Genomic DNA, 57,204 nt, shown 5'->3' with positions numbered 1-57,204 from the left:
GCCGCCAGTCCGACATGGCGGAATCGACGTTCGGCCGGCGCGCGGTCAACGACGGCAAGCTCGTGCAGCGGCTGCGCGAGGGCAAGCGCATCACGATCGATACGCTCGATCGCATTCAGGCCTATATCGCGGCCTCCACCGGCACCCTGCCGCCGCCGCGCCTCGACGTCGTGCCCGAGAAGCGCGATCCCCGCAGCAATTTCCGCTTCTTCGAAAACCGCCAGAAATACCTGCTGTTCGTGCATACCTGCAGCGAGAAGCGGGTGGTGGCCGAGCGCGTCGGCCTCGAGCTCGCCAGCATCCATCCGCGACCACCGGCGTTGCGGCTGTTCGACGCCGGCGTCGGCGACGGCACCGTGCTGTCGAAAGTGCTGCGGACCATGCATGGCCGCTATCCGCACATCCCGTTCTATGTCGCCGGCAAGGAGCTGAGCCTCGAGGATGTCCGCCTGACCCTGGAGAAGGTGCCGGACCGGCTGTTCGAGCATCCGGCCAGCGTGTTCGTGTTCACCAATATGAACTATGCCGAGGCGCCGTGGCTGACGCCGGCCTCGCCCACGGTGGCGGCCTCGATGATCTGGCACGAGGTCGTGCTGCAGGGCGATTCGTCGGGTGATTTCGAGACCCAGATCACGGCGCTGAAGCCGTTCCTGGAGCAGAACTGGCGCGCCAACGTCTCGCAGCGCACCGGTATGCCGGTCTATGAGCGGCCGATCGCGCTGGTGCTCTATCGCGAGGACCACCGGTTCCTGCTCGACGGCATCATCCCGCGGGCGGGCCGGGTCGAAGCGAATTTCGACCTGATTATCGCCTCGCAGCCGTATCGAGCGCGTTCCTCGGTGAATTTCCGCGCCAAGCGCATCATCGCACCGCTGGCACGAGCGCTGAAACCGGGCGGCCGGCTGATCGGAATCCACTCCCACGGCCAGGATCCGGGCCTGGAGATCATCCAGGCGGTCTGGCCGGGAGAAAATCCTTTCTCGGTCAGCCGGCATGAGCTATTGCGCGCCGTCAAGTACGAGCTGGGCTCCAGTGGGCGGGACTTAAATTTTAACGCCTATGCGGACAATCGCTCGATTTTCAGGTATGAGATGGAGGCTCTGCCCAACGAGGTCACCGGTGCGATCGGAACTTCGACGGCCTTTGCAGCCTGGAACGCGGCGGTGTATGTCGCGCAGATCGAGGAAGACCGCCTGACCGAGGTGGCTCACTCGTCTCGTGCGCTCGACGCCGCCAGAGAGGTTCTGCGAAAGCACAACGGGCTGTGGTTCTACGACGAGTCCTACGTCATCTCGCGGCGTCGCGACTGACATCCTTGGGATCAATACAAACGACCGCCGTGGGCGGCGAAGAAGGGGTTGCTTGATGCGCGCGTCTTATCTGTTCACCTCGGAGTCGGTGTCCGAAGGCCATCCGGACAAGGTCTGCGACCGTATTTCCGACGAGATCGTCGATCTGTTCTACCGCGAAGGGCCGAAGGCCGGCATTGACCCGTGGCAGATCCGCGCCGCCTGCGAGACGCTCGCCACCACCAACAAGGTCGTGATCGCCGGTGAGACCCGCGGCCCGTCGTCGGTGACCAACGAGCACATCGAGCACGTCGTCCGCGAGGCCATCAAGGACATCGGCTACGAGCAGCAGGGCTTCCACTGGAAGACCTGCGACATCGAGATCCTGCTGCATCCGCAGTCGGCCGACATCGCGCAGGGCGTCGACGCGCTGCAGCCCGGCGAAGTCAAGGAAGAGGGCGCCGGCGACCAGGGCATCATGTTCGGTTACGCGACCAACGAAACGCCCGATTTGATGCCGGCGCCGATCTTCTACGCCCACAAGATCCTGCGGCTGATCTCGGAAGCCCGCCATGCCGGCGTCGAGAAGGTGCTCGGTCCGGATTCCAAGAGCCAGGTCACCGTGCAGTATGAGAACGGCAAGCCGGTCGGCGTGCGCGAGATCGTGGTGTCGCATCAGCATCTGGTCGAGGACATGACCTCGGCGCAGGTCCGCGAGCGCGTCGAGCCCTACGTGCGCAAGGCGCTGCCCGAAGGCTGGATCAACGCGAAGACGATCTGGCACATCAACCCGACCGGCAAGTTCTTCATCGGCGGTCCCGATGGCGACGCGGGTCTGACCGGCCGCAAGATCATCGTCGACACCTATGGTGGTGCGGCCCCGCATGGCGGCGGCGCCTTCTCGGGCAAGGACCCAACCAAGGTCGATCGCTCCGCGGCCTATGCCGCGCGCTACGTCGCCAAGAACATCGTCGCCGCCGGCCTCGCCGACCGCTGCACCCTGCAGCTCGCCTATGCGATCGGCGTGGCGCGGCCGCTGTCGATCTACATCGACACTCACGGGACCGGGAAGGTGTCAGAGGACGTGCTCGAGAAGGCTGCCGCGCAGGCGATGGACCTGACGCCGCGCGGTATCCGCACCCATCTCGACCTCAACCGCCCGATCTACGCGCGCACCTCGTCCTACGGCCATTTCGGCCGCACCCCGGACAATGAGGGCGGCTTCTCCTGGGAGAAGACCGACCTCGTCGAGGCGCTCAAGCGCGCGGTGTAACCGTCTTGATCTCTCCCCGCTCGCGGGGAGAGATCGGATTGCATCGATCAATGCAGTCCGGGTGGGGGCAGGGCCAACAGTTCGCACCATGCGTGCGGCTGCCCTTATCCCATGACCGATGCCATGCATCGGTTTGACTGAGCCAAGGACGGCGGCAGAAGGCCGCCGTCTCCTATCCCCGAAAGTCCGGGGACGGTGATCCAGACTGCGCCTCGACGCGTCTCTTTTCGTTTCGTCACGACCCCGTCCGAATACATCCGACCAGGAAACCCACATGACCGCCAAGCCAGGTTTTAACGACTACATCGTCAAGGACATGTCGCTCGCCGAGTTCGGCCGCAAGGAGATCTCGCTCGCTGAGACCGAGATGCCCGGCCTGATGGCGACGCGCGAGGAATATGGCCCGCAGCAGCCGCTCAAGGGCGCGCGCATCGCGGGCTCCTTGCACATGACCATCCAGACCGCGGTGCTGATCGAGACGCTGAAGGCGCTCGGCGCCGACATCCGCTGGGTCTCCTGCAACATCTATTCGACCCAGGACCATGCCGCGGCGGCAATCGCCGCCGCCGGCATTCCGGTGTTCGCCATCAAGGGCGAGACGCTGGTCGACTATTGGGACTACACTGCCAAGCTATTCGACTGGCACGGCGGCGGCCATCCCAACATGATCCTCGATGACGGCGGCGACGCCACGATGTACGTCCATCTCGGGCTGCGCGCCGAGAACGGCGACACGGCGTTCCTCGACAAGCCTGCCTCGGAGGAGGAGGAGGTGTTCTTCGCGCTGCTGAAGAAGCAGCTCAAGGAGAAGCCGAAGGGCTACTTCGCGGCCATTGCACAGTCGATCAAGGGCGTCTCGGAAGAGACCACCACGGGCGTGCACCGTCTCTACGACATGCAGAAGGCCGGCACGCTGCTCTGGCCCGCCATCAACGTCAATGACAGCGTCACCAAGTCGAAGTTCGACAACCTCTATGGCTGCCGCGAGTCGCTGGTCGACGGCATCCGCCGCGGCACCGACGTCATGATGTCGGGCAAGGTCGCGATGGTCGCCGGCTTCGGCGACGTCGGCAAGGGCTCGGCCGCCTCGCTGCGCCAGGCCGGCTGCCGCGTCATGGTCTCCGAGATCGATCCGATCTGCGCGCTGCAGGCGGCGATGGAGGGCTATGAGGTCGTGACGATGGAAGACGCGGCCCCGCGTGCCGACATCTTCGTGACCGCCACGGGCAACAAGGACATCATCACCATCGAGCACATGCGCGCGATGAAGGATCGCGCCATCGTCTGCAACATCGGCCATTTCGACAACGAGATCCAGGTGGCCTCGCTGAAGAACCTGAAGTGGACCAACATCAAGCCGCAGGTCGACGAGATCACCTTCGCCGACGGCAAGCGCATGATCCTGCTGTCTGAAGGCCGCCTCGTGAACCTCGGCAACGCGATGGGCCACCCGTCCTTCGTGATGTCGGCGTCGTTCACCAACCAGACGCTGGCGCAGATCGAGCTCTACGCCAACAACAAGGACGGCAAGTACAAGAAGGAAGTCTACGTGCTGCCGAAGTCGCTCGACGAGAAGGTGGCCATGCTGCATCTCGCCAAGATCGGCGTGAACCTCACCAAGCTGCGCCCCGACCAGGCCTCCTATATCGGCGTCAAGCAGGAAGGCCCGTTCAAGTCGGACCACTACCGCTACTGATATCCGGCGCAACGCGCGGCGGAGACAGCGAAGGCCGGGGCATTGCCCCGGCTTTTTGTTTTGTGGTCATCGATGCTCTGACAAAGCTGTCGCAGTCGTCATTGCGAGCGCAGCGAAGCAATCCAGGGCGTCACGCGCGACTCTGGATTGCTTCGTCGCTTCGCTCCTCGCAATGACGGAGAGGAAGCGCGCTCTGCGACATCAACGCGACGCTGCCACCTGCCGTGGGTGTGACGTTCACCCCGTCCGGCGTGACGCCAGCGCCGAGGCGCGGATCGCCTTTGCGCGCTTGGCGGCGTGATGCTCCTGACGCGCGGCGATACGCTTGTGCTTCTTCGTCTCCGCTGCCGCCACCTTCACCGCCGCGCCGCGATGCTTCGCATATTCCTCGCCATCGACGGGGCCGACATGCGGCGGGTCGTGATCGAGATAGGGCCGGCCGATGCCGAAAGTCTTGCCGTTGGCGTCGACCCATTTCCACAACTGCTCCGTCGCCACCCAGCGCTGTGCGCGGGTCGCGCCGTTGACGCTGACGATGTCGGCGGCGAGGCCGTGGCCATAGCCGCCGCGCAGGCTGCCGCCATGATAGGAGCGGTTGGTGGCGGCCTTCAGCCCGCTCGCGATCTCCTGCCGATAATCGTCGCGGAAGCCGCTGGTGATGCCCGGCGCGAGACCGGCCGCTTCGGCCGCGTGGAGCGTGTGGAACAGCTTCAGCTTGAAGCTGCGGTCCATGCCGCCGATCACATACTCCATCATGCTGCGGCCGATCCGCTCGGCGGCCTTCGGGTCCTTCCAGGTGAAATCATTGTCGACCAGCTTCGCGAACGTGCGCGTCACCTTCACCATGCGGCCCTTGCGCTTGATCGTAACGACGCGCCGCTCGGTCTCCCTGATCTTGTCGAGCTTGGGCGCGCGCTCATACATCGCCCACAGATAGCGATCGACGCAGACGTCGATATCAGGACATTCGTCGAGGATCTCGATGCGGTCGACGCTGGCGACCATGGAGTGAGGTGCTTCGGCCGCCGTGCTGGGCGGGGCCGTTTCGTCCACCGGCAGGACAGCCGAGGGGGTGATCGACGCGGTGGTGAGCGCAGGCTCCGACGGCGGCGGCTGCGTCATCATCTGCTCAGTCGTCGTCGACGCCGTGACCTCCGCGACGACCGGCGTCGCATCGGGTTCGGCGGCCCCTGCAGGCCACGCCATGACGCAGCCGGCGAGGACAACGGATCGGCACAACGCACGCGTGGTGAACTGCTGCGAGCTCATCATCCGGCCTCCCAAGATCCCAGCTCCTGCGAACAGGAGCGGTCAGGCATCCGATACCTGCGATTGTTCGGTGCAAGCCGGCCGGGCGCAACACCGCAGCGCGTGTGGTTGGCACCTTTTGCGGGAACTGTGTCTTGAGTGCAACGCCTCGAGGTTCCATCGCGCGCCGCCTCAACGCCGTCATTCATAGGGCAATCGCCACGTCGGCAAGCCGCCGGGCCTCATGACGTGCGGTCCGTCGTTGCCGCTGACGGCGACGCGGCGTAGTCTGTCGCCACGGGTTCGTGGAGCTGATGTCATGAGCACCATCGAGGTCATCGTCGGCGGCACCAGGCTGATCCGGGACTACGCGCCCGACGATTCGATCTGGTCGTTGCCCGAGGAAAAGCGCGAGCGAAAGGCGCTCGCGGACGCGCAGCGCGATCTCGCCATCGGCGCCGACCGCTTGGCGCAGACGCCCTACGCCGTGCGCGGCTGAGCTTCTCAGCGATTGGCGGGCGTGGTCTCTTTGCGAGGGCTGCGCCGCAGCAGCTTGCGCCCCGTGAGCATCGCGCGCGCGAGGTTCTCGCGCTGCAGCCGGCCGACCAGCACGACACCGAGGACATGCAGCACGACAAGCGGGATCAGCAGGTTCGACGTCACCGCGTGGGTGTCCTCGACCCACCAGATGCCGAAGAAGCGCACCGTCACCTGCATCGCGCCGGTCACGGCGGAGATGATCAGCACGAGCAGCAGCGCCAGCTGCATCGCGGTGCCGGCGGGGTTGAGGCCGAGATAGCGCCCGGTCATGCCGTGCCGCAGATTCCACAGATAAGCGGGCGTGGCGCGCAGCCGGGCGCCGAGGCTGCGAAAGCGCGAATGCCGCGTGCCGATGAAGCCCCAGATCAGGCGGAAGGCGAGCAGTCCGAGGATCGCGTAGCCGGCGGTCCGGTGCAGGCCGTCATGGACGTTCGGCGTCACCCAGGCGACGAGCACCAGCACGGCAAGCCACCAGTGCCACAGACGCAGCGGCAGGTCCCAGACCTGCACGGTCTGGGCAGGATCCGGGTCACGCTGGCCGGTCGGTTTGGGAGCTGTTCCGTGCATGGCCGTCCCATCGCGGCGTGCAGAGGATCTGCACGCCGGACGCCAACTACTTGGCGCTGACTACTTGGCGATGGTGTGCTTCAGGCTGAGGTCCTCCGGGCTGTAGAACAGCTCGTAGAGCTTGCCGCCCTTGACGCCATACACCTCGTAGCAGGTGCCCTCGACCTTGGAGCGGCGCACCTCGTAGCCCGCCTCCTTGGCCTTCGCCTCGGCCTCGGTGGCCGGCTTCCACTGCGCCTTGTCGAGCTTGGTGCAGGTCTTGTAGCCGTCGGCCATGGCCGGCGAGATGGCGAAGCCAGCGATTGCAGCGCCGATCACGGCGGCGGTGGTCAGTCTCATCAATCCCTCCAATGAACAAATACGATGCATCGTGGGATCATTGGAGACGGCAACGGGCGGATTGTGTCAACGGAGCGGCGGCTGGAATTGCTCTTAGAGAGTTTCCAAACTTGTCTGGGCCCGCAAAACAAGGGCTTTGAGAACAGCCGCGGTCTCCGCGACGTTAGGTCTCGCTGATCACTTGAAGCCCTGCGCTTTCCGCCACACCGCTTCGAATTCGGCGGCGGAGATCTCGCGCGCGGAAAATCCGCTGGTGGCATTGATCTCGGCGACGGATGAAATCGCGCCTTTGGGCATCACGACGGGCCAGCTCCTGTGAGTGTAGCTGCAGATTTGAAGACGGCCGTCGCGATACTGCTTGATCCACCGCAGCGGAATGCGGTCGCGATCGAGTTCGCCATAACACTCGATCTCGGACTTCGCGTCCGGAGGGTTGTTCAGACGAATGTAGCTGTCTGGTGGCCCATGGGGAGGCGGCAGCAGCGGCGGCAGTATCTTCAACATGTCGATGGAGGCTTGTTGACTTTCCGCTGGGGCGAACCATTCGGCGTCTTGCTGCGTCAGTCCAAGCGTCGTCAGGATTTCTGCGAGCAATACGGCAACGCCGCGCAAGGCGAGCTCCGAGCCATCGATATAGACCGTTGGCCCTTTTTCGCGATGATGTTCGATCAGGTGGCGCAACTCCAGGAGAAAAATGGTGCGGCCCGAGGCGAGCCTCAGGATCACCCCCGATGCTTCGCCGAGGCCATCCTCGTCCCACGTCTCGACGGTCCAGCCATGGCTCGCCGCCAGTTCGGCCAACCGCCGTGACACCGTCACGATGGGATAATCGACGCTCGGAAAGCGATAGTCGAAGATCTGTTCGGCGTGGGTCATGAGGCTCGCTCTTGATCAAAGGCCATGAGCGCCGCGGGATCGAACGTGATCGCCGTGATGACTCGTCGTTCAAGACCTACTCTTTCCGCGCGAAGACGGTGACGCGGCCAGGTAGATTCGGTACCGGGTCTGGCACGTCGATCCGCAGGCAATGCTCCTGAACGGTCACGTTCGGAAAGTCGGCCGTCACCTCCGTCGCGACGCAGCTCATCGATTCCCGGTCATCCTCGGAGATCTCGCCGTCAAAGACACAGAAGATGTCGATGTTGCCGTCACTGAACGAATATTGAACCTCCCGCAGTGACGCCGACACCTCGCCGAGAAGGGCGCGGTTCACTGAAACAAGGATGGACGATCTCTCGAGCAAGGCCGGACTCCGACTCCGCAACGTGCCTCGGAAGGCGATGATGATCGATGCTGCACGCCATTCTAACAGGATAAGCGCGGGGACCGTCAACGCGAGCAAGGTGGTCACTGGACGACGCCGCCGGACTCTGTCAAAATATCCGGCATGATCTTTCATGTTCACATCGCAGGCGGCGGCATTTGCGGCCGAATTCCCGACCCGGCCTGATCAGTCGGGCCGGGCGCGTTTGCCTGCGATTTGCTCCGTGAACAATTTCGGCGCCCGAGGCGGTGCCGCATGCGAGGTCTGAACCATGTCCGCGAACCAACCGACGCTGCACCTCGTGTGCGGCAAGATCGCTGCCGGCAAATCGACGCTCACGGCGGAGCTCGGCCGTCGCCCCGCCACCATCGTGGTTGCCGAGGACGACTGGCTGGCGCAGCTCTATCCGGGCGAGCAGGCCAGCCTCGCCGACTACGTCAGAAATTCGTCGCGACTGCGCGCGGTGATGGGGCCGCATGTGGTGGCGCTGCTGCGCGCCGGCGTGTCGGTCGTGCTCGATTTTCCCGCCAACACGCTGGCGAGCCGGGCCTGGATGCGCGGCCTGTTCGAAGCCGCCGGCGTGCCGCACCAGCTGCATCACCTCGACGTGCCCGACGCGGTCTGCAAGGCGCGGCTGCGGGCACGCAACGCGGAAGGCCGCCATGCCTTTACGGTCACGGACGAAGAGTTCGACCTGTTCACGTCCTACTTCATGGCACCAACGGCTGAGGAAGGATTCGACGTGATCGTGCATCGGCCATAACCTTCGGGCGCTGGGGAAGGGGGCATCATGCGTGTCGGATCGGCTTTGCTCGCATTGGTGGTGGCAGTGATGATGTACGGATCTCTCGCGCAACCCTTGACGGTCGATCCCGAGACCATCGTCCCGCTGCCGCCGGCGTTCGAGATCGAACCGCCGGCGCCGGATGTGCCGGCTGAGATGGCACGCTTCCTCGGCGCCTGGATCGGTACCTGGCATGACGACCGCCACATCCTGGTGGTCGAGCGCATCCGCGCCGACGGCCATGCCAACGTCGTGTTCGCGGTGTCGGACTCGGCCTTGTACGGCGCCAACCGGGAATGGTGGCGTGACGAAGCGGTCATCAAGGATGGTGTGCTGGTCATGACCGGGTTTCGCATCTTCCGCTATGCGTTCGATGGTCCGGACCGGCTGTATTTGACCGCGACTCTCAAGAATGGCGGCGTCACATCGGGCGCGCTGGTGCGCACGGACGCGGCCCGACTCGCGTCTGGCGAGCGTCCCGAGGACTGGCCATGGCCGGGCCAGCGCGTCTGGATTCCACATCTGACGCTGCGCACGCCCGATGGCAGCCGGCCGATCAGGCTGGAGGCGACCTACTACCCGCCGTCCGGGCCGGGCCCGGCGCCACTCGCGATCGTCACGCATGGCTCCGACGTCGGCCGTAACCAGCTGCGCACATGGTCGTTCGCTACGGAAGCGCACTGGCTGCGCGACAATGGCTTTGCCGTGCTGACCTTGATGCGGCGCGGCCGCGGCCGTTCCGAGGGCATCAATGGCGAGGAGGATTTCGGTCGCGCCCACGATGGCAGCCTGGTCGACGTCTCCTCCGGCGTGGCGCAGGCGGTCGAGGACCTCGATTCCGCGATCACCTTCGGTCGCAGCTTGCCCGGCGTGCGCCCGGGTCCGGTGCTGCTCGCGGGCCAGTCGCGCGGCGGCTTTCTCGCCATGCACTATGCCGGCCTCAAGCCGGCCGAGGTGATAGGCGTGGTGAACTTCTCCGGCGGCTGGTACCCCTACGGCCCGGTCACCACGCCATACTACGCCAATGCCGGCCGCGACGCCGCCGGGAAGGTGCCGCAGCTCTGGCTCTATGCCGACAACGACAAGCTCTATCCGGAGACGCTGATCCATGAGTATCACGCCGCCTTCGCTGCCGCGGGCGGCAGCGTGCGCTTCGACCTGCTGCACGGCGTTCCCGGCGACGGCCATCTGCTGCGCCTCTATCCCGACCGCTGGCGCGCCATCGGCGACGCCTTCCTGGCGTCGCTCGTGAAGTGAGCAAGACATTTCGATGAAAGTCGTCAGTTGTGCCGCGTTGCTCGTCTCTGGTCTTGCGCTCGCGCCGGAGGCCCGTGCGCTGGACTGCAAGAACGCGCAGCAGCCGGTCGACAAGATCATCTGCGCGACGCCGGCCCTGAGGAAGGCCGACGACGCCATGAGCGCCGCCTATTTCAAGCTGCTGCGCGAGACCACCGATCCTGAGTTTCACGAGGCGCTGGTCCGGAGCCAGCGGCGCTGGCTCAAGGTCCGGTCCGGCGGTGTCGATCGGTTCGGTGCGGCTGAGAACGATCCGGATGCCCAGCAAAGCGATGCGAGTATCCTCCTGGACCTCACGCGTAGCCGAGCAGATCAGCTGCAACGTGGCGAGTTGATCCGCACCATGGAGGGGCAGCGGAAGATTGTCGCGAGGGACAGCGGTGGCGCATTCGCCGGCTTCGATCCTGCGTCATGCTTCTTCTCGCCTCCGCCGTATGGGAACTGGTCTTACACATGTCTCAGCGGAGCCTATCGCCAGCACCAGGACCGCATCTGCAGCGTGAGCCTGGAATGGGCCAGCGGCCATATCACGGAGGTGCGGAGGCTCGACGTGGTCAAGGATGGTCGTGCGAGTCCGAAGGCAAGCTGCGCGATCGGCTACTCTGCCAACGACGACAAATGCCCGGAGCCGGACGACGACGCGGAGGCCAAGAGAATGGCTCATTGGGCCGTGGTGCCTTCCGGGGCGGCTGGCACCGCAGCGCCAGCACCAGACAAGCGCTGGAAATACGATCCGGATGCCGACGATCGCCTGGCGGATCAGCCATGGATGGAGGACTGCCTGTTCGCGCCGGTCTTCCCGCCGCCGAGCCAGAGTCGGTCGGCTCCGGTGGCCAAGCCGTAGCGAGGTCGTCGCCCGGATCAGAGCAGCGACATCCGGGTTCAGCGTGATGGCGTGTGAGACCCCGGATGTCGCTGCGCTCATCCGGGCTACACGTTGCGAGCCAGTGCCCGCCGCTCCTACGCGCTCGCCAGCCCGATCCTCAGCCGCCGGTTCTGCCGGCCCTTGTTGTCGACCTTCAGAATGCGGATCCGCCGCGCCTGCGCCGTCGAGACCAGGTGCGTGCCGCCGCAGGCCTGGCGGTCGAGGCCGTCGATGTCGACGATGCGGATCAGGCCATCGGCCTGGCGCGGCGGGGCGACGGATTTGGCGCGGAACAGGCCTGCGGTGGCCTGCGCGTCGTCATAGTCCATATCGAAGGCCCGGACCGGGCGGTCGTCTGAGATCGCCGCGTTGACGGCGTTCTCCACCGCGCGCAGCTGCTCCGAGGCCACTTTGGGCAAATCGAAGTCGACGCTGAATTCGTCGGTGTCGGTCATGCGGACCCCGGTCAGCAATGCGCCGTCGAGCAGCGTGTAGACGGCACTGTTGACGAGATGGGCGACGGTGTGCTGCTCGCACATCCGCTGCCGGAACGTGCGATCGACACGCAGCGCGATCGATCCTTCCGGCACGGCCTCGTCGCCGATCAGGTGCCAGAGGCCGTCGGCGGTGGGCTCCAAGCCGATCACGTCGTGGACCGCGCCGTTCCAGCCGATCGTGCCGCGGTCCGGCAACTGGCCGCCACCGCCGGGATAGAACGGCGAGCGCGCCAGCAGCACCGCGCCGGGGCGCGCAGCCAGCGCCGCGACCTCGAGCTCGAGGACATCGGGATGATCGACGGCAAAGGGACGCGGCAAGAAGGCGGTCATGCAAGCGGTCCGCTTAACGTAGTCCGGATGAGCGACGCGATATCCGGGTTCAATGCAGCTGCACCTGAGACCCCGCATGTCGCTTCGCTCATGCGGGCCACTAGTCCGTCCCACAGATACGCAGCACCGCTCGTCTGCGCAACTTGCCCGCGCCCATCGTTGCCGGGCGGCGCCTCACCGGCACGCCGCGACCGTGAACCAGGCCATGCGGAACGCGCCGTCGCCCAGGCGGAGACATACCGTGTCGCCGGGCTGCAGCCGCTCGTAGAGCGCCTGCGAGACATGCGCCTCGCTTGGTGTCGCGAACGGCCCCCACGCCTCCAGCGCAACCTGATGGCCCGCAAGCCGGCTGTGGCCGAGATGCTTGGCCAGCACGCGGCTGCGCAGCAGCGCCGGTGCCGAGCGGTCGAGCGCGGCATTGAACTGGCCGAGCGAACCGAACGCATAGGCGCCGACGAAGACGGCGGCCAGCAGCAGCCGCCAGCCGCGCCGGCGCAGCTGCGTCTCAAAACGCGCGGCGACGATCAGGAACACGATGGCGACGGCGATCGCGAACGCCGACAGCGGCAGCCAGCTGACGAGGTTGACGTCCGACAGCGTGCGTGCGGCGAGCGTCCCGGCCGCCACGATGCAGCTGGTGCCGAGATTGGCGCCGTAGCCGGAGCCCAGGCCAATCCGGAACCGGTCCGGAAAGCGCAAGGTGAGGACCAGCGCCAGCAGCGGGATGATCGTGACCAGCGCGATCAGCTGGCCGGCCGGAAAGCTCGGAAACAGCGACCACGCCGCAAGCCCGATCGCGGCGATCGTGACGCCAAGGGCGACGCGCTGCGCCTGCAGATTGCCGCGGTCCCGGCGGCTGCCGTCGGTGGGCATGTCGTTGTGCGGGTCGGGGGCGTTCATCGCAAGGTCCGTCTGAGAGTAGTCGCCTTGATAGAGCAGGAGAGTTGATCGAATGCGAATGGGCCGGCGATTTGACAGGAGCAGGCGGGGTTGCGACTGTCCTTTCAAGATAAAACGCCAGGAAGACCCCAAGGAAAGCTCGAATGTCCACAGAGCATGTCGACGTGCTGATCGTCGGCGCCGGATTGTCCGGCATTGCCGCCGCCTATCATCTGCAGCACAAATGCCCCAGCAAGCGCTTCGCGATCCTGGAGGGGCGCGGTGCCATCGGCGGCACCTGGGACCTGTTCCGCTACCCCGGCATCCGCTCCGACAGCGACATGTACACGCTCGGCTATTCGTTCAAGCCATGGACCGATCCGAAGGCGATCGCCGACGGGCCGCAGATCCTGAAATATGTCCGGGACACCGCGACCGAGAACGGCATCGACCGTCACATCCGCTTCAACCATCGCGTCATCAGCGCGTCCTGGTCGAGCGCCGAGGCACGCTGGACCGTCGAGATCGAGCGCAGCACGGAGCAGGGCACGCGCGAGCCCGTGTCGATGACCTGCGGTTTCCTGTTCATGTGCTCCGGCTATTATCGCTATGAGTCCGGCTATCTGCCGGACTTCAAGGGCATGGCCGATTTCAAGGGCCGCATCGTGCATCCGCAGGCGTGGCCTGACGATCTCGATTATAGCGGCAAGCGGGTCGTCGTGATCGGGTCCGGCGCGACAGCCGTGACGCTGGTGCCGGCGATGGCCAAGAGCGCTGCGCATGTGACGATGCTGCAGCGCTCGCCCACCTATGTCGTGTCGCGCCCGGCGAGGGACGCGCTGGCCAACAAACTACGCGAGCATCTGCCGGCAAGCCTCGCCTATCACCTGATCCGCTGGCGCAACGTGCTGTTCGGAATGTATTTCTTCCAGCTCAGCCGGCGCAAGCCTGATCGCGTCAAGCAGCTGATCCTGGGCGGCGTGCGCGCCGCGCTCGGCCCCGATTACGATGTCGCGACACATTTCACGCCGCGCTACAATCCGTGGGACCAGCGGCTGTGCCTGGTGCCGGACGGCGATCTGTTCCAGACCATCCGCGAGCAGCGCGCCTCGGTGGTGACGGCCGGGATCGAGACGTTCACCGAACGGGGCGTGCGCCTCACCGATGGGCGCGAGCTTGAGGCCGACATCGTGGTCACCGCGACCGGGCTGGTGCTGCAGGTGCTCGGCGGCATCGAGATCGCCGTCGACGGCCGCACCGTCGATTTCTCCCGGACGCTGAACTACAAGGGCATGATGTATTCCGACGTGCCGAACCTGGCGGCGACGCTCGGCTACACCAATGCGTCCTGGACGCTGAAATGCGACCTGACCTGCGAATATGTCTGCCGTCTGCTCAACTACATGGACCGGCATGGCTACCGCCAATGCGTGCCGCACAATGACGATGCCACCGTCACGCCACTGCCATCGCTGAGCTTCAGCTCCGGCTACGTGCAGCGCGCGGTGGCCGACCTGCCGAAGCAAGGCTCGAAACGGCCGTGGCGGCTGTACCAGAACTACGCGCTCGACATCGTCTCGCTGCGCTTCGGCAAGATCGATGACGGGGTGATGCGGTATTCGTGAGGGAGAGAATCCGGCGGCCTGCGTTTCTGCATTGGGGACGCGGGCCTCATGGTTCGAGACGGTGCTGATCAGGCGGGACGAACGTCGGCGCGGCGATGACGGTGCTCTCCCTCTCCCCGTTCTTCACGGGGAGAGGGAGCGCAGCGGCGCTCGTGGCGATCCTGCGGGCCGATCCGGGCCGCGATCTCGCGACCTTGCGAATACCGATGCTCCGGGAGAATGTTGCCGCCGCGCGTCCTGACGGCGCGAGGATCCGCATTCTCGGCCGTAACCGCTCACCGTTCCGCCGTCCCCTCGCGCAACGGCGCGCGGCTGAGGTCGTTGCCGGCGGCGATGGCCTTCTGCATCAGGCGGATCAGCTCGTTCGTCTCGGCCTTGGTCAGACCCCGCACCATCAGCCGCTGCGCGGCCTCGACCGCCGGTGTGATCGCATCCAGCGCGCGCCGGCCCTCATCGGTGATCAGCAGCTCGCGCGAGCGGCGATCACGCGCGCTGGCCTGGCGGACGACGAGGCCCTTTTGCGCGAGCCGGTCGATCACCCCGGTGATGGTGGTGCGATCATAGGCGATCAGGCCTGCGAGGGTGATCTGGTCGATTGCCGGGTTCGCCGCGATCGCCGCCAGGGCCGCATATTGCACCGGCGTGAGGTCGAAGCCGGCCGCCTCGACCTCGCTCAGGAACACCGCCACCGCGATCTGCTGAAACCGCCGCGCTAAGTGCCCGGGCATCTCCTGCATCTCGGCCAAAATCGAATCTCCCTGCCTTCGCTTGACGAGCATACTGATGATCAGTATGCTGATCAATAGAGAAGAACGAGGGAGGGCGGTCACATGCAGTTTCATCTCAATGGCTTCCAGCCGGGCGATCCCGAGATTTTCGACGCGGCCGAGCGCGTGGCGAGCCAGGGCGCGGCAGGCCCGCTGCCCGCCGAGGTCGACGTGCTGATCGTCGGTTGCGGCCCGGCCGGCCTCAATCTCGCGGCCCAGCTCTCGGCGTTCCCCGACATCAAGACCTGCATCGTCGAGCAGAAGCCGGGGCGCCTTCTGCTCGGGCAGGCCGACGGCATCGCCTGCCGCACCATGGAGATGTTCCAGGCCCATGGCTTCGCCGAGCGCGTGCTGAAGGAGGCCTGCTGGATCAACGAGACCACGTTCTGGAAGCCGGACGAGGCCAACGGCGCACACATCGCGCGCAGCGGCCGCGTGCAGGATGTCGAGGACGGCCTGTCGGAGATGCCGCATGTGGTGCTCAACCAGGCCCGCGTGCACGACTTCTTCCTCGATGTGATGCGCCGTTCGGCGGCCAGGCTCGAGCCGCATTATTCCCGGCGGCTGCGCGATCTGGCGATCGATCCCGCGGCCGGCGCGAACGCGCACGGCGTCACCGTCAGCTTCGACCGCATCGATCCCGGGCATGAAGGCGAGGTCGAGACCGTCCGCGCGCGCTACGTGGTCGGCTGTGACGGCGCGCGCAGCGTCGTGCGCAAATCGATCGGCCGCGAGCTGCAGGGCGATTCCGCCAATCACGCCTGGGGCGTGATGGACGTGCTCGCCGTCACCGACTTTCCCGATATCCGCTTCAAGTCGCTGATCCAGTCGGCCAAGGACGGCAGCCTGCTGGTGATCCCGCGCGAGGGCGGCTACCTGGTGCGGCTGTATGTCGAGCTCGCCAAGCTCGATGTCGGCGAGCGCGTGGCGGGCCGCAACATCACCGTCGATGAGGTGATCGCCAAGGCGAAGCGGATTCTCGCGCCGCATGCGCTCGAGGTGAAGGAGGTCGCGTGGTGGTCGGTCTACGAGATCGGCCAGCGCATCACCGACAAGTTCGACGATGTGCCGGAGGCGGAGGTCGCGACCCGGCTGCCGCGCGTGTTCATCGCCGGCGATGCCTGCCACACCCACAGTCCGAAGGCGGGGCAGGGCATGAACGTGTCGATGCAGGACACCTTCAATCTCGGCTGGAAGCTCGCCGCCGTGCTGGGCAGGCGTAGCGCGCCGGAGCTGCTGCACAGCTACTCGGCCGAGCGCAAGGCGATCGCCCAGGAGCTGATCGATTTCGATCGCGAATGGTCGGGTATTCTCGCCTCCGCCGCCAAGCAGGGCGGCGCGGACGCGGCCAGGACGCAGGACTATTTCGTCCGCCACGGCCGCTACACCGCGGGCACCGCGACCCATTATCGGCCGTCCGTGCTCACCGGCGACGACACCTTCCAGCAACTCGCCACGGGCTTCGTCATCGGCAAGCGCTTCCATTCGGCGCCAGTCATTCGTCTCGGCGATGCCAAGCCGGTGCAGCTCGGCCATGTGCTCCAGGCCGATGGGCGCTTCCGCCTGTTCGCCTTCGCCGGCGCCGATGATCCAGCCGCGCCGGATGCCGCGATCCGCCGTCTCTGCAAGTTCCTCGCCGAGGATGCGGCATCGCCGCTGCGGCGCTACACGCCTGGTGGCGCCGATATCGATTCCGTGATCGACCTGCGCGCCGTGTTCCAGCAGGCCCATCGCGCGCTCGCGCTCGAGACGATGCCGGCGCTGCTGCTGCCGCGGAAGGGCCGCTACGGCCTGCTCGACTACGAGAAGATGTTCTGTCCCGACCTGACGGGCCGCCAGGACATCTTCGCGATGCGCGGCATCGATCGCGCGGGCGGCTGCCTCGTGATCGTGCGGCCCGACCAGTATGTCGCCGACATCATGCCGCTCGACGACGTCAGCCGCCTGGTCGCCTATTTCGACGCCTTCATGCTGCCCGCCGGTTGAAGGTAAACGAAATGCAAATCGCAGCTCCGGATTTCCGGGGCTGGCGCTAGCCAGATCCCAAGGTTTCGCCGCTACAAGTTATTCCTCCGGATGGACGATAGAGCGGGTGAGACCTCGAATGTTGATGTTGGCGAACCGTCGCAAGAGCGAACGTCGGCTGTGCAAGAGGATTGCGAAGATCCACTACGGCAATGGCAGCCTGCCGCGGGACTGCACGGTCACGGATATTTCCGACGGCGGCGTCAAGGTGATCGCCGAATTCGTCGAGATCCCGCCGCAGTTCACGATCGTGTTCGCGCCGGATCACCAGCGCAAATGCCGGCTGGCCTGGCGCATCGGTTGCGAGTTCGGCGCCGAATTCATCGATTGAACCGGCCGGCCGCGCCGGCTTAACGGGACCTTAGGGTTAATCTGCCAGCGTGCAGATCATCCGGTCCCGAAGTAGTTCAGTTGCATGCGTGCGCGGCCCTCTCGTTGTCTTCCCTCGTTGCGGCCAGCGGCGTTCGCGCTGTCCTTCACGGCCGTGCTGCTCGGCCTCGGCGCCTGCCAGACCACCGATCTCAGCGAGGTCACCGGCGCGCTCGGCGGCAGCGCCGAGAAGAAGGGCGCGGCGAGCGCCGATCCGCGCGCCGAGCTCGACCAGCTGCGCGAGCGCTTCCGCGCCACGCCGAACGATCCCGACATTGCGCTCCGCTACGGCAGCGCGCTGCGCGCCACCGGCCAGCGCTCGCAGGCGGTGGCGGTGCTGGAGCAGGCGACCATCGCCAATCCCGGCAACAAGGCGCTGCTCGCCGCCTATGGCCGCGCGCTCGCCGACAACGGCAATTTCCAGCAGGCCTTCGACGTGCTGAGCAGGGCGCATTCGCCCGAGGATCCCGACTGGCGCATCCTCTCGGCGCAGGGCGCCACGCTCGACCAGATGGGGCGCCACGAGGAGGCGCGGCAGTACTACGCGACCGCGCTGAAGATCGCGCCCGACGACCCTTCCGTGCTGTCCAATCTCGGCCTGTCCTATGCGCTCTCCAACGAGCTGCCGAAGGCCGAGGAGCAACTGCGCAAGGCCAGCGCCAGCGCGGATGCGAGCCCGCGCGTGAAGACCAATCTCGCCGTCATCGTCGGCCTGCAGGGCCGCATGAGCGAGGCCGAGAGCATCGCGCGATCAGGGCTGCCGCCGGAGCAGGCCAACGCTAACGTCGCCTATGTGAAGAAGATCCTGGTGCGCCGGCAGGTCGCGCAGCGCGAGCTGTCGCCGCGCCGCGACCGCCCCGTGGCGGGCGAACCGGACAGGGCGCTGGCCCGCGCGCTGAGCCGCACCGAGGACTGAGCAGCTATTTCGCGCCGAGCAGCTTCGCGATCGGTGCCAGCAGCGAGCTGCGCTGCGGCTTGGCATCGACCCGGCCGGTGAGCCGGTTGGCGATGTCCAGGAACAGCTTCGGCGTCCGGTTGAGGGCTGCGATCTCCGCGATCATCTGGCCGTTGTTGGCGGCGATGCCGAACAGCTTGCAGTCGAACGGAATCACGGCGACCGGCGGCGCCTCGACGGTCTTGGCGAAGCGCTTGAGGTCGATCTCCGGGCGCTTGGGCATGCCGACCTGGTTCAGGCAATACAGCGGCGGCCGGTCGTTGGGGCGCGAGGCCTTGAGCACGGAGAGCAGGTTCTTGGCGTTGCGCAGATTCGCGAGATCGGGCTCGGCGACGACCAGGATGTCGTCGGCATTGATCAGCGCGTGCCGCGTCCAGGCCGACCATTGGTGCGGCACGTCGAGCACGATGCATTGCTGGGTCATGCGCAAGGTATCGAAGATCGCGTCGAACGCCTCGGCGCCGAAATCATAGACGCGGTCGAGCGTCGCGGGGGCGGCGAGCAGGTTGAGATGCTCGGTGCATTTGGCGAGCAGGCGATCCATCAGCGCCGTATCCGGCCGGTCCGGCTGGAACACGGCGTTGGCGATGCCCTGCAGCGGATCCTGGTTGTAGTCGAGCCCGGCGGTGCCGAACGCCATGTCGAGATCGATGACGACCGAATCGAGCGTCAGGTCGCGCGCCATGCTCCAGGCGACGTTGTGGGCGATGGTGGAGGCGCCGACGCCGCCCTTGGCGCCGACCACGGCGATGATGCGGCCGGTGATGACGGCCTCGGAGGCCGAGAACAGGCTGCAGACCGAGCGGATGATGTCGATGGTCTCGACCGGCCCGACCACGTAGTCGTTGACGCCGCGCCGCACCAACTCGCGATAGGCGACGCCGTCGCTCGTGCTGCCGATCAGCACCACGCGGGTGCCGGGATCGCAGACGCTGGCGAGATCGTCGAGCCCGCCGAGAATGTCGCCGCCCGGCTTGGTCTCGATCACGATGACGTTGGGGGTCGGCTGCGAATGATAGGTCTCGATCGCCCGCGCCATGCCGCCGGCCTTGATCGTGATATGCGCCTTGCCGAGCCTGCGGTCCTGGCTCGCCGCGAGCACCGCCGACGAGGTCTGGTCGGTCTCGGTGAACGCCTGCACCGAGACGCGAGGGACCGGCGCGATATGGTCGTCGAGAACCGGGCCGCTCGGCCCGGGCTGCTCATCCTGGCTGTGACGGGACGCGTTGATCATTTGCCTGTGTCGCTGAGCTTGGCCTTCTCGGCCTCTGGATAGGTCACGGCCGTCGCCTCGCCCTTGCGGTATTTCTCGAACAGGGCGGAGCGGCGCGGTGTGTAGGCGGCGGTCTCGGAGCGCGGCTGCTCGAGATCGGCCGGGTTGTCGATCATCGCAGCGAGATTGCGCTGCGTGGCGCAGCCGAAGTTCTGATAGTGCTGGTTGCTGCTGTAGCCGGGATTGTTGATGTTGGGGCCGAGGTCGTCGGGCCACAGTCCGCAGGGACCGGCGACGGCGGCGATCTTCGGGTAGCTCAGCCGGATCACCGCGAACTGCCGCGGATCGTCCGGCGTGGTGTGGCGCATCGTGATGACGCGCGAGGGCACGCCGCCCGCGGTGAGCAGGGCGTGGATCTCGCGATAGGTGTCGGCGGCGGCGCGCGCGTTCGGGGTGCCGGCCGGCACCTCGGCGACAATGGCGCCGGTGCCTTCGCGCTGCCAGGAGCGGGCAAGACCAATGATGTCGTCGCGTTGCGGCAGGGTCAGGCCGCCGCGGCCATTGCCGACGAACACGGCGATGGCGTGCCGGCCTTCCTCGATCGCGATCGGATGCCGCATCTTGTAGTCATCGGGAATGGTCGCCACGACCTCGCCGCTGGTGGCGTTGCAGGCACCGAGCGTCAGCGCGAGGCCCGCGAGCGCGCCCCATCTGTACAGCGCCCGCCGCCTGTCTGCAGATGATCCCGTCATGATCCTGTTCCCCCGTGCCCCACGTTCCCCGCCGTCTCAGTCGATGATGAAGCCGAAGCCGGCCGGCTGCCCGGTGGCGGCGTCGACCTTGGCGGCGATGCCGTACAGCCGGTTCATGCGGCCGAGCAGCGCCGATTCCGAGTCGGTCGCCGGCGCGAAGCCGTCGTCCGGTCGCGACAGCTCCTTCTGCGCCACGGCGCGCACCACATAGGGGGTCACCATCACCATCAGCTCGGTCTCGTTGTTGACGTAGTCCTGGCTGCGGAACAGCTGGCCGAGCACCGGCAGCTGATTGAGCCCGGGTAGGCCGTTGACCGCCTGCTTGGTCTGGTTCTGGATCAGGCCCGCCATCGCCATCGAGCCGCCGGAGGGGATCTCCAGCGTGGTCTCGGCGCGGCGGGTGCGGATCGCGGGGATCGTGACCGACGAGGCCGAGCCCGCGCTCGTTGCGTAGGACAGGGTGATCGCGTTGTCGTTCGACAGCTCCGACACTTCTGTCATGACGCGCAGGCTGATGCGGCCTTCGCTGAGCACGACCGGTGTGAAGTTCAGCGAGATGCCGAATTTCTTGAACATGACCGAGGTGCTGCACAGGCCCGTCTTGGGATCGCAGGCGTAGCCGCCGGGGACCGGAAACTCGCCGCCGGCGATGAAGGTCGCGGATTCACCCGAGATCGCCGTGAGGTTGGGCTCGGCCAGGGTCTTGACGACGCCAGCGGTCTCCATCGCGCGCATCGTCGCCGACACCGACGACAGGCCGCCGCCGGTGGCGGAGAGGCCGTTGCCTGACACCAGCGACTTGCCATAGGCCGTGAACGGGTTGGTCTGGTTGAAGTTCACGACCGCGGTGCCGTAGGTCATGCTGGCGCTGAGATCGATGCCGAGCTGCTTGACGATCTCGCGCCGCACCTCCGAGACGTTGACCTTCAGCATCACCTGGTCGCGGCCGCGCACGACGATCGAGTTGACGACCTTGTCGGCGCCGCCGACCAGCCGGCCTGCGATCTCGCCGGCCTGCTGCGCCTCGACCGGGCTCGACACCGATCCGGTGAGGATCACGCCGTCGCCGACGCCGTCGATCTTGACGCCGGGAATGCTCTGGCTGAGCGCCTGGCGCACGCCGTTGAGATCGCGCTTGATGGCGATGTCATAGGCCGCGACCTGCTGGCCCTCGCCGTCGAAGAACACCACGTTGGTTTGGCCGACCGCGGCGCCGATGATATAGGCGCGCCGCGCCGAGCGCACGACCGCGTTGGCGATCTTCGGATCGGCGACCAGCACGTCCTTGACGTCCTGCGGGAAGTCGACGACGACCGACTTGCCGATGCCGAGCGACATGTAGCGCATCTTCGCCGAGCCGACCGACACCACCGGCGTATCCCTGTCCTCGGCCGCCTTCACCGGCGAAAGCGCCGGATTGAGCACCAGCGCCATGGCTGCCGCCATCGAGAGCGCGCGCACGAGCCAAATCCCCGTCCTTGCGCGTTGCTGCCCACCCATCATTGTCCCCGTCCTTCTCATCACTTCTGCGCCGTGAGCGAGCTCGTGATCCCGTAGCGAATGATCTCGATGGCGTTGCCCCGCCGCGCCATCTGCTGCTGCATCTCGGTCTTGTTGCCGTCGGGCGCGTTCACGTCGGCGATGCTGCGCAGTGCCAGCGCCAGCGTGCCGGCCTGTCGCGCGCGGGCCAGCGTCTCGGCCTGCTCGGGCTTCAGCTCCAGCGTCACCGTCTTGCCGACCACATTGTTCTGCCCTTCCTTCTCCTTCGGCGCCTGGTCGATCGCGAGCACGCGCACATTGGCGAGGATGATCTCGGAGCTGACGGTGTCGGATCCGCCCGGCTTGTCCGGATTCTTGTCGCGCTTCGACAGGATGACGTCGACGCGATCATTCGGCAGGATGAAGCCGCCGGCGCCGGTCTCCGGCGAAATCTCGGTGGAGATGGCGCGCATGCCGGCGGGCAGGATCGCCGCCATGAAGCCCGAGCCGTCGGACTTCACCAGCTTCTGCTCGCGGATCGGCTCGCCGATCACGAACGGCGCGCGCGCGATCATGCCGACCAGCTGATTGGCCGCCTCCGGCCGGTCGCCGCGGCGGATGAAGATGTTGCTCGCGGCTTCCGGCCAGGTCTGCCAGATGAGATCGCCGGGCTTGATCGGCTGTCCGAGGCTGATGTCGGCCTTCGCCACCAGCACCTCGACGGTCGGCAGCTGCACGACGGGCGCTGCGGGCGCCGGCTGCTGGCTTTCGGAATTGCTCACGAGGTAGGCCGCAACGCCGCCCGCGCCGAGAGCGATGGTTAACACCACGATGCGTGCGGTCATCATCAGCGGTACTACTCTCTACTCATACACCGGAGCAACGCGCAGGCCTGCGGACAGCGGTTCTCCCTGACTAACGACTAAGCGCCAATGGTATAAGCGAACTTGCACACAGGCTGCTGCGGCGGCGGCGCGAAGCACCGATTGCGCAAGTGGTGAACAGGCTGTTAGCATGCAAATAGTGAAACGCCGCGAATGTGTTAGCTATTTGCGCGGAGGTCGTTTGCGCGCGCCGGTTGGTAGCGGCGATCTGGAATCGCGTCATGAGTTGCGCCGCTGCATCACGTGCAATTTGTTAAGCTGAATCCCTTGCTAACAGCGCCGAACATGCACGCCGTTCGTTGCAGGACATTCGCATCTGCATCTGCGATGCAATCGAGCCTCTCACCGCACGCGAGGAGAGGCTGGCAGCGAGCGGCGCGCACCGCGCGGCGTGGCGTCACAGTCGCGCTTACGCGCGCTACAGCCGATGATTGCGTGCCGTGCGAATGCCCGTAGTCAGCCGGATCAGCATCTTTAGAAACCGGAAACGGGTTCGCCCTACGATTCCGTTGGGCGGGATTTCCATTTCAGATTCAGAGTTCCTTAGTCTTTTGCGCTCACGGTTCCGCGCATGAGGGCTGGTACTGTTGTGTTCGGTTTGTTCCGGGCAAAAATACACGCAAAGATTGTAGTTGGCGTGTCCTGCTGCGGCGTTGGCCGGGCGATGATCAGCCATGGGGATTCGCGGGGGACGAGGGGAGGCGCGCAATGTCAGTTGCCCGATTCCTGAAGCAGCGGGCGGTGAGGATTCAGACGGCGGGCTCCTACACGCTGCCGAACTGGTATGATCCGGAAGGCAAGCTGCGCTCATTCGCCTGCCGCACCACGCGCGTGTCGCCGTTTCGTGCGCTGCTCGACGTGCCCGTGGTCGGCAAGATCGGCGACCGGCTGACCTCGTATTTCCGTGACTTCGGCAAGTTCGAAGGCGAGATCAGCGACACCATCCATGGCGGCTTCCTGCTCGAGTTGGAGATGACGCGCGCCGAGCGCGCCAAGCTCGCCGAGAAGCTGGTCTGGCTGGAGAAGAAGCAGAAGGATCCGACGATCCGCGACTCCCGCCGCGATGCGCGCGTCGTGCCGAACTCGCCGCACTCCGCGCTGACGCTCGCCGATGGCAGCATCATCCCGTGCTTCGTCATCGATGCGTCGGTGTCGGGCGCCGCGGTCTCTGCGGAGATCCAGCCGGAGATCGGCACGCCGCTCGCCGTGGGCAGCTGCGTCGGGCGGGTCGTCAGGCATTTCCCCGACGGCTTCGCCATCAGGTTCGTCGATCCGCTGTCGGCCACGACCGAGCTCGAACGGCGCGTCATCACGCCACCGGCGCGTCCCACGCGCCAGAGGCTCGTCGCGCATGGCGATGATGGCCGGATCGAGGCGCCGGAAGACTTCTTCATGGTCTGATCCAGGCCGGGTCGTGCCGCCGCTCCTGCGGGGCGCTCGCCCTGCGCGGTTTCGCGTATTGGGCGAGCGCGCGAATCGAGGCATGGAACTGGCAGCCCCTGCGCACAGTTAACGCGGTGTTAAGCGACATCGTGAACGCTTGCGTGCCGGGTTCGTAGGCCAGGAGGACATCGTCTCATGGAGGCTCAGAAGACCGCAGTCGACGCCATCGTCGTCCTGACCGGTTGCGACCGCGACGCCGTGGTCGCCACGATCAGGCGCATGTATCTCGCCGGGGTCAGGGATCCCAAGCGGCTCACCTTCAAGGGGCTGCAGGAGCTGACCCGCGCTTAGGCGCGGATAAGTCCTGGCGCGGCGACGGCGCCTCGCCTCCCGTGTTGCCGCCAGGGCACGCCCCCGCGGCTTCGATCTCGGTTCCCGCTCACAACATTGTGTCGGGGGATGCAGCGCCGGGAGATTGCGGCTATTCTGTGGGCTTGCGGCCTGTATCAGATCACCGCCTTTGATCGCCCAGCCGGGCGTCGCGGTTCTGCGCATTAAGCTCTGAGCGGCCGGATCATGGGAACCGGACATGCTGAGACAGCTCTTCGCGCCACAGCTCATCGCCCTCTACATCCTGATCGGGGCCACCCTCTACGTCCACTTCCGCGGCAAGCAGCGGCTGCGCTTCGCCCGGCAGCTCGGCGATCACTCGACCTACCTCGCGCCCTATAACGTGCTGATGTATGCCGGCTCGGCGGTGCCAAACACGCCGGTCATTCCGGTCGAGCAGTTTCCCGAGCTGAAGACGCTCACCGACAATTGGCAGGAGATCCGCGAGGAGGCGGTGCGCCTGTTCGACGAGGGTTTCATCCGCGCCGCCGCCGCCAACAACGACTGGGGCTTCTACTCCTTCTTCAAGAGCGGCTGGAAGCGCTTCTATCTGAAATGGTACGACGACTTCCTGCCGTCGGCGCGCACGCTCTGTCCGAAGACGGTGGAGCTGCTGAACGCGATCCCGAACGTGCACGGCGCGATGTTCGCGATGCTGCCGCCCGGCGGCAAGCTCGGCGCCCACCGCGACCCCTTCGCCGGCTCGCTGCGCTATCATCTGGGCCTGGTCACGCCGAACTCCGACAAGTGCCGCATCCTGGTCGACGGCGTGCCCTGCGTCTGGCGCGACGGCGAGGCCTTCATGTTCGACGAAACCTTCATCCACAGCGCCGAGAACGCGACCGACGTCAACCGCATCATCCTGTTCTGCGACGTCGAGCGCCCGATGAAACACGACGTCTTCACCGCCATCAACCGCTGGGTCAGCCACCACATCGTCAAGGCCTCCGCCACCCAGAACGTCGAGGGCGAGCACGTCGGCGTGCTGAACAAGGTGTTCGGCAAGCTGTATGAGTTTCATCTGGCCACGCGCAAGGTGAAGGCGTGGAACAGGACGGTGTACTACGCGGCGAAGTACACGCTGACGGTGGCGATCGTGGGCGCGATCGTGGTGTCGGCGTTTCGGTGAGAGGGCTATCGCACAGGGAAATGCGGGCTGTCGCGACGAATGACCCTGTCAGTTAGTTACTCCGTCATGCCCGGGCTTGTCCCGGGCATCCACGTGGTTCTCAGCGTGCCGAACGACGTGGATGGCCGGGACAAGCCCGGCCATGACGACGTGGAGAGAGGAGAGCGCTCAACTTCGATCATCATATGCGACAGTCCTGCGGCGAGACGGGACGAGTGGGGCGGATGAGCGGAGCGTCATCCGCCGCCTTCGTCGTGAAAGCCGGCGGATGCGCCTTCGGCTAACTAATCCGCCGTCTGCTCGCAGGGCTTCAGTGAACCAGCGGGACGTCCGCGAGCGGACCCAGGCCGCGTCCCTGGATCAGGGCGAAGGCGGCAAAGCTCACCAGCGACAGCAGCACGACGGACCAGGACCTCGCGATCGGGGCGTCGCCATGCTGCGTCTGTTTGGCGTCGCTCAACCGCGTAGCAAGGAGCAGGCCAAGCGGAGCCACGCCGAGCGTCAGCAGGCCTTCCGCGGCGGAGCGGATCGGCTGGGGCGGCCACATCAGCCCTGCGGCCGCGGCAGACATGGCGGCCGCGACATAGGCCAGCCGAATCGCAGGACTGGACGGTGCGCCAGGGTCCTGCAGTCGAGAAACAATCCCGCGCACGGTTGCGGCATATGACACCACGCCGATGAGCGCGAGCGTCGGACGCCACAGCCACGACCAGTGCATTCGCTGTGCGATGAAGTGCCAGTCGTCCCGGTCGAAGGCCGGATGGCTGATGAGTTGCGCCGCAACCCATAGCAGGCTGATGGCGCCGAACATCAGCAGCGCCAGCCTCGTTGCGGCGCTGTGGACGTGACGGAGCGGGATCGTGAGGGCCAGCGCGCCGGAGATCACGCCGGCAATGGCGCCCCCGGCATCCGTGAGCGATGTGGCCCCGTGACAACGAAACCAGATGGATGTCAGCAGGGTCACGTCGCCCCTGCCGCGATGCAGCCAATGCCGTGGCCGATGGTCTCGTGGCAGAACGCAGCCAGCGTCGCGGCCAATATCCCGGCGGCCGCAACCGTCGCCACGTCATCACGTTGCGTCGGCGCGGCCGCGGGGGAGAGGTCTGCGACTGTCTCGTTCATGGTCGATTCCATCGTGCGGCCTGCCGTCATCCCGGCCGAGTTTGCGCGATCCAGTGACAATCCGCGATCGGCAATAGCACAATGGATCAGTCAGAACTGTCGGGCTCGACGTCGCCAGGAGCGTGATATGGATATTCGCGGATCAAGCGGGCGATTTCTTCTGCGGGCGCGTCGAGAATTTGCTGTTGCAGAGGCGTCAGCTGTATCTGATCGCAGGCTCCAATTACGGCATCCACCCGCCCCTGGTACAGGATCTTTCCTCCGGTTGGATCGATCGCGCCTGTATCTCTGACCAGACCGCCGCTGAAGGCGCGCGCATTGTAGGTGATCATCCCGATTGGCCACCGCGGGTGGCCCGGTTGGCATCGGGCGTCGCACCACCCGTAGTACAGGATGAATGCCTTTCGGTCGCCAGCTGATCGAGGCATCCTGCCTTTCAGGACTTCAACATCCTTCAAGACGATCAACAACACGGGCGTATTGTTTTTGGCATCGGACAGATTGCGCGCCGACGCCAAGCGCCCGCGAAATACGAGCGGCCCAAGATTGGCCAATGCTGCCCGCGCCTCAGCGTCCAGCCGTCGCTTTTGTGCATCGCCATCCTTGCGACTGAAATTCCACCAGAACGGCTTGGCGCAATCGAGCGCGTCTGCGCTGCTCGGGCACGCAAACACGAAGATCAAGAAAATGAAAAGGGCGAGTGAACGCATCTGGGCAGGTCAATTGCAAGCGTGGTTATGCTAGGGCGCTGACCCGCTCGGGGCAAGCTGCTTCGGGCATTTGCGACGTTCCGAGCGCGGATCTCTGCTCCGGTCCCAAAGCGTGGCAAGTCTGGAATGACCCGACGGGCAAATCGCTTCGCTTTTGCAGGATTGTGTCAAGTCATTCCGAAAAACATAAATCGCTTTACCTCTTCGCCAAATCAGCATTATTTTCCACCCATCCCGTTGCACGGTAGGGGACGGTTCGCGGTCGTCACGGACGTTGGCAGCGGGGAGCGGTGGACGCGGGGCGGCGGCGTGTGATGAGCACGGACGAACGTGCGGTTCGCGGACGGTGAAGGCGTGTGGTTCTGACACTCCGAAGCTAGTGTCAACGTTGCGACGACGCTCACGCGTCGCGCAGCGGATGGTGGCCAGAAAGCCCGGTGCACCAGGAAGAGCGCGCTATAGCTTGTTAAAACCATCGCGCGGGGAGGGCCGGGTGTGTTCGGCCAGACCTGTGGTACCTGCCGCCTGCATTTTTTTTCGCAGGCGGGCCACGGGCGCGGCCAGCGCCCGGCCTTCCCTGCGCCCTCCATTCTGAAGAGGGCGGGACTTAGAGCATCACTCGGGCGCGGATTGCGTCGCGAGACGGTGGATGCTCGTGTCCCTGATCAGCCCGATGCTGTTTGAGATTGTGGATCAGGTGATGTGCGCGGTGCTGATGCGCCGGCGGCTGGCATAGGCCGTCGGGCCTCATGGTTCGAGACGCGCCGCGCGCGGCGCTCCTCACCATGAGGGGTGAGGTCATCGCCGCGAGGACGCTGAGCTCCCCTCCCCGCAAGGGGGAGGGGAGTGGAGCGTTCGTGGGGCGGACAGCGTGCCGCCTTCGGAACAAGCAATGAAAAAGGCCGCGCGGGGCGCGGCCTTTTTGCAAGTCGAGGCGTGGAGATGGTCGCGCGCCGCTTACGCTGCCGCTGGCCCAATGCTCACCTTCAGCGTGCCGATGCCGTCGACGCCGCATTCGATCTTGTCGCCGGCGGCGATGGCCGCGACGCCGGCGGGGGTGCCGGTCATGATGATGTCGCCGGCGGCGAGTTCGACCTGCTGGGAGAGCTTCCAGATGATTTCCGGCACGTTCCAGATCAGCTCGGAGAGGTCGCCCTTCTGGCGCTCGGTGCCGTTGACCGACAGCCAGATCTTGCCCGTCGACGGGTGGCCGATCTTGGCCGCGGGCACCACCGCCGAGCACGGCGCGGAATGGTCGAACGATTTGCCGACCTCCCAGGGGCGCTGCATCTTGCGGGAGGCGAGCTGCAGGTCGCGGCGGGTGAGGTCGATGCCGACGGCGTAGCCGTAGACATGGTCGAGCGCCTTGTCGGTCGGGATGTTGAGACCGCCGCTCTTCAGCGCGACCACCAGCTCGACCTCGTGATGCATGTCCGTGGTCAGCGGCGGGTAGGGGATCACGGCGCCCTCGGGCGCCAGCATGTCGGCGTGCTTCGCAAAGAAGAACGGCGGATCGCGCTCGTCATTGCCCATCTCGCGGATGTGCTCGAGATAGTTGCGGCCGACGCACCAGATGCGGCGGACCGGGAAGACGCCGGCCTCGCCGACGACGGGGAGGGACGGCTGCGGCAGGGCCGGGATGACGGTGGTGGCGCTCATGGAAGGAATCTCGGGTCAAGTGGGACGGACGATCAGGAGGTCGCGCTCAACGGGATCACGTTCGGCCCCATGTCGCGCTGTTGCAGGCGGAAGAACGAAGCATAGCGGCCGCCACGGCGCAACAGATCGTCATGCCGGCCGCGCTCGACGATCTCGCCGGCCTCGACCACCAGGATGGCATCGGCGTTCATGATGGTGTGCAGGCGGTGCGCGATGACGATGGTGGTGCGGTTCTGGCAGAGATGCTCGATCGCCTCCTGGACCTGGCGCTCGGACTCGGAATCCAGCGCCGCGGTGGCCTCGTCGAGCAGAATGATCGGGGCGTTGCGGATCAGCGCGCGGGCGACCGCGATGCGCTGGCGCTGGCCGCCGGACAGCTGGGTGCCGTGCTCGCCGACCGGCGTGTCGTAGCCGAGCGGGAAGCCCATGATGAAGTCGTGGGCGCAGGCCGCCTTCGCCGCCTCGATGATCTCGGCCTCGGTCGCGCCCGGCTTGCCGAAGGCGATGTTGGCGCGGATGGTGTCGCGGAACAGATAGACGTCCTGGCCGACATAGGCCGTCTGCTCGCGGAGCGAGCGGCGCGACACCTGCGAGATCGACTGGCCGTCAATCAGGATGTCGCCTTCCGTCGCCTCATAGAAGCGCAGCAGCAGCGCCAGCACGGTGGACTTGCCGCCGCCGGATGGGCCGACCAGCGCGGTCACCTTGCCGGGCTCGGCTATGAAGCTCATGCGGTTGAGCACCGGCTCGTTGTCACGATAGGCGAAGGAGACGTCGCGCAGCTCGATCTTGGCGTCGGTGAGCTTGAGCGCCGGCTTGTCGTCGTCAGGCTGCTCGCTGGCGGGGCTGTCGACGACTTCGAGCAGCATGCGGGCGCCGACCAGCTGGCTGTTGAGATCGATGTTGAGCCGCGCCAGCCGCTTGGCCGGCTCGGTGGCCATCAGGAAGGCGATCATGAACGAGAAGAACTGGCCGGGCGTGGCATTCAGCGCGACCACGGAATAGCCGGCATACATCAGGCAGCCGGCGACGGCGAAGCCGCCGAGCATCTCCATCAGCGGGTTGGAGCGGTTGGAGACGCGGGCCATCTTGTTGGCGTTGCGCTCGACCACGGCAATGTTCTCGTCGATGCGCGCGCGCATCGTGTCTTCCAAGGTGAACGCCTTGACGGTGCGGATGCCCTGCAGCGATTCCTGCATCGTCTCGAGGATGTCGGCGGTGCCGGTGAACTGGTTGTACGCGAGGCCCTTGATGCGCTTGACCAGCTTGCGCAGCACCAGCATCGCCGGCGGCACCACGACGAGGCCGAGCAGCGACATCCAGGGATCCTGCAGCACCATCACGCCGATCATGCTGATCAGGGTGATGAGATCGCGCCCGACGGCGTTGATCAGCATGCTCAGGATGTCGGTGATCGACTTGGCGCCGGAGGTCAGGCGCGCCAGGAACTCGGAGGAATGGCGCTCGGAGAAGAACCCGATGCTCTCGTTCATCAGCTTGGCGAACAGCTGCCGCTGATTGTTGGCGAGGATGGCGTTGGAGATCTTCGACAGGATGACGGCGTAGCCGTAGGTGGTGACACCCTTGACGAACAGGAGCAGCACGGTGACGCCGGAGAGCACGACGATGCCCGGGATGCTCTTCTCGACATAGGCCTTGTTGATGACCTGGCCGAGCACGTAGGTCGCCGCGGCGCTCGCTGCGGCAGCGACCGCCATCAGGGCGAAGGCGGTGAGATAGCGGCGCCAGTAGACGAGGCCCTGTTCCATGACCAGGCGCCGGACCAGGATCGCGGCGCCATAGGGATCGTCGGTGATCTTCTTCGGAAAGTCGGCCATTCTGGTCCCTGGCCGCGCGGGCAAATCGCCGGGCGGACAAGAGTGATTGCCCGCTCGGGGCGGCTTTTTCAAGCCCCCCGCTCTCCGGCTAAGTGCTTGATTCTAGGCCGTGGCCCGCTGCTCTTGATGGCTGTGGCGTTCCAGGAACAGTTTCTCCTCCCAGGCCAGCGCATGCGCGGCGATTGTTTCCAGATTGTCATAGACCGGCGTCCAGTCGAGCAGCGACCGGAGACGGCTGGTATCGGCGACCATGGTCATGATGTCGCCGGGGCGGCGCGGACCATATTGGGTCGGAATGGCGCGGCCGGAGACGCGGCGGACGGCCTCGATGGTTTCGAGCACCGAATAGCCGCGGCCATAGCCGCAGTTCAGCGTCACCGAGGGGCCGCCGGTGCGCAGATAAGCCAGCGCGGCGCGGTGCGCCTGGGCGAGGTCGCAGACATGGATGAAGTCGCGGATGCAGGTGCCGTCGGGCGTCGGGTAATCGGTGCCGTAGACGTCGATCTTGGCGCGCTGCCCCGTCGCGACCTCCATCGCGATCTTCATGAGATGGGTGGCACCGACCGTGGCGAGGCCGATGCGTCCCTGCGGATCGGCGCCGGCGACGTTGAAGTAGCGCAGCACGGCGTAGTTGAGGTCATGCGCGGCGGCTGTGTCGTGCAGCATGATCTCGGCCATCAGCTTCGACGTGCCATAGGGCGAGGTCGGCCGCGTCGGCGCGGTCTCGGGAACCGGAACCTGGTCCGGATTGCCATAGACGGCGGCAGTCGACGAGAAGATGAAGCGGCTGACGCCGCGCTTGACCGCCGCATTCAGGAGGCTGCGCGTCGTCATGGTGTTGTTGCGGTAATACAGCAAGGGATCGCGCACCGATTCCGGCACCACGACCGAGCCCGCGAAATGGATGATGCTGTCGACGCCATGCTGGCTGATGACGCCGTCGACGAGATTTTCGTCGCCGGCATCGCCGATGAACAGCGGCACTTCGCTCGGCACGAGCGAGGAAAAGCCGGTGGAGAGATTGTCGATCACCACGACGCTTTCGCCGGCTTCCGCCAGCGCGAGCACCATGTGGCTGCCGATATAGCCGGCGCCACCCGTCACGAGCACGGTCATTGTTTGACACGATCCCTGTTTATTTTCCGGCACGCTAACGCCGACGAAATGAAGGACCGGTTGCGGGGAATGCGAACTGGCGAGGGTGCCTAATCTTGCGTATAGGGAATTGCTACAATTGGAGTGAGTGGTGTCCGCCGAGCCGTTTTCCGCCGCAGATCTCGACGTCATCGTGCCGAACCTGCACCGGCGCTATTCGGGCGTGACGGCGACCAATCGCATGGTGGCGCCGAAGCTGTCGAAGCTGGTGCGTGCCGCGTGGCTGGGCACTTTCGCGCCCGAGGGAATTGCGCGGATGCATGCGCGTGATCTCCTGAAAGTATGGGGCCGGCGCCGGCCTTTGATCTGGCACGCGCGCCGCAACGACGAGATGATCATCGGCGTGCTGCTGCGCGCGCTCGGCTGGGCTTTCAAGCTGGTGTTCACCTCGGCCGCGCAGCGTCATCACAGCTGGATCACGCGCTGGCTGATCCGCCGCATGGATGCGATCATCGCCACCAGCGAGATCTCCGCGTCCTACCTGAAGCGCGAGGCGACGGTCATCACTCATGGCGTCGACACCGAGATCTACGCGCCGCCGGCGGATCGCGCCGCAGCCTTCGCGGAGAGCGGACTACCCGGAAAATACGCCATTGGCTGCTTCGGTCGCGTCCGCGCGCAGAAGGGCAGCGACGTGTTCGTCGCCGCGATGTGCCGGCTGCTGCCGCGCTATCCGGATTTTTCCGCCGCGCTGGTCGGCGCGGTCACGCCGGAACAGATGCCGTTCGCGAGCGAGCTGCGACAGCAGATCGCCGCCGCAGGCCTGGAGCAGCGCATCATCATCACCGGCGAGCTCGATATCGCCGAGGTCCAGCGCTGGTACCAGCGCCTGACGATCTACGCCTTCACCTCGCGCAACGAAGGTTTTGGTTTGACGCTGATCGAGGCCATGGCCGCCGGCGCCGCGCTGGTGGCGGCGCGCGCCGGTGCCGCTGAGATCGTCGTCGAGGAAGGCGTGACCGGCAAGCTGGTGGCGCCGGGCGATGCCGATGCTCTCGTCGCAGCGCTCGAGCCGCTGATGCAGGATCCGGCCGCGGCGCATGCGATGGGCGAGCGGGCGCGGGAGCGCGTGGTGGAGAGGTTCAGCCTCGAAGCCGAGGCCGACAAGATCGCCGCCGTCTATCGCCGGCTGGTCTGAGCGATGACCTCGGTGACGAACGCATCGAGGTCGCCGCCGGCGAACAGGAAGCCGGGCAGGCCGGCCGCTTCCGCGGCAGCCATATCGGAAACGCGATCGCCGATCACGAAGCTGCCCTCGCGCCTGATAGGCCAGTGCTGCATCAGATCGAGGATCATGCCCGGCTGTGGCTTGCGCCAGGGATGCTCGCGCAGATATCGCTCGACGGAGCCCTCGGTGTGATAGGGGCAGTAGCGGATATCATCGATCACGGCGCCCTGCGCCGCGAGCTCGGCGCGCATCCAGTCGTGCAGGCTGAGGACATCATCTTCCGTGAACAGCCCGCGCGCGACGCCCGACTGGTTGGTAAACAGGAAGACGTGATAGCCGGCCTCGTTGAGCCGCCGGATCGCATGGGCCACGTTCGGCATCCATCGGATGCGCTCGGGCGAGCCGATGTAGTTGTCGTCATGATTGATGACGCCGTCGCGATCGAGAAATGCCGCCGGCTTGAGCTGAGCAGTCGTCATCTAGGTCCCGTCCTGCATCAGCGCCGCCTCGATCGTCTCGCAGATGCCATGCGCCGTCGCGAGGTGGATCTGCTGGATCAGCGGCGTGTCGTCGCTCGGCGCAACCAGGAGCTCGTCGCACAGCTCGCCCATCGCGAGACCCTTGGTGCCGGTGAAGCCGACCGTGATAAGTCCGCGCTCACGCGCCTTGCGCAGCGCGTTGAGGATGCTCGGCGAGCGTCCGGAGGTCGAGATCGCCAGCAGCACGTCGCCACCGATCCCGAGCCCTTCGACCTGGCGGGCGAAGATGTGATCGAAGCCGTAATCGTTGCCGATGGCGGTCAGCGCCGAGGTGTCGGTGGTCAGCGCGATCGCGGCATAGGCGGGCCGCTCCTGCTTATAGCGGCCGACGATCTCGGCGGCGATATGCTGGGCATCCGCCGCGCTGCCGCCATTACCGACGATCAGGAGCTTGTGGCCGCTGCGCAGCGCCGTGATGATGCTCGCTGCGATGCGGCCAGCGCTGGCGAGCAGCGCGGCGTCGTCAGCGGCGCGCTCCATCGCCGCGCGGGAGCGGGCGAGATGGCTGGCGATGAGGTCGTCCGGTGCTGGCGTCACGACGGCTGCTCGGGTTGCGATGGCGCCGGTGTATTGGGAGCGCTGCGGCTGCGCAAGCTAGGGCGTGACCGGCGTTGCCGCGCCGGCCAGCACGCGCTGGGCGATGGCGGCGACGTCCGTGGCCGGGATATCGCGCATGCAGCGGTGGTCGTTCATGCGGCAGACCGGGCGATGGCAGGGCTGGCAGGGCACCTGGGTCTTGGTCTGGATGGTCGCGGCGAGGCCGTTCAGCGGTGCCCAATGGTAGGGGCTGGTGGGCCCGAAGATGCCCATGGTCGGCGTGCCCAAGGCGGCGGCGATGTGCATCAGGCCCGAATCATTGGAGATGGCGACACCGGCGGCGGCCATGGCCAGGATGCCGTTGCGCAGGTCGGTCCCGGTCAGGTCACGGACTTCAGGTCCGCCGGCGGCGACGATCTCGGCGGCCAGCGCCTTCTCGCCGGGACCGCCGACCACCCAGACGTCGAGCCCGGCCTGGCGCAGAAGCCGGGCCGCCTCGCCATAAAACGGCCAGCGCTTGCCGGAGCCCACCGAGCCCGGCGCCAGCGCCACAGCGGGACGGTTGCCCAGGCCATTGGCTTCGCGCCAGCGCGCGACGTCCTCCGCCGGCACCTGCAACTGCGGCACCGGCCATTCCGGCGGCAGTGCGGCGCGGTCGGGCAGGGCCAGCGCGGCGTTCTTGTCGATGAAGCGCGGCAGCGCCCTCTCGCCCCAGCGCCAGCGGTTCAGGAGCCCGAAGCGGACCTCGCCGACGAAGCCCACCCGTTCGGGGATGCCGGCCAGCGCCGGCGCCAGCGCCGACTTCCAGGTTCTCGGCATTACCAGGGCGGTGCGATAGTGGCGCTCGCGCAACAGGCTGGCGAGCTGCCATTGCCGGGCGAGCGCAAGCCGGCTGCGTGGCAGGTCCCAGACGATGCTGGAGCGGACGCCGGGCATGTAATCCACTAACGGCGCGCACAGCGAGGTCACCAGCAGGTCCACGGGACGATTCGGCCAGCGCTCCTTGAGCACCCGCACGACCGTATGGCCACGGACGAAATCGCCGATCCACATATAGGGGATGATCAGGATCGGGCTGGTCTCGCCGGGATCCACCTCGACCTGGGTTGAATTGGAATTCATTCTTTGTCTGCCTGCTCTGCGCGGCGCTGGTAGCCGCTCGGCCGCCGCAGGTAAAGTGGGCCGCGATCGGCATCACCAAAGCGCTTACACTTTGCCGTCGCATGCGCTACGCGAGGGCCGGGTTTTTCGGGATCAGGAGCGGGTTACGGAATGTTGCTGGTGACCGGCGGCGCCGGGTTTATCGGATCGAATCTGGTGGCGGCGCTCAACGACGCCGGCCGCACCGACGTCGTCGTCTGCGACACGCTCGGCAGCGAGGGCAAATGGCGCAACCTGGCCAAGCGTCAGCTCGCCGACGTCGTCGCGCCATCCGACCTGGACGCTTGGCTCAGGGGGCGCCGGCTCGACGCCGTGCTGCATATGGGCGCCATCTCCGCCACCACGGTCGTGGACGGAGATCTGGTGATGGAAAGGAATTTCCGCAGCTCGCTGCGCCTGCTCGACTGGTGCACGGCGAATACCACGCCGTTCATCTACGCCTCCTCGGCCGCGACCTATGGCGACGGCGCGCAGGGCTTCGTGGATGATCCGTCGCTGGCGGCATTGAAGGCGCTGCGGCCGATGAATCTCTACGGCTGGAGCAAGCATCTGTTCGACACGGCGATCGCCGCGCGCGCCGAGCGGGGTGAGAGGCTGCCGCCGCAATATGCCGGGCTGAAGTTCTTCAACGTGTTCGGTCCCAACGAGTACCACAAGGGATCGATGATGAGCGTGCTCACCCGTCGCTTTGACGACATCAAGGCGGGGCATACGCTGCAGCTGTTCAAGTCGCACCGCGACGGGATCGCCGATGGCGACCAGCGCCGCGACTTCATCTATGTCGACGACGTCGTGCGCGTGATGTTGTGGCTGCTGGCCTCGCCCTCGGTCTCCGGGCTGTTCAACGTCGGCACCGGCCAGGCCCGCAGCTTCAAGGACATGATGCTGGCGGCCTATGCGGCGATCGGCACGACGCCCCGGATCGAATACGTCGACATGCCCGAAGCGATTCGCGGCAGCTACCAGTATTTCACCCAGAGCAAGGTCGACCGGCTCGTGGCCGCCGGCTACAACGGCGGCTTCACGTCGCTCGAGGATGCGGTCGCTGGCTATGTCCGAGACTATCTCGATTCCGCCGACCGCTTCCGCTAGACGACCTGTTTTGGACCACCTGCACCGAGACTGCCGCTGATGTTCGACTTTGACGATCTCTCGCAAGCGATCGCCCGCCAGACGGTGCTGTGCGTCGGCGACCTCATGCTGGACGAATTCGTCTATGGCGAGGTGTCGCGGATTTCCCCGGAAGCGCCGGCGCCTGTCATCGCGGTTCAGCGCAGTGAAACCAATGTCGGAGGCGCCGGCAATGTCGCGCGCAACATCGCCGCCCTCGGTGCACGCTGCATTTTCGTCGGTCTGGTGGGGCAGGATGCGGCCGGAGACCAGCTCGAGGCCGAGCTCGCCAAGGTGGGCGGCATCGAGAGCGTGCTGGTCCGCGATCCATCGCGGCCGACGACGCGCAAGGTCCGCTTCGTCTCGGAGCATTTCTCGACCCACATGCTGCGCGCGGACTGGGAGCGCGCTGCGCCGGCGTCTGAAGACGTCGAGCAGACGCTGATCGCGGCCATCCTGCCGCTGATCGCGCGGGCCGACATCGTGCTGCTGTCGGACTACGCCAAGGGCGTGCTGACGGCGCGCGTGCTGCGCAACGTGATCGACGCCGCGCGCAAGGCCGGCAAGCGCGTGATCGTCGATCCCAAGAGCGCCAATCTGGCGATCTATCGCGGCGCGAGCGTACTGACGCCGAACCGCAAGGAATTTTCGGAGGCGACCCGCAGCCGCGCCGAGACCGAGCAGGAGATCGCCGCCGCCGCGCAGGATGCGATCTATCTGGCCGATTGCGAGGCGATCCTGGTGACGCAGAGCGAGCGTGGCATGACCTTGGTGCCGCGCCAGGGCGATCCGATCCACGTTCCGGCCTATCCGGTGAAAGTGCGCGACGTGTCTGGTGCGGGCGATACGGTGGTCGCCGTTCTCGCGGCGGCGCTGGCCGCCGGCGCGGCCTGGGAAGATGCCTTGCGCATGGCGAGCGCGGCTGCCGCGGTGGCCGTCAGCAAGCAGGGCACGGCCAGCGTCACGTCGGCCGAACTGCGGCGGAAGATTCTGCCGCATGCCTACCGCGCTGCGGAGGAGAAGATCGTCGAGAGCGACAGCGAGATTGCTGATCGTGTCGAGGCCTGGCGAAGCGAGGGCTTGCGCGTCGGTTTCACCAATGGCTGCTTCGATATTCTGCATCCAGGCCACGTGAAGGTGCTGACGGCGGCGCGCGCCGCCTGCGATCGCCTCGTGGTCGGACTGAACAGCGATGCGTCGGTCAAGCGGCTGAAGGGCGAGAGCCGTCCGGTGCAGGACGAGCGCGCCCGCGCCGAGGTCCTGGCGGCGCTGGAGGCCGTGGACCTCGTCGCGATCTTCGAGGAGGACACGCCGCTTCGTCTGATCGAGCTGGTCCGGCCCAGCGTGCTGGTCAAGGGCGGCGACTATACGCGCGAGCAGGTGGTCGGCCACGAGGTCGTCGAAGCCGGCGGCGGAGAGGTGCTCCTGATCGACATCCTGCAGGGACACAGCACGACGGCGCTGGTCGATCGCGCCCGGAGCGAGGTGCGATGAGCGCCCTGGCAGGTCATCCCGGCCCGGCGCTGCTGGCGCGCCGCTGGCGCGATCCGGCGGCGTGGCGCACCACCGTGGACGCCGTGGCCATTCTGCTGGCGGCGTCGCTGCCATGGTCGACATCGCTGGTGTCGATCCTCGGTGTCGTCATGCTGATCACGATGGTGCCGTTCCTCGATGTCGATCGTCTGCTGCAGATCATGAAGCGGCCGATCTCGCTGGCGCCGATCGCCTTGTTCCTGCTGGCGCTGGTCGGGACGCTATGGTCGGATGCGGCCTGGGGCGCGCGGCTCTATGCGGTCGGGCCGGCGGCCAAGCTTCTGGTGCTGCCGGCGCTGCTCTATCACTTCCAGCGCTCCGAGCGCGGCCTGTGGGTGTTCACGGCGTTTCTCGCCTCCTGCGTGCTGATGGTGGTGATGTCGACGGCGGTCGCGTTCAATCCGGCGCTGGCGCTGAAGGCCAATGCCGACCGCGGCATCTTCGTGAAGAATTACATCGACCAGGGCCAGGAGTTCTCACTCTGTGCGGTGGCGCTGGCCTATCCGATCGCGCAGCTGCTGCGCGCCCGCCGCTTCGTGCCGGCCGGTCTGCTGACGGCGATCATGATCGCGTTCCTGGCCAACATGATCTTCATCGTCGTCTCGCGCACCGCGCTGGTGACCATCCCGATCCTGCTTGCGGTGTTCGGCCTGATCCATCTGAGATGGCGCGCCAACCTGCTGATCGCGATCAGCGCTCTCGTGCTGGCTTTGGCCGCATGGTCGGTCTCGCCGCAGTTGCAGCAGAAGGTGTCGACGTTCACGACGCAGTATCAGGACTACAGGAACGACCGCGGCGTCACGTCGATTGGCGAGCGGCTGGAGTTCTGGCGCAAGTCACTGCGCTTCTTCGCCGACGCCCCTGTCATCGGGCACGGTTCGGGCTCGACGCGCCATCTGTTCGAGCTGGCCGCCGCGAGCGAACGCACCGACCTCGCCGCCGGCACCGTGGTCGGCAATCCCCACAACCAGACGCTCAACGTCGCCGTCCAATGGGGGGCGCTTGGGGTCCTCATCCTCTATGCCATGTGGGCCGTGCATCTTCTGCTGTTCCGCGGCGATGGCCTCGTGCCGTGGATCGGGCTTCTCGTGGTGGTGCAGAACATCTTCACCTCGCTGTTCAACTCCCACATCTTCGATTTCCACGAGGGATGGATGTATGTGATCGGCGTGGGCGTTGCCGGCGGCATGCTGCTGCGATTGAGGAACAAGCCTGATCCGGCACGGGGGACGGTCCCGGCATGACGCGGTTGTCCCAGCTGACCTATCGGAACCTGCTGATCGCGGCGCATGACCTTTCGGTCAGCGTCGTCGCGCTGTTCGCGGCGTTCTATATCCGCTTCGAAGGCGCCAGCACGTTCTGGGAGCGGGTGCCGCTGCTGCTGCAGATCCTGCCTTACTTCATCGCCTTCAGCTTCGTGGTCTTCTACTTCTCCAATCTGCTGACCACGAAGTGGCGCTTCATCTCGCTGCCGGATGCGCTCAACATCGTGCGCGTCGCGACCGTGCTGACGGTCGCCTTCCTGGTGCTTGACTACATCATCGTCGCGCCGAATGTCCGCGGCACGTTCTTCTTCGGCAAGCTGACGATCATCCTGTTCTGGTTCCTGGAGATCTTCGCGCTGAGCGCGCTGCGCTTCGCCTATCGCTATTTCCGCTACACAAGGGTGCGCCGTCACGCGAAGTCGGAGGATTCGGCGCCGGCGCTGCTGATCGGCCGCGCGGCCGATGCCGAGGTGGTGCTGCGGGGCATCGAGAGCGGGGCGGTCAAGCGGATCTGGCCGATCGGCATTCTCTCGCCGTCGATGGCCGATCGCGGCCAGTTGATCCGCGGCGTTCCGGTGCTGGGCGGCATCGACGATGTCGAGGACGTCGCAGCCGATTTCGCGCGACGCGACAAGCCGATTGCGCGCGCTTTGATGATGCCGTCCGCGTTCGATCCGGATTGCCATCCCGAGACCTTCCTGATGCGGGCGCGCCGGCTGCGCCTGATCGTCAGTCGCCTGCCGTCGCTGGAGAGCGGTGATGCACCCCGGCTCGCGCCCGTCGCGGTCGAGGACCTGCTGCTGCGGCCGAGCGAGAAGATCGACTATGGCCGGCTGGAAGCGCTGGTGCGCGGCAAGGCGGTCGTGGTCACCGGCGGCGGCGGCTCGATCGGCGCCGAGATCTGCCAGCGCGTGGTGGCGTTCGGAGCGGCGCGGCTGCTGATTCTGGAGAACTCCGAGCCGGCGCTCTATGCGATCACCGAGGTGCTCGCGGCCGACCCGGAGGCTGATGTCGCCGTCGAGGGCCGCATCGCCGACATCCGCGATCGCGACCGGGTGTTCGCGCTGGTCGGCGAGTTCAAGCCGGATCTGGTGTTTCACGCCGCTGCGCTCAAGCACGTGCCGATCCTCGAGCGCGACTGGAGCGAGGGCGTCAAGACCAACATCTTCGGCTCGATCAACGTCGCCGATGCCGCGGTGGCGGCGGGGGCCGAGTCGATGGTGATGATCTCGACCGACAAGGCGATCGAGCCGGTGTCGATGCTCGGTCTGACCAAGCGCTTCGCCGAGATGTACTGCCAGGCGCTCGACCGCCAACTCGCCGAGCGCCCTGCCGGCCGGCCACCGATGCGGCTGATCTCGGTGCGGTTCGGCAACGTGCTGGCCTCGAACGGGTCCGTGGTGCCGAAGTTCAAGGCCCAGATCGAGGCCGGCGGCCCGGTGACGGTGACCCACCCGGACATGGTGCGCTACTTCATGACCATCCGCGAAGCCTGTGATCTCGTGATCACCGCGGCGTCGCATGCGCTGGCGCCGCAGCGCCCGGACGTTTCGGTCTATGTGCTGAACATGGGCCAGCCGGTCCGTATCGTCGAGCTCGCCGAGCGCATGATTCGGCTGTCCGGCCTGCAGCCTGGCTACGACATCGAGATCAAGTTCACCGGCATCCGTCCGGGAGAGCGGCTCAACGAGATCCTGTTCGCGAGCGAGGAGCCGCCGGTCGAGATCGGCGTGGCGGGCATCATGGCGGCGACGCCCAACGAGCCGCCGATGCCGACGCTGAGGGCCTGGATCGCGGCGCTTGATCAGGCGATCGCGCGCAACGATCCGGTCACGATCAAATCCGTGCTGAAGGATGCGGTGCCGGAGTTCGGCTCAAGCGCCGCGTGACCGCGGCCGCGAGAAGCGGCGGAGCACGAAGCCAACTGCGGCGAGCCCGATCACGAGCAGCACGGCATCAGCCATCACCGAGTTCAGCGCGACCGAGGCTCCGGCCAGCACCGCGAGCACGGCATTGAGGACGACCACCTCGCGCACGACCCCGGTCACCGTAAAGCCGTTGTCGGTGGCGCGTTGATAGAAATGCGTGCGATGCGCGGCCCAGAACGGCTCGCGCCGCGCCATCCGCCGCAGCAGCGTGAAGGTGGCATCGACGAGATAATACAGCGGCAGCAGCAGCGCCCCGGCGATGGCGCCTTGCCAGGCCAGATGCAGCAGGCCCCAGCCGAGCAAGAGCCCGATCGGGAGGCTGCCGACATCGCCGAGAAAGACTTTGGCCACTGGACGGTTGAACGGCGCAAAGCCGAGCAGGGCACCGCAGAGCGCGGCGGCGATCGCGGTCGCGGGCCATGGCAGCGAGCCGGACAGGCCGAACAGGACCAGCGTCGCCGTAATCGGCACCGCCTCCACCACGGTCATCAGGTCGAGCCCGTCCATGAAGTTGACGAGGTTGACGAACCAGAGGCCGGCGATCAGCAGCAGCGCGCGCTCGATCGCCAGCGGAATCGGGAACAGTCTGAGATCATCCGGTGCTGTCAACACGACCAGACCGACGGCCAGCCCTTGCAGGATGAATCGCGGCAGCACCGGGATCGGCCTGATGTCGTCGACCAGGCCCACCAGCGCCAGCAGCGGGACCGCGATGAACAGCATGGTGAGGGGCGCGAAGCCGAAGACCGAGGCGAAGGCGCCGCCGACCACGAGCGTTGTGCCGACCACGGCGATGCCGGCCCCCTGCGGCGTCGGGATCTTGTGTGAGGAGCGGGCGTTCGGCCGCGCCAGCGCGTAGCGCTGCAGCAGCGGCCGCAACAGCACGATCAGCACGGCGCACATGCCGGCTGCGATCAGGGCGATGGCAACGACGATGGCGGCTGGGTTGGCGATCATCGGCGGGGGCCCGGTGCCGAGGTCAGGCGATCATAGAGCGCCACCACCGAGCGGCCGATGATCCGGGCCGAGAGCTTGTCCTCGACGAGCTGGCGCGCCGCCTGGCCGTAACGTGCCCGCAGCTCGGGCGACATCGCCAGCTGCGCCATGGCCTGCGCGAGCGCAGCCGCGTCCTCGACCGGCACCGACAGCCCGGTCTGGCCAGCGATCGCGATCTCGCGGCAGCCGGGCGCATCGGTGGAGATCAGCGGCCGCGCGCAGGCGGCGGCCTCGAGCAGGCTGACCGGCAGCCCCTCCCGGTGGGACGGCAGCACGGCGATGTGGCAGTGCCGCCAGAGCTCGGTGATGTCCTTGATCTGGCCGAGCAGGGTGATGCCGGGCTGGTTTCGCCAGGCCTCGACCTCATCCGCCGAGACCGAGGCGGGATTGGCCGGATCGGGGGAGCCGGCGATCAGCAACTGGTCGTCGCGCCCCTGCTGGCGCAGCATCCGGTGGGCGGCGACCAGCGCCCGGATGCCCTTGTCGGCCAGCAGCCGCCCGGCGAAGCCGAAGGTGATCGGTCCGGCCGGCTCGGGCAGGGGCTGGAAGCGGTCGGTGTCGACGCCGGAGCCCGGAATCAGGGTGATCTTGTCGGCCCGTATGCCCATGGCCTGCAGCGCGTCGCGGTCGTCCGGATTCTGCACCAATACGCAGCTCGCGGCCCGGTTCATGAGCGATGGCAGCAGCCACAGCATGCCCCGCTTGAGCAGGCGGGAGCGCCAGCTCGCGGACGTGAAGATATAGCCGAGGCCGGTCATGGCGTTGACCACCGGCGTGGCGCGTCCGAGCGCCGCGAGCGAGCCGAGCACGCTCGACTGCAGCCCGGAATGGTGCACCACCGCCGGCTCGATCGCAGTCGCGACGGCGCGAATGGCGCGGACGGTGGGCAGGGCCGACGACGGCGACAGGCCGCCGCGCCGGAACGGGATCGGATGCAGGACGAAGCGCTCGGCGGCGATTGCGGCGGCGCCCGCGTTCACGTTGGTCGCCACATGCACCTCGTAGCCGGCATCGCGGGCAGCCCGCGCCATCGGCAGGCGATGCATCAGGAAGGCGTAGTCCTCGTTGGCCACGTAGAGCAGGCGTCGCGGCGAGGCAGAGCGGGGCGGGGGCATCAAACTCACGGTCTCAGGCGGTTTCGGCGCCGTATAGGCCAAGAGCGGCCCGTGCGCGAGCCGTTATCTGCCCGCGGCGGACGGAAGCCGCCCGCCTGCAACTGCGGCTGCGAGCGGCCGACGCTGGGGGCAGCGGTGCGGCCGGTGTCAGACCAGATGGAAGCTCGACAGGTGCGACAGCAGCTCGGCCGTCGACACGTGCTGGATTGTGATGGTGTCCAGGGCGGCATCGGTGATGACGGCGTTGCCGGCCGCATCGTCATGGATCGCGGCCTGCAATGCGGACTGGTCGGCAAAGACGCTCTCGCTGAAGACGATCTTGTCGGTGCCCAGGGCGAAGTCCGAAACGCTCACCTGACCGAAATGCTCGGAGAACACGAAGGTATCATGCCCCTGCAGCGACACCGATGAAGACGCCGCGCCGGCTGCCGGCGCCGCCGTGCCGGAGATCAGCGTGCCGCCTTGGCCGTCCGCGGTGAAGCGGAAGTTGTCCTGCGACAGTGCACCGGCGAAGTGCAGCGACGCGCTGTTGGTGCCATCGCTCAACGACAGCAGCCCGCTGGTCTCGTCGAAATGCGCCTGCAGAGAGGCGAACGTGACGCTCTTGAGGTCGATCTGAGCGGCGCTGCCGCCGAACCCGATCAGCTCGCCGCTGAAGGATGGCGATGTGAAGACCAGGTCGGTCGCGCTCGCGGTCGTTGCGGCCTGAGCGCTCGCCTGCGCGGAGCTGCTGGAGGTCGGAATCCCGATCGTGCCGTCGCCATTCAAATCCTGGTGGAAGCTGGTCTCCAGGGCTTCGAGCGACGCAGAGCTGCCGGATACGGCGCCGGTCGCGCCGCCGACATAGTTCCCGCTGCTGTCGGTGTTCCAGACCACATAGAGGTCGGCACCGGCCATCTTCCAGGCGACCTGGTAGCCGCTGGCCGTGGCCTCCGCGCCAATCGCAGCCCAGCCGTCGAGCTGTCCGGCGACGACGACACTGCCGCCGAACTTGACCTGGACCTGGGAGCCGCCGGAGACAGGAGCCATCAGATAGGTGGTGCCGGACAACGACAGGCTCGTCGACCCCAGCGTTTCGATGACGGTTCCGCCTTGAGTGGCGCTCGGAATGCCGATCGTGCCGTCGCCGTTGAGGTCCTGGTGGAAGGTGGTCTCGAGCGCTTCAAGCGACGCAGAGCTGCCCGAAACCGCGCCGGTCGCGCCACCCACATAGTTGCCGTTGGTATCGGTATTCCAGACCACGTAGAGGTCGGCGCCCGCCATCTTCCAGGCGACCTGGTAGCCGTCAGCCGTGGCCTCGGCGCCGATGGCTTCCCAGCCGCTGAGCTGTCCGGCAACGACGACGCTGCCGCCGAACTTGACCTGAGGGCCGGTACCGCCGCCGACGGGATTGAGGAAATAGCTCGACCCGGACAATACCAGGCTGGTGGATCCCGCGGATTCGATGACCATGCTCGGAACGCCGATCGTGCCGTCGCCGTTCAGATCCTGGTGGAAATTCACCTCCAGCAGCTCCAGCGCGGTGCTACTGCCGCTGACGGCGGCGATGGGATTGCCCGTGTAGTTGCCGCTGCTGTCGGTGTTCCAGACGGTGTAGAGGTCGGCGCCGGTCATCTTCCAGGCGATCTGATAGCCGCTGCCGACGGCCTCCGCCGCGATCGCAGTCCAGCCTCCCAATTGTCCCGGCACGACGGCGCTGCCGCCAAACTTGACCTGCGGCCCGGTTCCGCCAGCGACGGGATTGAGGAAATAGCCATTGCCGAGCTGAACGAGGCTGGTCGTCCCCACCGCCTCGATGACGGTGCTGGCCAAGCCAATCGTGCCGTCGCCATTCAGATCCTGGTGGAAGGACGTCTCGAATGTCTCGAAATCAGCCGAGCCGCCGGAGACGCCGCTGATCGGGTTGCCGACATAGTTGCCCCCGCTGTCGACGTACCAGACCGTGTAGAGATCCTGGCCCTGGAATTTCCACGCGACCTCGTAGCCGCCGTTGCCGTAGGCTTCAACGCCGATCGGCATCCAGTTGCTGAGCTGGTGAACGATCACGTTGGCGCCGCTGTACCGAAGCGCCACGGTCGTGCTTCCAGCGACGAGATCATAGATGACGCCGTACTGGGTGAGGCTGACCGACCCGAGCGCCTCGATGACGGTGTTGGCGAAATACGGCGCGGAGCCGACGGCAGGATTGATCTGAGCGAGGCCCACACCCGCCACCGCCTGGTTGCTCATCGGCACGGCGGTCTGCTGCAGGATCTCTTCGACGGCGCTCGAACTCAGCGTCGGATTGGCGGTCAGGATCAGGGCCGCGATCGCGGCGACGGTCGGGGCAGCCGCGGACGTTCCGTAGAAGTCGGTCAGTCCCGTGACCGACGTCGCGATGTTGTCGATGCCGGAGACCGCGACGGGGCTGAGCTGAAGCGGCGTCGCGAGGCGCGTGCCGTCATTGGCGAACAGGATCTCGGTTCCGGCGCCCGACGACGAAAAGCTCTCCGAGACCGGTGTCGAGCCAAAGGCCGGCGTGTTGGCGCTGTTGACGGCTCCGACGGTGATCACCCCCGGCGTCATCGCGTGACCGAACACCGTGCCAACATTCGCGCCATCGATGGAGACCGGGGCGCCGTTGCCTGCAAGGATCTCCTTGATCGTCGACGGAGGTGCAAATCCCGTGCTGGCGATCACGATCTGGTAGGTGCCGGAGACTCCGAACTGCAACCCGATGTAGGGAATCTGGGAAGTATTGGCGACGTATCCGAGATACTGCCCGTCTTTGAACACGCTGATCGCGAGGTTCGACGTGGCTTGGCCGAAAGCTTGGTCCCACTGCACGAGCAGTTGGGCTCCGGCGGTGACTGTGATCGTCTGCGCGACGTTGCCGCCGAAGCTCAGCGCGTTCCCGGCATAGTAACGTCCGCCGATGCTGCCCGATGTCGATGTCCAGGATGTCTGATAGGCAACGCTGCCGTTGTTGCCCGCCGACGTGACATAGGTCACGCCCATCGCCTCAACGGTCTGAATGGCCTGGGCGACAATGCCGTTCTGAAAGAACGGCTCGTCCGGATAGCTCACATCGTCGACGATGACCTTGCAGCCGGCATTGGCGAGCGCGATGATGCCGTTGGCGAAGTCCTGCTCGCTCTGGAACGCCGTGTAGAAGGCGAGGCTCGCATCGGGCGCGATGTCGTGGATGACCTGCATCATCGCACGGCCTTCGTCCGTCCCGCCCGATGTCATGTCCTTCAGGATCTGGATCTGGGACGCGGACGGCAGTGCGCCGCTGGCTTCGTCGGCTGCGGCGCCGCCGAGATTGTTGAAGCTGCTGGAGAGGACGCCGATCTTGATGCCGGCCCCTGTCACGCCCGTGGAGTTGCCTCCGAGCGCCTGCACAACCTGGGCCCCCGTCGCGCCTTGTCCTATGGCCGCTGACGTGATGGCTTCCGTCACCGCCTCCTGAAGCGAGGCATGGACCACGCTGTTGGGGGCGGCTTCCGCCGGCGCACCGCCTCCGCTGCTCGACACGGTCTGCAGCGATGCGCTGGCGCCGTACCACATCTCGACGCCGGTCGAGAGCACGGCCGCGATCGAGCCGATACTCGGTCCAACGGCCGAGGCCGCTTCGGCGAACACATGGCTGGCAGGGGGCGGGGACGAAGTGAATGACGTCTCCTGGATGAACTGCCACGACGCGCCGAGCACGGCCGTCCAGGCCGTCGGGGGCGCCGCATCCTGCGCGACCGTTTCAGCATGCGCGCTCAGGCCGAAAAACTGCGTGACCTGCGTCGTCTCGTCATCGGCATGCGCGAGGGGGCTGATCGGCTGATCGGCCACCGACGGCGAGGGGGAAAGATCGGCCGGCTCAGCCCACGCATCCGGCGCCTGCTCGATGGCGGAGGCCGGCTTGGAGGTCTCGGCGCTGGCGTCGGCGGCCGGTTGCTGCAGGTGCCCGTCGTGATGACCGTCGGCAACAGGATCGAAGATGAGGGACTGAGCGGCTTCTCGCCAGCGATTCGAAATGTCTTCGGCCCGGTCAGATTCGTACAACATGCATGCAACGATGGTGGGCCTGTCCGCGAGGCCGACAGGTGGGATTGAATTGAAGCATCGTGCCCTGATGCCCGGCGATCTTGTATAAAATCGTACCGAAGAATGACGGCGCCGGCCATATGTCGTGGTTCGATCGCTCCGATCGAATTCAACTCGGGATTGTGCCGTCTCTGCGAGAATACCTGCCAACGGGCGGCGATCGGATGCCCCTGGGGCCGTACAGGCTGGATGCGGCGGAGGGACCGGTGATGCCGTAGCCGATCCCGGCCCTGCCTGGAGCGGGCCGCCGGCGAATCAGACGATGTGGAAGCTCGACAGATGGGCCAGCAGGTCGGCCGTCGTGACGTGCTGGAGCGTGATCGTGTCCTGCGCCGCATCGGTCATGACGGCGTTGCCGGCCGCGTCGTCGTGGAGCGATGCCAACAGAGCCGACTGGCTCGCGAACACGTCGTGGCTGACGACGATCGTGTCGCTGCCCGGGGTGAAGTCGGCAATGCTGACCCGGCCGAAATGCTCGGCGAAAACGAAGCTGTCGTGCCCCGCCAACGAGACGGACTGGGCGGGGCCATCGGCCGGAGCCACGGCACCGGAGATCATCGTGCCGCCCTGGCCGTCATCGGCGAAGTGGAAGCTGTCCTGCGACAGTGGGCCGAGCAGGTGCAGCGATGCGCGGCTGGTGCCGTCGCTGAACGACAGCAGCCCGTTCGCGGCGTTGAAATGCGTTTGCAGCGAATTCGCGTCGATGCCGCTCAGGTCGATCTGATCGCCGGTATGGCCGAAGCCGATCAGATAACCGCTGAAGCCCCCGGAGAGCGTCAGGATCACATCGGAGCCGCCGGCCGACGCCATCGCCTGCGCGCCTGCCGTGACATGCGCGGGCACGCCGATCGTGCCGTCGCCGTTGAGATCCTGGTGAAAATTGGTTTCGAGCGCCTCGAACGTGCTGTTACTGCCGCTGAGCGCCGCGATCGGATTGCCGGTGTAGTTGCCGCTGCTGTCGACGTTCCAGACCGTGTAGAGATCGGCGCCCGCCATCTTCCAGGCGACTTGATAGCCGCTGCCGACGACATCGGCGCCGATCGGGGCCCAGCCGCCGAGCTGACCGACGGTGACGACGCTGCCGCCGAACGAGATCTGCGGCCCGGTGCCGCCGGCCACCGGATTCAGATAGTAGCTCGATCCGGATTGGACGAGCTTGGTCGACCCCAGCGCTTCGATCACGGTGGTCGGGATTCCGATCGTGCCGTCGCCGTTGAGATCCTGATGGAGGTTGGGCTCGAGCGCTTCGAGCGCGCTGTTGCTGCCGCTGAGGGCCCCGATCGGGTTGCCGGTGTAGTGGCCGCCGCTGTCGACGTTCCACACCGTGTAGAGATCGGCGCCCGCCATCTTCCAGGCGACCTGATAGCCGCTGCCGACGACGTCGGCGCCGATCGGCGCCCAGCCGCCGAGCTGACCGACGGTGACGACGCTGCCGCCGAACGAAATCTGCGGCCCGGTGCCGCCGGCGACCGGATTGAGATAATAGCTCGATCCGGACTGGACGAGCTTGGTCGATCCCAGCGCCTCGATCACAGTGGTCGGGATTCCGATCGTGCCGTCGCCGTTGAGATCCTGGTGGAGGTTGGGTTCGAGCGCTTCCAGCGCGCTGTCGCTGCCGCTGAGGGCCGCAATCGGGTTGCCAGTGTAGTTGCCGCTGCTGTCGACGTTCCAGACCGTGTAGAGATCGGCACCGGCCATCTTCCAGGCGACCTGATAGCCGCTGCCGACGACGTCGGCGCCGATCGGGGCCCAGCCGCCGAGCTGCCCGATGACCAGGTTGGCGCCGCCGAACCTGAGCTGCGGCCCGGTGCCGCCGCCGACCGGATTGAGGAAGTAGCCGTTGCCCGCCTGGACCAGGCTGGTCGAGCCGATCGCCTCGATGACGGTCGTCGGCACGCCGATCGTGCCGTCGCCATTGAGGTCCTGATGGAACGTCGTCTCGAACGCCTCGAACGCGGCCGCGCCTCCCGAAAGCCCGCCGATCGGGTTGCCGGTGTAGTTGCCGTTGCTGTCGACGTTCCAGACCGTATAGAGGTCGGCGCCGGTCATCTTCCAGGCGACCTCATAGCCGCTGCCGCTGGTCTCGGCCGCGATCGGGACCCAGCCGCCCAGCTGTCCGGGCTGAACGGTGCTGCCGCCGAACTTGATCACCGGTCCGGTGCCGCCGCCAACCGGATTGAGGAAGTAGCTCGTGCCCAGCTGAACCAGGCTGATCGATCCGAGCGCCTCGATCGTGACGGGTGTCGCGGAAATGAGATGGAAGCCGAGTGCATCCATCTGCTTGAGGTCCGCGGCCGTCAGCGTCTGCAGCGTGCTGTAGGTGTAGAACTCGTTGAAGGGATCGTTGCCGCCCTGCACGCCGCTGTTCAGGAAGTCGCTGGGGTCCGAGGACTGCCCGTAGTCGCCGATCTTCGTCGTGCCGCCGTCGAGGGAGAAATACGCGGTCGACGCCGTCGCACCGCCGCTCATCAGCCGGACGCCCGGGCTGGAGAAGCGGAACAGATCGAAGATGTCGGGCTGCGGCCCGTAGGGCACGCGGCCGAAGGCGTGCGTCAGCTCGTGCAGCGCCACGCCGACCAGCAGGTTGGGATTGATGTCGGTCGCGAAGGTCGCGCTGCCGTCATCAGTGGTGGTGTCGTTGGCGCCGAGCCCGTTCCACAGCTTCAGCTGCGTATTCCAGACGGCGACGTAGGATTGACCCTGGATGCTGGATCCGGCGGGCAGGGCGTTGAAGGTGGTGTCGCCGGGACTGGCGTAATTGATCAGGTTGGATCTGACGCTGGAATAGGTCATCCACTGACCGCCGTCAGGACCCGCCGCCGCGCCGCCGCCGGTGCCGCTGTAGTCGATCTTGAGATTGACCGTGATGTGATCCGAGATCACCGAGGTGAGGATCGCCGCCGCCTGCTGGATGCCGGCCCGGAAGCTCGCAGGCGCATTCATCGCCGCCGTGTCGAACAGCAGATTGATCGTCAATCCGCCTGATGTCACCGCCGTGACGGCGCCAACGCCGGCGAAATCGCCCTGCGCGAGCTGGGCTTCGACGGCCTCATCGGGAAGCTCGACGGGAGTCGACGGAGGGGGGCCGACGCGTTCGTCGGAGGTGTCCGCGGTCGTGGAACGCTGTTCCGGCATGGCCTCAGTCCCAGCTGTTCGCCTCAACGGCGCATGGATCGCAAGCTGCGATTTGCACGCGACGCGATTCGCAACCGTGCAGCTGTTACCTATCAGGCTGTTCGTCTTGCCCGAACGTTAATGGGCACCGTAAGAATTCGGAAAACGACGGGGCGCGGCGCGTCCGGGCACTGATCGAACGGCCGTCGGGCGGCGTGTTCATCCGAGCAGGTCTGGAAGCCGATCGAGAAAGTCGGGCACTGGTAGCGCGGCACCGAAATTATAGGGATTGTCGGCAAGAGCAGCGCGATATTGATCGAGCATGGGCCCGCCCTCGCGCAGCGACCGGCCTGATCCGTCCAGGCAATCGAGCTTGTAGCGAACGGCTGCCGTGATGTCCTGTGCGGTATTGGGGTGGATCTCGAGCCAATGGCGGGCCAGCACGGCGGTGTCGATCAGCAGCGCCTGCAGCGGCTGGCGATAGGTCTCGCGCAGCGACAGATAGCGCCGTGCCCGCCGGTCGTAGACCGGACGCACCGTGAAGTCGGTGCGCTCGTGCCAGAACTGGCAGTCGTTGGAGATGCAATTGACCAGCAGCATCGGCGTCCCCAGCGCCTGCACGGCCGTGGTCAGGCCTGAGGTCGTGCCGACGAACAGTCGCGCGGCCGCGCAGAGATACAGGTCCATCTCCGCCGACTTGATGTCGCTATGCGCGTAGTCGAACACGCCCGCCATGCCGCGGAGCGGCGTCATGCTGCGGTCGCCGAGACGGACCACGGTGCCGCCGCGCGCGGTGATGGCGGCGATGGCGGCGAGGTAGTCGCCGACATTGGCGGAGCGATGCTGGCGCGTCGTGCCCGGACCGTCGCCGTGATAGCCGCCCTCGCGGATGTGCATCGCGACGAACCAGTCGCCGGTCATGCCCGCGGCGCGCAGCCTGGCCGCGCCCGCAGCCATGAGCTCGGATGGAACCTTCACGATCGGTCCGCGCTGCTGCTCGGCCCAGGCGACCTGCGCCCGCGATGCGGCGTGCGCCCACGGCTCGGCCAGGCCATCCTTGCCGCGAACGGCGATGAACTGGTCGCCGACCAGCCGCTGATAGGGCAGGAGATCATCGACGAGCGCCGGGTCTTCGATGATCGTCACATGCGGCGCGAACAGCCTGAGGAACGGCTGGTTGACGACCTTGGCGGGCGGGGCGAGCAGCACAGTGTTGGCCCGCGGCAGCATGCCGAGCGCGGCCATGCGCAAATGGCAATCGATGAAGCCGATATGGCCGATCAGCGTCACCCATTCGTAGCCGAGCAGCCGGACCGGGAGCGCGGGATCGAAGATGCGGCTCGTGGCGGCGATGCGCTGGACCAGCGCGTCGGGAACCGACCATTTGCGCGCCAGCGCATCCTGATGATCGAGCGCCGCCTGATAGCAGCGGAACGTGTCGTCGTAGCGGCCCTGGTGGTAGAAGTTCTCGCCGAGCTGGATCAGATTGTCATAGATCAGCAGTTCGCCAGCATTCTCGAGCTCCCAGGCGCTCGGCGTGTAGGTCGACGGATCGTAGCCGCCGGCGTAGTTCTGATGCGCCATCACCGAGCGGGGATCGCGCGTGACAGCGGCCTTGAAGCATGAGGCGGCCTGGACGTGATCGCCGGCCAGGGCATGGACCGCGCCGAGCTTGCGCAGCGCGTTGCCGTCGCCCGATGCCGCAGCCGCCGTCAGGAAATGGGCCGCCACCGGCAGGTTGCCGCGATACATGTGGGCGACGCCGACCGCGAAATTGATCGCGAAGCTATCGATCGTCTCGGGCCGCGGCACCTCGCGTACGATCCGGTCATAGGCGCTGCACAGCGCCAGCGTCGCGAAATAGGCCTGCGCGCCCATGCCGGCACGCGCGCGCACGCTGCCGCGGAAGATCAGGTTCAGCACGCGGACCGCACGCAGTGCGCTCGGCTTGCGGCTTGCGGCGAGATGGACCTGCGCGGCCGCCGCCAGCGACGTCGAGATCAAGCGGGCCAGCAGCCCGCCGACACGCGAGCCTTTTGCCAGCTGCCGGTCCATTAGCCGCAGCAGTCCGGCGCCGGCAGGGGCAACGATGAGCCTGCTGTCGACGAGATTGGCAGCGCGCGTGGTCAGCGGCAGCAATTGGCGGCGTCTTGCGCTCAGGAAGGCGTAGAGGCGAAAGGCTGTTGTGGTCAGCAGCACTCTTGGCGACCAGCCTTTTGGCCGCGCCTGCGGCGATGGCCGCACGGCTGGAACGCTTGGGCTCGGGGCGGGTGCAGCCTGCCGCTTGCCGAGGCGATGCCGGAGAGAGCCGATCGGCGCGCGAATCGTCATGGCGCGCGGTAGCCCGGTGTCGCGGAGACGATCGCGCGACGTGCCCCGCTCTGGGCGAGCAGGCGCGTCAGCGACATCGGCCGTGTCCGCAGGGTGATCCAGGCGAGCGCAGCCAGGCGGCCGACCGCCCCGAAGCCCAGCATCAGCCGGAGCAGGCGGGTGTCGACCGCGTTGCCGTCGAGCAGGGCGGAGATGCGCGCAGCCTTGGCGGCGGGCGCCGTGTCGCCACCGAGCACCATCCGTGCCGCGCCGAAGCGATTGCGCCGGGCGAAGACATCCTCATACCCCTCGGGGAACAGCCTGCTCTGCGCAATCAGTGACCCGATCTCGGCCAGCTTGGTATCGAGCGATGTCGGGTCGGTCGCCGTCGCCGTCGAGTAGTTCTGGCCATGGATGCGCCAATAGCCGAGCGCCTCGGCCATGAAGTAGCAGCCATAGGTCAGCCCCAGCCGCCGCGCGAGAAACGCATCCGAGAACGAGCCGAGCTTGACGTCGAACCCGCCCAGCGCCTGCAAGGCGGTGCGGCGATAGAGCGAGGTGGTGCCAGAGAAGTAGTTGTCACCAAAGTGCAGGATGCGGCGGACGTCCGCCGGCGCCAGCATGGTCGATGTGGAAGACGGCAGCATGATCGGGCGCAACATGCGCTTTGCGGACGGCCCGTTCGGGCCGATGATCTCGCAGCAGGCGAAGATGAGCCCGGCCTCCGGGTGGTTGGCTGCCTGCGCCATCGCTTTCTCGAGATAGGTCGGATGCAACGCGTCGTCGGCTCCGAGAAATCCGATCCATTCCGTGTCTGCAGCAGCAAGCGCCTCGTTTTGGCCGCGCACGACGCCCTGGTTGGTCTCGTGGCGGACCAACTGCCAGCTTGGCCGGTCGGCCAGGAAACGTGAGATCACCGCGATGCTGTCATCCGTCGAGCAGTCATCGATGATGATAACCCGGTCGGGCGCGCGGGTCTGGTTGACGATGCTGCCGAGCGATTCCGGCAGGTAGTGAGCATGATTGAAGTTCGGGACCACCAGGGTCACGGTCGGCGCAGCGGGAGAGGCGGTCATCCTGGTCATGTCCAGCGAGCATCATGCCGCATCTTGTCCGGCTCCGGCCACTCAGTCCTTGGCCAGCTCTTTCATCACGTCTTCGATGGCGCCGAACGCCCGCACGCGGCCGCCGTCGAGATACAGCCCGAGATTGCAGGTGTCGCGCAACAGGCCATGATCGTGAGAGGCCAGCACGACGATTCCCGAGCGCAACGTGATCTGCTGCAGGCGGTCATGGGTCTTCTTGCGGAACTGCGCGTCGCCGACGGCGATCCACTCGTCCATCAGGATGATGTCGCCGTGAATCGAGGCTGCGATCGAGAACACCAGGCGCAGCAGCATGCCCGAGGAATAGGTCCGGATCGGCAGCTCGAGGTAGTCGCCGAGCTCGGCGAATTCAGCGATCTCCGGCACGCGCTGCTCAATCTCCTCGGGCGAGAGCCCGAGGATCAGGCCGCGAGTCCGGATGTTCTCGTATCCCGACGCCTCTTCGTCCATGCCGAGGCCGATGTCGAACATCGGCACGTTGCGTCCGACCACCCGCAGCGAGCCGCGCGTGGGCTCGTAGATGCCGGCGAGCACGCGGATCAGCGTGGTCTTGCCGGCGCCGTTGTGGCCGACCAGGCCGAGCCGGTCGCCCTGCTTCAAGGTGAAGCTGATATCGTCGAGCGCCTGGACGAACTGGAACGAGCCGTCGCTCTTCGAGACCCGGCCGCCGACGCGCGACGCCGCCTTGATGGCCAGATGCCGGAACGATCGTGCGTTCGGCGGCGCGACCGGAAATTCGATGCCGAGTTGCTTGGCTTCAATCAGAGTCATTGGAAGGCGGATCCAGAGGTCCCGGCCATGATATCAGGCCCAATACACGACGCGCGACCGATAGCGCGTGTAGATGAAGATCATGGCGGCGGTCAGGACCGCGACCGATCCAATGGCACCCGCCCAGGTCGCAAGGCCGGGAATGTCTCCCATCAGCGGGCCGCGCGTGACCGCCAGCAGATAGGCGATCGGGTTGAGCGTGACGATGAACTCGCCGCCGCGGATGCTCGACGGTTCCCAGATGATCGGGGAGATGAAGAACAGGAGCTGCAGCACCGCGGCCATGACCGGCGGCACGTCGCGATAGCGCACGCAGATCATCGAGACGATCACCGAGGCGCTGACGACGAAGACATAGACGATCATCAGGCCGAAGATGGCCAGCACCATTCCGACCCCGACCGACCAGGGATAGACGAGCCAGATGAATGGAATCACGGCGATGTTGTGCAGAAAGATGATCAGGTTGCGCTGAACCATGCGCATGACGTGGATCAGAATCGGCATGTCGACCGCTTTGATCATGCCGCCCGCATTGATCATCGTGTAGCAGGATTCGCTGAGCGAGGACGAGATGAAGCTCCAGATGGTCATGCTGACCATGAAGTGGGGCAGGTAGGTCTTCATGTCGGCGCCGAGAAAGCGGCCGGCGACCGTGCCCATGATCAGCGCGGTGATCGCGTTGGTTGCGGTGATCCACCACGGACCCAGCAGGGTGCGGCGGTATTTTGACCGGATGTCGCCGGCCGCGAGCGCGCGCCAGGTGACGTGACGCGTGATGAACGGCGCGATGTCCTCGCGGCAGCGCTCCCAGGAAAAGCGACGCCGATCCGCAACCACAAACCGCTCGACCTGCTCATCGGTCACGGTGGTCATTCTGCTACCTCGCGAGTGCCGTAAGTATCTGGCTTGACAGCTGAAAAGCGATCGGTCCCCGCGCACGGGCGGCCGGTCGCCAGCGCTTGCTGGACCATGTTATGCAGGAGCTGTCAACCGGTCACCTCCGGCAAGCCGTCGGCGGCAGCTCAGATCGCGGTCGCCCCCGATGCATCGACGAGCTGCGGCTTTGGCAGCGGCACCAGGAAGCGGCCGTCGGCTTCGAGAAACGCCTGATTCCGCTTCAGGATCGGGTCGGCATAGATCCAGGCGAGAATCACGACGATGTCGGGCTTGCGGGTGGCGAGCTCGCTGGAGGGCAGCACCGGGATATGGGCGCCCGGGCTGAAGCGGCCGTGCTTGAGCTGGTTGTCATCGACGATGAACTTGATCCGGCTCTCCAGCTCGAAATGGTAGAGCAGGGTGGTCGTGGTGGTCGAGGCGCCGTAGGCGGCGACCAGCTTGCCGGCGGCAATGGCCTCGTCCAGCGTGACGAGCACCCGGCGCTTGCAATCCTCGATCGCCACGAACCAGTCGCGGTAGATCTGCGGCTTGGTGACGCCGCGCCGTTCCTCCTCGGCGATCAAGGTCGACAGCTCCGCAGACCGCGGACGCTTGCCGGTTGATTTCGGCTGCGCGAAGGCGCGGATCGAGCCGCCCTTGGTGCCGGTGCGCTCGACATGGAACAGCGTCATGTCGTGCCGGTTCATGAAGGTCTCGAGCGGGATCAGCGCATGATGCGAGACGTGCTCGTGATAGATGGTGTCAAACACCATGTTGTCGATCATGTCGACGATGTAGGAGACCTCGAACACGAAGGCGCCGTCGTCGGCGAGCAGCAGCCGGATGCCCTTCACCACGTCCGACATGTTGTCGATATGGGCGAACACGTTGTTGGCGCAGAACAGCTTGGCCTCGCCCTGCTCGGCCTTGATGCGGGCCGCCAGCGCGCTGGTGAAGAAATCCGGGATTGTGGGGATGCCTTCATTGGTGGCCGTCGCGGCGATGTCGCGGGCCGGGTCGATGCCCTGGACCCGCATGCCCTCGTTCTTGAACGCCTTGAGCAGCGAGCCGTCATTGCTGCCCATCTCGGCGACGAGGCTGCCCTGGGGGATGCCGAGCGTGGACACCACCGATTGCGCATAGCGCTTGAAATGCTCGACGAGGCCGAGCGAGACCGAGGTGCGGTAGGTGTAGTCGCGAAACAGGATGTCGGGATCGACGACGTCGAGATTCTGCAGGTGGCCGCAGTCGAGGCAGAGATAGCAGTCGA

49 protein-coding genes (2 of these 49 running past the window's edge) are annotated in these 57,204 nt (G+C 66.3%); 19 read left to right on the top strand and 30 right to left on the bottom strand.

From position 1 onward, the window contains the following. The 3 genes from QQL87_RS11625 to ahcY all read left to right on the top strand — a co-directional run. Positions 1-1,310, top strand: the 3' portion of a protein-coding gene (locus QQL87_RS11625; RefSeq protein WP_284418065.1) for a hypothetical protein. 40 nt of this gene lie to the left of the window's left edge; the window shows 1,310 of its 1,350 coding nt (coding positions 41-1,350); its start codon lies beyond the left edge, outside the window; its stop codon occupies positions 1,308-1,310. A gap of 55 nt (positions 1,311-1,365) precedes the next feature. Beyond that, on the top strand, positions 1,366-2,562 hold the full coding sequence (gene metK, locus QQL87_RS11620) for a methionine adenosyltransferase (protein WP_284418066.1): 1,197 nt from the start codon (positions 1,366-1,368) through the stop codon (positions 2,560-2,562). Positions 2,563-2,836: 274 nt separating this feature from the next. Further along, positions 2,837-4,258 carry an adenosylhomocysteinase gene (gene ahcY, locus QQL87_RS11615; protein WP_284418067.1) on the top strand — a complete coding sequence of 474 codons (1,422 nt, stop codon included), beginning with the start codon at positions 2,837-2,839 and terminating at the stop codon, positions 4,256-4,258. Positions 4,259-4,495: 237 nt separating this feature from the next. On the opposite strand, the gene QQL87_RS11610 is transcribed toward ahcY, so the two are convergent. Beyond that, a complete protein-coding gene (locus tag QQL87_RS11610) occupies positions 4,496-5,530 on the bottom strand; it encodes a hypothetical protein (RefSeq protein ID WP_284418069.1) in 1,035 nt (344 codons plus the stop codon). Positions 5,531-5,825: 295 nt separating this feature from the next. Here QQL87_RS11610 and QQL87_RS11605 point away from each other — a divergent pair, with 295 nt between their 5' ends. After that, positions 5,826-6,005 carry a hypothetical protein gene (locus tag QQL87_RS11605; protein ID WP_284418070.1) on the top strand — a complete coding sequence of 60 codons (180 nt, stop codon included), beginning with the start codon at positions 5,826-5,828 and terminating at the stop codon, positions 6,003-6,005. A gap of 5 nt (positions 6,006-6,010) precedes the next feature. Here the strand turns inward: QQL87_RS11605 and QQL87_RS11600 are convergent, their stop codons facing one another. The 4 genes from QQL87_RS11600 to QQL87_RS11585 form a co-directional block, all read right to left on the bottom strand. After that, complete coding sequence (locus tag QQL87_RS11600; RefSeq protein WP_284418071.1) at positions 6,011-6,613, bottom strand: cytochrome b/b6 domain-containing protein; 603 nt, start codon at positions 6,611-6,613, stop codon at positions 6,011-6,013. Between the two features lie 60 nt (positions 6,614-6,673). Continuing rightward, positions 6,674-6,952 (bottom strand): PepSY domain-containing protein, encoded by a 279-nt coding sequence (locus tag QQL87_RS11595; protein WP_284418073.1) that lies wholly within the window; start codon positions 6,950-6,952, stop codon positions 6,674-6,676. Positions 6,953-7,129: 177 nt separating this feature from the next. Continuing rightward, the gene (locus QQL87_RS11590) at positions 7,130-7,828 is read right to left on the bottom strand and encodes a DUF6881 domain-containing protein (protein WP_284418074.1); all 699 of its coding nucleotides are present in this window, start codon (positions 7,826-7,828) and stop codon (positions 7,130-7,132) included. Positions 7,829-7,904: 76 nt separating this feature from the next. Then, positions 7,905-8,351 (bottom strand): MafI2 family immunity protein, encoded by a 447-nt coding sequence (locus tag QQL87_RS11585; RefSeq protein WP_284418075.1) that lies wholly within the window; start codon positions 8,349-8,351, stop codon positions 7,905-7,907. Positions 8,352-8,487: 136 nt separating this feature from the next. Here QQL87_RS11585 and QQL87_RS11580 point away from each other — a divergent pair, with 136 nt between their 5' ends. From QQL87_RS11580 to QQL87_RS11570, 3 genes are all read left to right on the top strand, one after another. Then, the gene (locus QQL87_RS11580; protein ID WP_284418076.1) at positions 8,488-8,979 is read left to right on the top strand and encodes a P-loop nucleotide/nucleoside kinase family protein; all 492 of its coding nucleotides are present in this window, start codon (positions 8,488-8,490) and stop codon (positions 8,977-8,979) included. Positions 8,980-9,048: 69 nt separating this feature from the next. Next, positions 9,049-10,257: an alpha/beta hydrolase family protein gene (locus QQL87_RS11575; protein WP_284418077.1), complete on the top strand. Its 1,209-nt coding sequence runs from the start codon at positions 9,049-9,051 to the stop codon at positions 10,255-10,257. A 13-nt stretch (positions 10,258-10,270) separates the two neighbouring features. After that, positions 10,271-11,140, top strand: coding sequence for a lysozyme inhibitor LprI family protein (locus QQL87_RS11570; RefSeq protein ID WP_284418078.1), 870 nt, complete (start codon positions 10,271-10,273; stop codon positions 11,138-11,140). Positions 11,141-11,256: 116 nt separating this feature from the next. Here QQL87_RS11570 and QQL87_RS11565 read toward each other — a convergent pair whose 3' ends face one another. Next, positions 11,257-11,988, bottom strand: coding sequence for an alanyl-tRNA editing protein (locus QQL87_RS11565; RefSeq protein ID WP_284418080.1), 732 nt, complete (start codon positions 11,986-11,988; stop codon positions 11,257-11,259). Positions 11,989-12,162: 174 nt separating this feature from the next. Further along, positions 12,163-12,888, bottom strand: coding sequence for a hypothetical protein (locus QQL87_RS11560; protein ID WP_284418081.1), 726 nt, complete (start codon positions 12,886-12,888; stop codon positions 12,163-12,165). Positions 12,889-13,031: 143 nt separating this feature from the next. Between QQL87_RS11560 and QQL87_RS11555 the strand changes: the two genes are divergently transcribed. Continuing rightward, positions 13,032-14,492 carry a flavin-containing monooxygenase gene (locus QQL87_RS11555; protein WP_284418082.1) on the top strand — a complete coding sequence of 487 codons (1,461 nt, stop codon included), beginning with the start codon at positions 13,032-13,034 and terminating at the stop codon, positions 14,490-14,492. Between the two features lie 275 nt (positions 14,493-14,767). On the opposite strand, the gene QQL87_RS11550 is transcribed toward QQL87_RS11555, so the two are convergent. Continuing rightward, positions 14,768-15,220, bottom strand: coding sequence for a MarR family winged helix-turn-helix transcriptional regulator (locus QQL87_RS11550; protein ID WP_284418172.1), 453 nt, complete (start codon positions 15,218-15,220; stop codon positions 14,768-14,770). 102 nt (positions 15,221-15,322) lie between these two features. Here QQL87_RS11550 and QQL87_RS11545 point away from each other — a divergent pair, with 102 nt between their 5' ends. The 3 genes from QQL87_RS11545 (at position 15,323) to QQL87_RS11535 (ending at position 18,569) form a co-directional block, all read left to right on the top strand. Next, positions 15,323-17,245: an FAD-binding monooxygenase gene (locus QQL87_RS11545; RefSeq protein WP_284418083.1), complete on the top strand. Its 1,923-nt coding sequence runs from the start codon at positions 15,323-15,325 to the stop codon at positions 17,243-17,245. A gap of 124 nt (positions 17,246-17,369) precedes the next feature. Further along, entirely contained in the window at positions 17,370-17,615 is a 246-nt protein-coding gene (locus QQL87_RS11540) for a PilZ domain-containing protein (RefSeq protein WP_284418173.1), read from the top strand. An 84-nt stretch (positions 17,616-17,699) separates the two neighbouring features. Next, positions 17,700-18,569, top strand: a complete 870-nt coding sequence (locus tag QQL87_RS11535; RefSeq protein ID WP_284418084.1) for a tetratricopeptide repeat protein — start codon at positions 17,700-17,702, stop codon at positions 18,567-18,569. A gap of 4 nt (positions 18,570-18,573) precedes the next feature. Here QQL87_RS11535 and QQL87_RS11530 read toward each other — a convergent pair whose 3' ends face one another. From QQL87_RS11530 to cpaB, 4 genes are read right to left on the bottom strand one after another with little or no spacing between them, the layout of a single operon-like run. Beyond that, positions 18,574-19,842: a CpaE/TadZ family protein gene (locus QQL87_RS11530; RefSeq protein WP_284418085.1), complete on the bottom strand. Its 1,269-nt coding sequence runs from the start codon at positions 19,840-19,842 to the stop codon at positions 18,574-18,576. Beyond that, entirely contained in the window at positions 19,839-20,573 is a 735-nt protein-coding gene (locus QQL87_RS11525) for a CpaD family pilus assembly protein (RefSeq protein ID WP_284418087.1), read from the bottom strand. Before QQL87_RS11525 ends, QQL87_RS11530 begins: the two co-directional genes overlap by 4 nt. Before the next feature lie 36 nt (positions 20,574-20,609). Further along, positions 20,610-22,076 carry a type II and III secretion system protein family protein gene (locus tag QQL87_RS11520; RefSeq protein WP_284418088.1) on the bottom strand — a complete coding sequence of 489 codons (1,467 nt, stop codon included), beginning with the start codon at positions 22,074-22,076 and terminating at the stop codon, positions 20,610-20,612. A gap of 17 nt (positions 22,077-22,093) precedes the next feature. Beyond that, entirely contained in the window at positions 22,094-22,900 is an 807-nt protein-coding gene (gene cpaB, locus QQL87_RS11515) for a Flp pilus assembly protein CpaB (protein WP_284418089.1), read from the bottom strand. Positions 22,901-23,644: 744 nt separating this feature from the next. On the opposite strand from cpaB, the gene QQL87_RS11510 reads away from it, so the two are divergent. The 3 genes from QQL87_RS11510 (at position 23,645) to QQL87_RS11500 (ending at position 25,838) form a co-directional block, all read left to right on the top strand. Further along, positions 23,645-24,337 carry a PilZ domain-containing protein gene (locus QQL87_RS11510; protein ID WP_284418090.1) on the top strand — a complete coding sequence of 231 codons (693 nt, stop codon included), beginning with the start codon at positions 23,645-23,647 and terminating at the stop codon, positions 24,335-24,337. Positions 24,338-24,514: 177 nt separating this feature from the next. After that, entirely contained in the window at positions 24,515-24,670 is a 156-nt protein-coding gene (locus QQL87_RS11505) for a hypothetical protein (RefSeq protein ID WP_284418091.1), read from the top strand. Positions 24,671-24,908: 238 nt separating this feature from the next. Beyond that, on the top strand, positions 24,909-25,838 hold the full coding sequence (locus QQL87_RS11500) for an aspartyl/asparaginyl beta-hydroxylase domain-containing protein (RefSeq protein ID WP_284418092.1): 930 nt from the start codon (positions 24,909-24,911) through the stop codon (positions 25,836-25,838). A 310-nt stretch (positions 25,839-26,148) separates the two neighbouring features. Here the strand turns inward: QQL87_RS11500 and QQL87_RS11495 are convergent, their stop codons facing one another. The 6 genes from QQL87_RS11495 to galE form a co-directional block, all read right to left on the bottom strand. Next, on the bottom strand, positions 26,149-26,802 hold the full coding sequence (locus tag QQL87_RS11495) for a hypothetical protein (protein ID WP_284418093.1): 654 nt from the start codon (positions 26,800-26,802) through the stop codon (positions 26,149-26,151). Continuing rightward, on the bottom strand, positions 26,799-26,960 hold the full coding sequence (locus QQL87_RS11490; RefSeq protein WP_284418094.1) for a hypothetical protein: 162 nt from the start codon (positions 26,958-26,960) through the stop codon (positions 26,799-26,801). The genes QQL87_RS11495 and QQL87_RS11490 overlap by 4 nt, the downstream gene beginning before the upstream one ends. An 86-nt stretch (positions 26,961-27,046) precedes the next feature. Beyond that, the gene (locus tag QQL87_RS11485; RefSeq protein ID WP_284418095.1) at positions 27,047-27,670 is read right to left on the bottom strand and encodes a hypothetical protein; all 624 of its coding nucleotides are present in this window, start codon (positions 27,668-27,670) and stop codon (positions 27,047-27,049) included. A gap of 957 nt (positions 27,671-28,627) precedes the next feature. Next, positions 28,628-29,329: a fumarylacetoacetate hydrolase family protein gene (locus tag QQL87_RS11480; RefSeq protein ID WP_284418096.1), complete on the bottom strand. Its 702-nt coding sequence runs from the start codon at positions 29,327-29,329 to the stop codon at positions 28,628-28,630. Positions 29,330-29,361: 32 nt separating this feature from the next. Further along, the gene (locus QQL87_RS11475) at positions 29,362-31,167 is read right to left on the bottom strand and encodes an ABC transporter ATP-binding protein (RefSeq protein ID WP_284418097.1); all 1,806 of its coding nucleotides are present in this window, start codon (positions 31,165-31,167) and stop codon (positions 29,362-29,364) included. A gap of 102 nt (positions 31,168-31,269) precedes the next feature. After that, positions 31,270-32,283: a UDP-glucose 4-epimerase GalE gene (galE, locus tag QQL87_RS11470; protein ID WP_284418098.1), complete on the bottom strand. Its 1,014-nt coding sequence runs from the start codon at positions 32,281-32,283 to the stop codon at positions 31,270-31,272. A 130-nt stretch (positions 32,284-32,413) separates the two neighbouring features. On the opposite strand from galE, the gene QQL87_RS11465 reads away from it, so the two are divergent. Beyond that, the gene (locus QQL87_RS11465) at positions 32,414-33,460 is read left to right on the top strand and encodes a glycosyltransferase (protein ID WP_284418099.1); all 1,047 of its coding nucleotides are present in this window, start codon (positions 32,414-32,416) and stop codon (positions 33,458-33,460) included. On the opposite strand, the gene QQL87_RS11460 is transcribed toward QQL87_RS11465, so the two are convergent. Genes QQL87_RS11460 through waaF form a run of 3 tightly spaced genes read right to left on the bottom strand, consistent with a single transcriptional unit; the run spans position 33,442 to position 35,688 of the window. Continuing rightward, positions 33,442-33,969, bottom strand: a complete 528-nt coding sequence (locus tag QQL87_RS11460) for a D-glycero-alpha-D-manno-heptose-1,7-bisphosphate 7-phosphatase (protein WP_284418100.1) — start codon at positions 33,967-33,969, stop codon at positions 33,442-33,444. The two genes, QQL87_RS11465 and QQL87_RS11460, sit on opposite strands and share 19 nt — an antisense overlap. After that, a complete protein-coding gene (locus tag QQL87_RS11455) occupies positions 33,970-34,566 on the bottom strand; it encodes a D-sedoheptulose 7-phosphate isomerase (protein ID WP_284418101.1) in 597 nt (198 codons plus the stop codon). It abuts the gene before it with no gap. Between the two features lie 57 nt (positions 34,567-34,623). Next, the gene (gene waaF, locus QQL87_RS11450) at positions 34,624-35,688 is read right to left on the bottom strand and encodes a lipopolysaccharide heptosyltransferase II (protein WP_284418102.1); all 1,065 of its coding nucleotides are present in this window, start codon (positions 35,686-35,688) and stop codon (positions 34,624-34,626) included. 150 nt (positions 35,689-35,838) lie between these two features. On the opposite strand from waaF, the gene rfaD reads away from it, so the two are divergent. The 4 genes from rfaD to QQL87_RS11430 are packed head-to-tail and all read left to right on the top strand — an operon-like array spanning position 35,839 to position 41,524. Beyond that, complete coding sequence (gene rfaD / locus QQL87_RS11445) at positions 35,839-36,819, top strand: ADP-glyceromanno-heptose 6-epimerase (RefSeq protein ID WP_284418103.1); 981 nt, start codon at positions 35,839-35,841, stop codon at positions 36,817-36,819. A 39-nt stretch (positions 36,820-36,858) separates the two neighbouring features. Further along, complete coding sequence (rfaE1, locus tag QQL87_RS11440; protein WP_284418104.1) at positions 36,859-38,331, top strand: D-glycero-beta-D-manno-heptose-7-phosphate kinase; 1,473 nt, start codon at positions 36,859-36,861, stop codon at positions 38,329-38,331. Continuing rightward, complete coding sequence (locus QQL87_RS11435) at positions 38,328-39,614, top strand: O-antigen ligase family protein (protein WP_284418105.1); 1,287 nt, start codon at positions 38,328-38,330, stop codon at positions 39,612-39,614. The genes rfaE1 and QQL87_RS11435 overlap by 4 nt, the downstream gene beginning before the upstream one ends. Then, the gene (locus QQL87_RS11430; protein WP_284418106.1) at positions 39,611-41,524 is read left to right on the top strand and encodes a nucleoside-diphosphate sugar epimerase/dehydratase; all 1,914 of its coding nucleotides are present in this window, start codon (positions 39,611-39,613) and stop codon (positions 41,522-41,524) included. The genes QQL87_RS11435 and QQL87_RS11430 overlap by 4 nt, the downstream gene beginning before the upstream one ends. Here QQL87_RS11430 and QQL87_RS11425 read toward each other — a convergent pair. The 9 genes from QQL87_RS11425 to QQL87_RS11385 form a co-directional block, all read right to left on the bottom strand. Next, positions 41,510-42,520 carry an MraY family glycosyltransferase gene (locus QQL87_RS11425; protein ID WP_284418107.1) on the bottom strand — a complete coding sequence of 337 codons (1,011 nt, stop codon included), beginning with the start codon at positions 42,518-42,520 and terminating at the stop codon, positions 41,510-41,512. The two genes, QQL87_RS11430 and QQL87_RS11425, sit on opposite strands and share 15 nt — an antisense overlap. Next, the gene (locus QQL87_RS11420) at positions 42,517-43,674 is read right to left on the bottom strand and encodes a glycosyltransferase family 4 protein (protein WP_284418108.1); all 1,158 of its coding nucleotides are present in this window, start codon (positions 43,672-43,674) and stop codon (positions 42,517-42,519) included. Before QQL87_RS11420 ends, QQL87_RS11425 begins: the two co-directional genes overlap by 4 nt. Before the next feature lie 147 nt (positions 43,675-43,821). Beyond that, positions 43,822-47,715, bottom strand: a complete 3,894-nt coding sequence (locus QQL87_RS11415) for a S8 family serine peptidase (protein ID WP_284418109.1) — start codon at positions 47,713-47,715, stop codon at positions 43,822-43,824. Between the two features lie 294 nt (positions 47,716-48,009). Continuing rightward, positions 48,010-50,889, bottom strand: coding sequence for an NF038122 family metalloprotease (locus QQL87_RS11410; RefSeq protein WP_284418110.1), 2,880 nt, complete (start codon positions 50,887-50,889; stop codon positions 48,010-48,012). A gap of 198 nt (positions 50,890-51,087) precedes the next feature. Continuing rightward, positions 51,088-53,199: a TIGR04372 family glycosyltransferase gene (locus tag QQL87_RS11405; protein ID WP_349817268.1), complete on the bottom strand. Its 2,112-nt coding sequence runs from the start codon at positions 53,197-53,199 to the stop codon at positions 51,088-51,090. Next, positions 53,196-54,263 carry a glycosyltransferase family 2 protein gene (locus QQL87_RS11400; RefSeq protein ID WP_349817269.1) on the bottom strand — a complete coding sequence of 356 codons (1,068 nt, stop codon included), beginning with the start codon at positions 54,261-54,263 and terminating at the stop codon, positions 53,196-53,198. Before QQL87_RS11400 ends, QQL87_RS11405 begins: the two co-directional genes overlap by 4 nt. 42 nt (positions 54,264-54,305) lie before the next feature. Further along, entirely contained in the window at positions 54,306-55,055 is a 750-nt protein-coding gene (locus QQL87_RS11395) for an ABC transporter ATP-binding protein (RefSeq protein WP_284418113.1), read from the bottom strand. Between the two features lie 33 nt (positions 55,056-55,088). Next, positions 55,089-55,931 (bottom strand): ABC transporter permease, encoded by an 843-nt coding sequence (locus QQL87_RS11390; protein ID WP_284418114.1) that lies wholly within the window; start codon positions 55,929-55,931, stop codon positions 55,089-55,091. Between the two features lie 149 nt (positions 55,932-56,080). After that, positions 56,081-57,204, bottom strand: partial view of a class I SAM-dependent methyltransferase gene (locus QQL87_RS11385; protein ID WP_284418115.1) — the 3' portion only. 142 nt of this gene lie beyond the right edge of the window; 1,124 of the gene's 1,266 nt are visible here — the last part of the coding sequence; the start codon falls outside the window, past its right edge; it ends in the stop codon at positions 56,081-56,083.

It is taken from the genome of Bradyrhizobium sp. SSBR45G (assembly GCF_030159255.1).
In the GTDB taxonomy this organism is placed as follows: Bacteria; Pseudomonadota; Alphaproteobacteria; order Rhizobiales; family Xanthobacteraceae; genus Bradyrhizobium.
This window is presented reverse-complemented; position numbering and strand designations above follow the sequence as displayed.

Bases quoted from the DNA above. Each gene is read 5' to 3' on its own strand.
- QQL87_RS11530 (WP_284418085.1), bottom strand. From the start codon at position 19,842: ATGATCAACGCGTCCCGTCACAGCCAGGATGAGCAGCCCGGGCCGAGC.
- QQL87_RS11590 (WP_284418074.1), bottom strand. From the start codon at position 7,828: ATGACCCACGCCGAACAGATCTTCGACTATCGCTTTCCGAGCGTCGAT.
- QQL87_RS11425 (WP_284418107.1), bottom strand. From the start codon at position 42,520: ATGATCGCCAACCCAGCCGCCATCGTCGTTGCCATCGCCCTGATCGCA.
- QQL87_RS11430 (WP_284418106.1), top strand. From the start codon at position 39,611: ATGACGCGGTTGTCCCAGCTGACCTATCGGAACCTGCTGATCGCGGCG.
- QQL87_RS11520 (WP_284418088.1), bottom strand. From the start codon at position 22,076: ATGATGGGTGGGCAGCAACGCGCAAGGACGGGGATTTGGCTCGTGCGC.
- QQL87_RS11460 (WP_284418100.1), bottom strand. From the start codon at position 33,969: ATGACGACTGCTCAGCTCAAGCCGGCGGCATTTCTCGATCGCGACGGC.
- QQL87_RS11510 (WP_284418090.1), top strand. From the start codon at position 23,645: ATGTCAGTTGCCCGATTCCTGAAGCAGCGGGCGGTGAGGATTCAGACG.
- rfaE1 (WP_284418104.1), top strand. From the start codon at position 36,859: ATGTTCGACTTTGACGATCTCTCGCAAGCGATCGCCCGCCAGACGGTG.
- QQL87_RS11395 (WP_284418113.1), bottom strand. From the start codon at position 55,055: ATGACTCTGATTGAAGCCAAGCAACTCGGCATCGAATTTCCGGTCGCG.
- ahcY (WP_284418067.1), top strand. From the start codon at position 2,837: ATGACCGCCAAGCCAGGTTTTAACGACTACATCGTCAAGGACATGTCG.
- QQL87_RS11490 (WP_284418094.1), bottom strand. From the start codon at position 26,960: ATGAACGAGACAGTCGCAGACCTCTCCCCCGCGGCCGCGCCGACGCAA.
- galE (WP_284418098.1), bottom strand. From the start codon at position 32,283: ATGACCGTGCTCGTGACGGGTGGCGCCGGCTATATCGGCAGCCACATG.
- QQL87_RS11410 (WP_284418110.1), bottom strand. From the start codon at position 50,889: ATGCCGGAACAGCGTTCCACGACCGCGGACACCTCCGACGAACGCGTC.
- QQL87_RS11565 (WP_284418080.1), bottom strand. From the start codon at position 11,988: ATGACCGCCTTCTTGCCGCGTCCCTTTGCCGTCGATCATCCCGATGTC.
- QQL87_RS11575 (WP_284418077.1), top strand. From the start codon at position 9,049: ATGATGTACGGATCTCTCGCGCAACCCTTGACGGTCGATCCCGAGACC.
- QQL87_RS11500 (WP_284418092.1), top strand. From the start codon at position 24,909: ATGCTGAGACAGCTCTTCGCGCCACAGCTCATCGCCCTCTACATCCTG.
- QQL87_RS11505 (WP_284418091.1), top strand. From the start codon at position 24,515: ATGGAGGCTCAGAAGACCGCAGTCGACGCCATCGTCGTCCTGACCGGT.
- rfaD (WP_284418103.1), top strand. From the start codon at position 35,839: ATGTTGCTGGTGACCGGCGGCGCCGGGTTTATCGGATCGAATCTGGTG.
- QQL87_RS11580 (WP_284418076.1), top strand. From the start codon at position 8,488: ATGTCCGCGAACCAACCGACGCTGCACCTCGTGTGCGGCAAGATCGCT.
- QQL87_RS11485 (WP_284418095.1), bottom strand. From the start codon at position 27,670: ATGCGTTCACTCGCCCTTTTCATTTTCTTGATCTTCGTGTTTGCGTGC.
- QQL87_RS11610 (WP_284418069.1), bottom strand. From the start codon at position 5,530: ATGATGAGCTCGCAGCAGTTCACCACGCGTGCGTTGTGCCGATCCGTT.
- QQL87_RS11550 (WP_284418172.1), bottom strand. From the start codon at position 15,220: ATGCCCGGGCACTTAGCGCGGCGGTTTCAGCAGATCGCGGTGGCGGTG.
- QQL87_RS11535 (WP_284418084.1), top strand. From the start codon at position 17,700: ATGCGTGCGCGGCCCTCTCGTTGTCTTCCCTCGTTGCGGCCAGCGGCG.
- QQL87_RS11435 (WP_284418105.1), top strand. From the start codon at position 38,328: ATGAGCGCCCTGGCAGGTCATCCCGGCCCGGCGCTGCTGGCGCGCCGC.
- QQL87_RS11415 (WP_284418109.1), bottom strand. From the start codon at position 47,715: ATGTTGTACGAATCTGACCGGGCCGAAGACATTTCGAATCGCTGGCGA.
- QQL87_RS11405 (WP_349817268.1), bottom strand. From the start codon at position 53,199: ATGACGATTCGCGCGCCGATCGGCTCTCTCCGGCATCGCCTCGGCAAG.
- QQL87_RS11525 (WP_284418087.1), bottom strand. From the start codon at position 20,573: ATGACGGGATCATCTGCAGACAGGCGGCGGGCGCTGTACAGATGGGGC.
- QQL87_RS11475 (WP_284418097.1), bottom strand. From the start codon at position 31,167: ATGGCCGACTTTCCGAAGAAGATCACCGACGATCCCTATGGCGCCGCG.
- QQL87_RS11545 (WP_284418083.1), top strand. From the start codon at position 15,323: ATGCAGTTTCATCTCAATGGCTTCCAGCCGGGCGATCCCGAGATTTTC.
- QQL87_RS11400 (WP_349817269.1), bottom strand. From the start codon at position 54,263: ATGACCAGGATGACCGCCTCTCCCGCTGCGCCGACCGTGACCCTGGTG.
- QQL87_RS11480 (WP_284418096.1), bottom strand. From the start codon at position 29,329: ATGAGCGCCACCACCGTCATCCCGGCCCTGCCGCAGCCGTCCCTCCCC.
- QQL87_RS11570 (WP_284418078.1), top strand. From the start codon at position 10,271: ATGAAAGTCGTCAGTTGTGCCGCGTTGCTCGTCTCTGGTCTTGCGCTC.
- QQL87_RS11560 (WP_284418081.1), bottom strand. From the start codon at position 12,888: ATGAACGCCCCCGACCCGCACAACGACATGCCCACCGACGGCAGCCGC.
- QQL87_RS11605 (WP_284418070.1), top strand. From the start codon at position 5,826: ATGAGCACCATCGAGGTCATCGTCGGCGGCACCAGGCTGATCCGGGAC.
- waaF (WP_284418102.1), bottom strand. From the start codon at position 35,688: ATGAATTCCAATTCAACCCAGGTCGAGGTGGATCCCGGCGAGACCAGC.
- QQL87_RS11600 (WP_284418071.1), bottom strand. From the start codon at position 6,613: ATGCACGGAACAGCTCCCAAACCGACCGGCCAGCGTGACCCGGATCCT.
- QQL87_RS11390 (WP_284418114.1), bottom strand. From the start codon at position 55,931: ATGACCACCGTGACCGATGAGCAGGTCGAGCGGTTTGTGGTTGCGGAT.
- QQL87_RS11595 (WP_284418073.1), bottom strand. From the start codon at position 6,952: ATGAGACTGACCACCGCCGCCGTGATCGGCGCTGCAATCGCTGGCTTC.
- metK (WP_284418066.1), top strand. From the start codon at position 1,366: ATGCGCGCGTCTTATCTGTTCACCTCGGAGTCGGTGTCCGAAGGCCAT.
- QQL87_RS11540 (WP_284418173.1), top strand. From the start codon at position 17,370: ATGTTGGCGAACCGTCGCAAGAGCGAACGTCGGCTGTGCAAGAGGATT.
- QQL87_RS11420 (WP_284418108.1), bottom strand. From the start codon at position 43,674: ATGCCCCCGCCCCGCTCTGCCTCGCCGCGACGCCTGCTCTACGTGGCC.
- QQL87_RS11555 (WP_284418082.1), top strand. From the start codon at position 13,032: ATGTCCACAGAGCATGTCGACGTGCTGATCGTCGGCGCCGGATTGTCC.
- QQL87_RS11585 (WP_284418075.1), bottom strand. From the start codon at position 8,351: ATGAAAGATCATGCCGGATATTTTGACAGAGTCCGGCGGCGTCGTCCA.
- cpaB (WP_284418089.1), bottom strand. From the start codon at position 22,900: ATGATGACCGCACGCATCGTGGTGTTAACCATCGCTCTCGGCGCGGGC.